This is a genomic window from Grimontia kaedaensis (assembly GCF_023746615.1).
Taxonomy (GTDB): Bacteria; Pseudomonadota; Gammaproteobacteria; order Enterobacterales; family Vibrionaceae; genus Enterovibrio; species Enterovibrio kaedaensis.
Window position 1 is genome coordinate 1,384,117 of record NZ_CP082276.1, and the last position, 57,671, is coordinate 1,441,787.

At 48.2% G+C, this 57,671-nt stretch carries 39 protein-coding genes and 1 pseudogene (1 of these 40 running past the window's edge); 27 read left to right on the forward strand and 13 right to left on the reverse strand.

Going from position 1 to position 57,671, the window contains the following annotated elements; translation table 11 throughout:
- Positions 1–925 precede the first annotated feature (925 nt).
- From K6Q96_RS23155 to K6Q96_RS23170, 4 genes are all read left to right on the forward strand, one after another.
- A complete protein-coding gene (locus tag K6Q96_RS23155) occupies positions 926–2,155 on the forward strand; it encodes a hypothetical protein (RefSeq protein WP_251880532.1) in 1,230 nt (409 codons plus the stop codon).
- Between the two features lie 54 nt (positions 2,156–2,209).
- Positions 2,210–4,090, forward strand: coding sequence for a hypothetical protein (locus tag K6Q96_RS23160; protein ID WP_251880534.1), 1,881 nt, complete (start codon positions 2,210–2,212; stop codon positions 4,088–4,090).
- A gap of 65 nt (positions 4,091–4,155) precedes the next feature.
- The gene (locus tag K6Q96_RS23165) at positions 4,156–5,019 is read left to right on the forward strand and encodes an SDR family NAD(P)-dependent oxidoreductase (RefSeq protein ID WP_251880535.1); all 864 of its coding nucleotides are present in this window, start codon (positions 4,156–4,158) and stop codon (positions 5,017–5,019) included.
- Between the two features lie 16 nt (positions 5,020–5,035).
- Positions 5,036–6,142 carry a flavin monoamine oxidase family protein gene (locus K6Q96_RS23170; protein ID WP_251880537.1) on the forward strand — a complete coding sequence of 369 codons (1,107 nt, stop codon included), beginning with the start codon at positions 5,036–5,038 and terminating at the stop codon, positions 6,140–6,142.
- Positions 6,143–6,152: 10 nt separating this feature from the next.
- Here the strand turns inward: K6Q96_RS23170 and K6Q96_RS23175 are convergent, their stop codons facing one another.
- Positions 6,153–6,536, reverse strand: coding sequence for a DUF805 domain-containing protein (locus K6Q96_RS23175; protein WP_251880539.1), 384 nt, complete (start codon positions 6,534–6,536; stop codon positions 6,153–6,155).
- A gap of 460 nt (positions 6,537–6,996) precedes the next feature.
- Between K6Q96_RS23175 and K6Q96_RS23180 the strand changes: the two genes are divergently transcribed.
- From K6Q96_RS23180 to vctC, 4 genes are read left to right on the forward strand one after another with little or no spacing between them, the layout of a single operon-like run.
- Entirely contained in the window at positions 6,997–7,908 is a 912-nt protein-coding gene (locus tag K6Q96_RS23180) for a siderophore ABC transporter substrate-binding protein (RefSeq protein ID WP_251880541.1), read from the forward strand.
- A 45-nt stretch (positions 7,909–7,953) separates the two neighbouring features.
- Positions 7,954–8,889, forward strand: a complete 936-nt coding sequence (locus tag K6Q96_RS23185; RefSeq protein ID WP_251880543.1) for an ABC transporter permease — start codon at positions 7,954–7,956, stop codon at positions 8,887–8,889.
- Positions 8,890–8,899: 10 nt separating this feature from the next.
- The gene (locus K6Q96_RS23190; RefSeq protein ID WP_251882381.1) at positions 8,900–9,832 is read left to right on the forward strand and encodes an iron chelate uptake ABC transporter family permease subunit; all 933 of its coding nucleotides are present in this window, start codon (positions 8,900–8,902) and stop codon (positions 9,830–9,832) included.
- A 1-nt stretch (position 9,833) separates the two neighbouring features.
- Positions 9,834–10,589 (forward strand): iron chelate ABC transporter ATP-binding protein VctC, encoded by a 756-nt coding sequence (gene vctC, locus K6Q96_RS23195; protein WP_251880545.1) that lies wholly within the window; start codon positions 9,834–9,836, stop codon positions 10,587–10,589.
- 14 nt (positions 10,590–10,603) lie between these two features.
- On the opposite strand, the gene K6Q96_RS23200 is transcribed toward vctC, so the two are convergent.
- On the reverse strand, positions 10,604–11,509 hold the full coding sequence (locus tag K6Q96_RS23200; protein WP_251880547.1) for a helix-turn-helix transcriptional regulator: 906 nt from the start codon (positions 11,507–11,509) through the stop codon (positions 10,604–10,606).
- A gap of 197 nt (positions 11,510–11,706) precedes the next feature.
- On the opposite strand from K6Q96_RS23200, the gene K6Q96_RS23205 reads away from it, so the two are divergent.
- Together K6Q96_RS23205 and K6Q96_RS23210 are read left to right on the forward strand one after the other, a co-directional pair.
- Complete coding sequence (locus K6Q96_RS23205) at positions 11,707–13,707, forward strand: TonB-dependent siderophore receptor (RefSeq protein ID WP_251880549.1); 2,001 nt, start codon at positions 11,707–11,709, stop codon at positions 13,705–13,707.
- Positions 13,708–13,769: 62 nt separating this feature from the next.
- Entirely contained in the window at positions 13,770–14,060 is a 291-nt protein-coding gene (locus K6Q96_RS23210; protein WP_251880551.1) for a DUF2218 domain-containing protein, read from the forward strand.
- Between the two features lie 60 nt (positions 14,061–14,120).
- On the opposite strand, the gene K6Q96_RS23215 is transcribed toward K6Q96_RS23210, so the two are convergent.
- Positions 14,121–15,713 carry a BCCT family transporter gene (locus tag K6Q96_RS23215; RefSeq protein ID WP_165015477.1) on the reverse strand — a complete coding sequence of 531 codons (1,593 nt, stop codon included), beginning with the start codon at positions 15,711–15,713 and terminating at the stop codon, positions 14,121–14,123.
- Positions 15,714–16,465: 752 nt separating this feature from the next.
- Here K6Q96_RS23215 and K6Q96_RS23220 point away from each other — a divergent pair.
- Entirely contained in the window at positions 16,466–36,826 is a 20,361-nt protein-coding gene (locus tag K6Q96_RS23220) for a putative Ig domain-containing protein (protein WP_251880553.1), read from the forward strand.
- 172 nt (positions 36,827–36,998) lie between these two features.
- Here K6Q96_RS23220 and K6Q96_RS23225 read toward each other — a convergent pair whose 3' ends face one another.
- Complete coding sequence (locus K6Q96_RS23225; protein ID WP_251880555.1) at positions 36,999–37,400, reverse strand: DUF805 domain-containing protein; 402 nt, start codon at positions 37,398–37,400, stop codon at positions 36,999–37,001.
- Positions 37,401–37,594: 194 nt separating this feature from the next.
- Here K6Q96_RS23225 and K6Q96_RS23230 point away from each other — a divergent pair, with 194 nt between their 5' ends.
- The 8 genes and pseudogenes from K6Q96_RS23230 (at position 37,595) to K6Q96_RS23260 (ending at position 42,087) form a co-directional block, all read left to right on the forward strand.
- Positions 37,595–38,527 (forward strand): DMT family transporter, encoded by a 933-nt coding sequence (locus K6Q96_RS23230; protein WP_251880557.1) that lies wholly within the window; start codon positions 37,595–37,597, stop codon positions 38,525–38,527.
- Between the two features lie 19 nt (positions 38,528–38,546).
- Positions 38,547–38,735, forward strand: coding sequence for a hypothetical protein (locus K6Q96_RS23235; RefSeq protein ID WP_251880559.1), 189 nt, complete (start codon positions 38,547–38,549; stop codon positions 38,733–38,735).
- Positions 38,736–38,789: 54 nt separating this feature from the next.
- Positions 38,790–38,924 (forward strand): annotated as a pseudogene (locus K6Q96_RS24970) (LysR family transcriptional regulator); the annotation flags it as partial.
- Positions 38,925–39,671, forward strand: coding sequence for a substrate binding domain-containing protein (locus K6Q96_RS23240; RefSeq protein WP_251880561.1), 747 nt, complete (start codon positions 38,925–38,927; stop codon positions 39,669–39,671). It begins immediately after the preceding pseudogene.
- A gap of 48 nt (positions 39,672–39,719) precedes the next feature.
- On the forward strand, positions 39,720–40,133 hold the full coding sequence (gene arfB, locus K6Q96_RS23245; protein ID WP_251880563.1) for an alternative ribosome rescue aminoacyl-tRNA hydrolase ArfB: 414 nt from the start codon (positions 39,720–39,722) through the stop codon (positions 40,131–40,133).
- 126 nt (positions 40,134–40,259) lie between these two features.
- Positions 40,260–40,694, forward strand: a complete 435-nt coding sequence (locus K6Q96_RS23250; RefSeq protein ID WP_251880565.1) for an acyl-CoA thioesterase — start codon at positions 40,260–40,262, stop codon at positions 40,692–40,694.
- Positions 40,691–41,320, forward strand: a complete 630-nt coding sequence (locus K6Q96_RS23255; RefSeq protein ID WP_251880567.1) for an ABC transporter ATP-binding protein — start codon at positions 40,691–40,693, stop codon at positions 41,318–41,320. The genes K6Q96_RS23250 and K6Q96_RS23255 overlap by 4 nt, the downstream gene beginning before the upstream one ends.
- Positions 41,317–42,087, forward strand: coding sequence for an ABC transporter permease (locus K6Q96_RS23260; RefSeq protein WP_251880569.1), 771 nt, complete (start codon positions 41,317–41,319; stop codon positions 42,085–42,087). The genes K6Q96_RS23255 and K6Q96_RS23260 overlap by 4 nt, the downstream gene beginning before the upstream one ends.
- A 73-nt stretch (positions 42,088–42,160) precedes the next feature.
- Here the strand turns inward: K6Q96_RS23260 and K6Q96_RS23265 are convergent, their stop codons facing one another.
- The 3 genes from K6Q96_RS23265 to K6Q96_RS23275 form a co-directional block, all read right to left on the reverse strand.
- Positions 42,161–43,309: a Na/Pi symporter gene (locus K6Q96_RS23265; RefSeq protein WP_251880571.1), complete on the reverse strand. Its 1,149-nt coding sequence runs from the start codon at positions 43,307–43,309 to the stop codon at positions 42,161–42,163.
- Between the two features lie 549 nt (positions 43,310–43,858).
- Entirely contained in the window at positions 43,859–45,568 is a 1,710-nt protein-coding gene (locus K6Q96_RS23270; protein ID WP_251880573.1) for a hypothetical protein, read from the reverse strand.
- A gap of 173 nt (positions 45,569–45,741) precedes the next feature.
- On the reverse strand, positions 45,742–46,284 hold the full coding sequence (locus K6Q96_RS23275) for a glutathione peroxidase (RefSeq protein ID WP_251880575.1): 543 nt from the start codon (positions 46,282–46,284) through the stop codon (positions 45,742–45,744).
- Positions 46,285–46,535: 251 nt separating this feature from the next.
- Here K6Q96_RS23275 and K6Q96_RS23280 point away from each other — a divergent pair, with 251 nt between their 5' ends.
- The gene (locus K6Q96_RS23280; protein WP_251880577.1) at positions 46,536–47,303 is read left to right on the forward strand and encodes an IclR family transcriptional regulator; all 768 of its coding nucleotides are present in this window, start codon (positions 46,536–46,538) and stop codon (positions 47,301–47,303) included.
- A 159-nt stretch (positions 47,304–47,462) separates the two neighbouring features.
- Here the strand turns inward: K6Q96_RS23280 and K6Q96_RS23285 are convergent, their stop codons facing one another.
- The 3 genes from K6Q96_RS23285 to K6Q96_RS23295 are packed head-to-tail and all read right to left on the reverse strand — an operon-like array spanning position 47,463 to position 49,623.
- Positions 47,463–48,194 (reverse strand): amino acid ABC transporter ATP-binding protein, encoded by a 732-nt coding sequence (locus K6Q96_RS23285; RefSeq protein ID WP_165015444.1) that lies wholly within the window; start codon positions 48,192–48,194, stop codon positions 47,463–47,465.
- Positions 48,191–48,865, reverse strand: coding sequence for an amino acid ABC transporter permease (locus tag K6Q96_RS23290; RefSeq protein WP_165015441.1), 675 nt, complete (start codon positions 48,863–48,865; stop codon positions 48,191–48,193). The genes K6Q96_RS23285 and K6Q96_RS23290 overlap by 4 nt, the downstream gene beginning before the upstream one ends.
- Entirely contained in the window at positions 48,865–49,623 is a 759-nt protein-coding gene (locus K6Q96_RS23295) for an amino acid ABC transporter substrate-binding protein (protein WP_251880579.1), read from the reverse strand. The genes K6Q96_RS23290 and K6Q96_RS23295 overlap by 1 nt, the downstream gene beginning before the upstream one ends.
- 335 nt (positions 49,624–49,958) lie before the next feature.
- On the opposite strand from K6Q96_RS23295, the gene K6Q96_RS23300 reads away from it, so the two are divergent.
- The 4 genes from K6Q96_RS23300 to K6Q96_RS23315 all read left to right on the forward strand — a co-directional run bounded on the left by K6Q96_RS23300 (position 49,959) and on the right by K6Q96_RS23315 (position 53,583).
- Complete coding sequence (locus tag K6Q96_RS23300) at positions 49,959–51,632, forward strand: vWA domain-containing protein (RefSeq protein ID WP_251880581.1); 1,674 nt, start codon at positions 49,959–49,961, stop codon at positions 51,630–51,632.
- Between the two features lie 19 nt (positions 51,633–51,651).
- Positions 51,652–52,197 (forward strand): sigma-70 family RNA polymerase sigma factor, encoded by a 546-nt coding sequence (locus K6Q96_RS23305; protein WP_251880583.1) that lies wholly within the window; start codon positions 51,652–51,654, stop codon positions 52,195–52,197.
- Complete coding sequence (locus K6Q96_RS23310) at positions 52,194–52,751, forward strand: hypothetical protein (RefSeq protein WP_251880585.1); 558 nt, start codon at positions 52,194–52,196, stop codon at positions 52,749–52,751. The genes K6Q96_RS23305 and K6Q96_RS23310 overlap by 4 nt, the downstream gene beginning before the upstream one ends.
- Positions 52,752–53,001: 250 nt before the next feature.
- Positions 53,002–53,583 carry a hypothetical protein gene (locus K6Q96_RS23315; protein ID WP_251880587.1) on the forward strand — a complete coding sequence of 194 codons (582 nt, stop codon included), beginning with the start codon at positions 53,002–53,004 and terminating at the stop codon, positions 53,581–53,583.
- A gap of 59 nt (positions 53,584–53,642) precedes the next feature.
- Here K6Q96_RS23315 and K6Q96_RS23320 read toward each other — a convergent pair whose 3' ends face one another.
- Positions 53,643–54,071, reverse strand: coding sequence for a nuclear transport factor 2 family protein (locus tag K6Q96_RS23320; protein ID WP_251880589.1), 429 nt, complete (start codon positions 54,069–54,071; stop codon positions 53,643–53,645).
- Between the two features lie 89 nt (positions 54,072–54,160).
- Here K6Q96_RS23320 and K6Q96_RS23325 point away from each other — a divergent pair, with 89 nt between their 5' ends.
- Positions 54,161–55,006, forward strand: a complete 846-nt coding sequence (locus tag K6Q96_RS23325; protein ID WP_251880591.1) for a LysR family transcriptional regulator — start codon at positions 54,161–54,163, stop codon at positions 55,004–55,006.
- A 52-nt stretch (positions 55,007–55,058) separates the two neighbouring features.
- On the opposite strand, the gene K6Q96_RS23330 is transcribed toward K6Q96_RS23325, so the two are convergent.
- A complete protein-coding gene (locus K6Q96_RS23330; protein WP_251880593.1) occupies positions 55,059–55,922 on the reverse strand; it encodes an MBL fold metallo-hydrolase in 864 nt (287 codons plus the stop codon).
- A 117-nt stretch (positions 55,923–56,039) separates the two neighbouring features.
- Between K6Q96_RS23330 and K6Q96_RS23335 the strand changes: the two genes are divergently transcribed.
- Positions 56,040–56,924 carry a LysR family transcriptional regulator gene (locus tag K6Q96_RS23335; protein WP_251880594.1) on the forward strand — a complete coding sequence of 295 codons (885 nt, stop codon included), beginning with the start codon at positions 56,040–56,042 and terminating at the stop codon, positions 56,922–56,924.
- Between the two features lie 47 nt (positions 56,925–56,971).
- On the opposite strand, the gene K6Q96_RS23340 is transcribed toward K6Q96_RS23335, so the two are convergent.
- Complete coding sequence (locus K6Q96_RS23340) at positions 56,972–57,475, reverse strand: lactoylglutathione lyase family protein (protein ID WP_039849885.1); 504 nt, start codon at positions 57,473–57,475, stop codon at positions 56,972–56,974.
- Positions 57,476–57,587: 112 nt separating this feature from the next.
- On the opposite strand from K6Q96_RS23340, the gene K6Q96_RS23345 reads away from it, so the two are divergent.
- On the forward strand, positions 57,588–57,671 hold the 5' portion of the coding sequence (locus K6Q96_RS23345) for a LysR family transcriptional regulator (protein WP_251880596.1). Its footprint extends 801 nt past the window's final position; 84 of the gene's 885 nt are visible here — the first part of the coding sequence; it begins with the start codon at positions 57,588–57,590; its stop codon lies beyond the right edge, outside the window.

Sequence of the window (57,671 nt, forward strand, 5' to 3'; positions counted from 1 at the left end):
CAATAAATATCAACAAACAATCCAAATTGACGGCTTGCTAGTTTGGTCATTCAATGAGTTTTCCTGCTGGGTAGATGTTAACAGCGTTGTTATGTCACTAAAGATGGTAGAGTTTATATCACATAAAAGGGCTTCTCTGCCGATGATGTGAGTTCAAGTATGTTTCAATTCTTCTGACTCGGCTCTTCAAACTAAAAACCGATCTGTTCTCAATGTCTGGGTTTCTTTTGAGAAAGAAATCCTACACGCCGTTCAGTCAAAAATGACTATTCCTTGGAAAACTTCTCTCGATTTCGGTACATTTATCATGTGTAATCCTCGAAAATTCAGATACCTAATCACAAGCCTTTATTCAAAAATTCACCACAGAGAATAAATCATCCTATTTTAATGCCATAAGCTAGCACTTTAACCATCCTTATATTCTTTTTACCATATAGATCACATCCGGGTTGAGTATTTCACACTAGGCAAATAACCATATTATCTATCATGTGTAATCTCATAAGATAACTTCACGCCAGAGAAATGTCCCTACTTATTATACAGGTTAACGTCATAATATAATCTTATACCAGATATAACATACACTTAAGAAACAAACATAGAGAAAGCTAAAATAAATTAACTTAAGTAACAAATACATTAGCGATATATTATTAATTAATATCATTGTATTTTATTTTCAATTGAAAGTACCACTTTTGGATGAGAGGGCATTTCGGCATAGTTTTTCTTTATAGTGAGGGAATTTCTGTTCACTACACTAGAAAACCAATGAACAGGTTAGCTTTGAAATATAACGCCATATCTAGTTCATATACAAAACCATACTTTCAATGACAATTCGCGGAGTAGGCTTGAAAATAAAAAGCCAAAAAGAGAGATAAGAATTAGAACGCCAAACATTCATTATCAAATATTAGTGGACTTATATATTTTTAATCTTTTTAAACCTGTAGATTGTAAATGGAGCGAACAAACAATGTACTCACCATCTTTTAAAAGACTTAAATCAGGAAAGATTTTCGCAGGAGCTCTACTAGCCTGCTTTTCAACTCTCTCCTACTCCGCCAGCCATAGTATTACTTGGAACGATATTGGTGATCCTCTTTGGGCTCAAAATCCACACCTAATTGGTGTAGGCGACCTTAGTCCTAGGGAGCGTATCTGGGCAGCATCTGATATTGCTTCAAGATCCGACAAAAGCGCCTCGCTAAGTCAACGCATTTCAACTCAAGATGGCACTTGGCTTAATGGTAATCGTCACCGCGCCTTTGATCTCTATCTAGAAAGCGATATTACCCCCACCGACTCCGACGCAAAGGGTGATTTAATACAAGCGCTTATGGGAAACGAAAGTACTGACGGTAAAAATTACTGTAAAGCATTTCTTGATCTTCCAGGCGGTTTAGATGGAGTATGGAATGGCGGCTGGGCAGGACACTCAGCTGCCATTTCTGTTGGTGGAGGTTCTTCCCCTTCAACGTCAATTAGCTTAACCTTGGCTACAGAGTGTGACCCTGTTCATAACGGCTATGGGTTCAACGTTGCATTAGGTGCCTCTCTTTCAAACCCCTTCTTCGATGCAATTGAATTGATGCAATATGCACTTCCCATCAAATTCACTTTTAATGCTGGTGTAGGCGCTAATATTAAATACGCAATGGGTGGCGGTTATACTGGTTGGTTTAACTCCGTTCCTCATCCTATTTATATCAATAACAGATGGCGCACTCCAGAGTATGTTTACAACACCGTCTCATTCAACGGATGGCAAAATTTTTCAGTTGGTGTGGCAGTCGGCGTGGGAGTGACCGCTAACTTAACGGGCACAGTAAACACTATTTCAGCATCAATACCATTGCGGATTGAGGGTGGTCTAACCAGAGATAATAATCCTAAAAACTGGAAGTTTTACGTTCATGCCAATGGGAAAGCATCGACTAAGGCATTTGGTGGCAACATAATAGGTGCAGTTAAGGCGGGCTTCCCACCTTGGACTATCACATTGTACGCCGCGACTTTAATGAGCTGGAGTGGTTATACACTTGGAGAAAGAGTTTGGTTAGATGAATATATCAAAGGAAAAATTGTTATAGATAAGAATGATCCCCGTATTTCAAGACTGGGTAGTGTTCGAAGCATAATATAAGGTCTGATATACGATAAGGTGCCGTTTATTCGGCGCCTTTATTGAGGTATGAACATGAAAATAAAATTTATTCTCCCAGTTATCGTTCTATTTCTTATCGCCATGAGCTTCACCTACTTAAGTTTGGAAGGCGCAAAAAAACAGGAATCAATAGACATATCTGAAAATTCAGAAGTCAAAATAAATGAAAAACCTTTATCGTTATCTAATGAAAACTCGAAGAGTACGCAGCAACCTACTCCCTTTAAAAAAAATTCAACCCCAAATTTTATTGGATATGTCGTTAATTTAAAAAATACAGCGAAGCTCGATTTTGGCAAGGAAAGTAACTCACCACCTACTGAGGCAATGCTCTCCTTTGAAGTTGTTTTCGAAAACCAAGACATTGGAAAGCGCAAAAGACGGGGGATATTAAGGAACTTTAGGGTCACCACTCCCGACAAGGCAGCCTCACCCAGTGACGAAAATGAAATAGGGTTTCTATACGCATACAAAGCTCCACAACTTTACACATCCATAGATATGCTTGGGCTTTCAAGAGAACACCCCTTAGGTTCTGCGGCCTTTTACATATCAAACCTCTCTTATAGCCCAAACGATGAGCCAGTAACCATCAAAGAGGCATCACGTTCAGCTGTTTATCAATATCAAATTGATGGAGCATCAAACACAGTCACACGACGATTATTAGATATCCTATACACCGATCAGTTCGAATTGGGTTCGATTGTAGACGACATCAAAGACTCATGGTCGGGTCAAATAGGTGACGATGGCCTTCTAACAGAAGCTAACGTGAATTTGTCCATGCAAGGGAACGTTTCTCTAGACATGTCGCACAACTCATCTTCTATCGCGGAAAACAATAAAATACAGATTGGCATGACCATCGTAGGCAGCTACCAAAGATTCGATCCTGGATATGTCGAATTTAAAAATGAGCTGTTTACATTTAATGCTAACGCACGATTCAATTCAGATTTAGAATCCTATGCCGCCAAAGAGGATATTTCTAACGATGAGCAATACTACGAGGCACTCAGTGGGTTATCAAACTCACTCTCCTATACAGAGTCTGTACGCGTAGGTCAGTACCTTCTTAACTTCAAAACATTGTCAGAAATAAAGTCAATGTTAAGTGATGAAGCACTTTCTCCATTAGAGCGACAAGCCATATTGATGGCAATACAAGATGCTAACCAACCCGAATCTGAGCAATACCTTGGGAATATTATCAACGATCCAGATGTTCCTTACAGATACAGAGCTGCAGGTATGGTGAACCTGGCACACCTCGACGGAGCGACAGATATCGCAATGGAAGCATTCAAGGAGGTCATCAAACGAAATGATTCTCCGATGCTGAGCGAGACTGCTATGTTCAACATTGGTAATCTCGCAAATAATCAAACGGCTTTGCGTCAAAGTGGTATTGATATGGTCTCAGCGGTATTACAAAGCGATACCTTGTCGAATAGAGAACGGCTAATAGCACTCAAATCCGCCGCCAATATTGATGATGATGTTTTCACCCCCACGTTCATAAAGTCGATGGGTTCAGATCATCCTTTTGAGCGAAATGCCGCCGTAGAGGGTGCGCTGTACCGTCCCGATGGAAGAGCTGATGCTGTTGAGCATCTTCTGAACGAGGAAAAAACTGTCGTACTGACCACAGCCTCTCGTTTTTTCAGTACCAATGAAATGACGTTTATTGAGCAAGGCCAGTTTTACAACCGTCTGGTCAAAGAAGAATCTGACAATAAGCAGTCAGCATTGGCGACTATTCTGCTTGCAAATGAAAAGCAACGGCCTCAAATGATATCAAAATTAGAGGAGCTTGCTCTAAATACAAATAAACCAGGTCTTACGAAAATTTTAGACATCTACCAGCAGCAGACTTTAAGCGAATCAACGTTTCCTGATGTTGGAGGATAGATAAGCTTTCACAATGTAGTATGAAAGACACATAAATTTAGTTATCCCCCAAACAATAAAAAGCGATGGATTTCATCACCTATGAAGGATTGGGGGATATTCTAAAAACCACTCGTATTTCTCTTCATCGATTCAATGCCTATTTTTTCACTCACACAAGAAATACTACGCCACTGACTTACCAATACTGCCTCGCTAAACGCCAGCATTACGTTAGCATCTACTCCATTGAACCTGTGTTGATGGAAAACGCAATGACAACATCCAAGGGAAAACCTCTAGCAGTGATTGCCGGTTATGGTGAGGGGCTGGGTGAGGCGATTAAATACACTTTCGAAAACGATGGTTTTAAAGTAGTTACCATCAGTCGTTCTGGTGGGATGATAATTGCGGACACAACAAATGCCAATGATATCAACCGCGCATTTGGACAGATTGATGCACTTCATGGCACACCGGATGTCGTGATTTGCAACACCGCAATGCTCACAATCGAGCGCTTCCTTTCAACAACACCAGCAAGATTTGAAGAAACTTGGCGCACGTCCGTAATGAGTGTTTTCAATATCTCACAGGCGGTGATTCCAATGATGATAAAGCAAGGCGGTGGTACCTTGCTGGTAACGGGAGCAACAGCAGGTATCAGAGGCAGCAAGAACTTTAGCGCGTTTTCATCTGCAAAATTTGCCTTACGCGGGCTCACTCAATCGCTCGCAAGAGAGTTCCAGCCACAGCGCATCCACGTTGCCCACGTGATTATTGATGGAATTTTGTGGTCACCGAAAAGTCGCGAGCGCTTCCCGGCCCTTCAATACGAGAACGCCATCGAGCCAAACGAAGCCGCCAGTGTGTATCTTAACTTAACCAAACAGCCTGCCAGCGCATGGACTCAGGAAATGGATATTCGCCCATATAACGAGCTGTTTTAAACAAGGAGGCATGATGATGAACAAGTATCCTCAAACCGTCATTGTCGGTGGCGGACTAAGCGGACTTTATGCCGCCTATTTGCTAGAGCAACAAGATCACGATTACATGGTGTTAGAAGCACGGGATCGTTTTGGAGGACGAATAGTCTCAGCGTCATCGGATGCACAGGCAGCCAGAGTCGACCTCGGCCCCTCCTGGTTCTGGCCGAACATCAACCCGCGTATTTCCAAATTAGCCGAAGAGCTCAGCATTCGCAGCTATAAGCAACATGGTGACGGGCACTATCTTGTCGAAAAAGCCCGGGGCGCGCCACCACAGGCAATCAATGTTGGGTATGACATTATGCCTGACACCTACCGCCTTGAAGGCGGAATGCAAGCAATGGTCGAAGGCTTACTGGAAAAACTTCCAGCGGAAAAACGGATTGCAAGCAGCAAGCTGACAGAAGTTTCGCTGAACAATGGCACTTACACCCTGAGCTATGAGAAGTCGGGGGAGACCAGAACGCTACAAACACAAAACATTATTTTTGCGATGCCACTGAGATTGATTGCACGCACAGTGAGTTTTAATCCATCATTGAGCCCTGCTCTGATGAATACTTTTGACGGCACAGAAACCTGGATGGCAGCGCATGCTAAAGCCGTATTTATCTATAACAAACCTTTCTGGCGCGACAATGGGTTTTCGGGTTCAGCTTCAAGCAATGTAGGGCCTTTAGTAGAAATCCATGATGCTTCGCCGGAGTTAAATGGTCAGCCCGTATATGGCGCAATCATGGGCTTTATGGGCATTAACGCCGCAGCGCGGAAAACCGCAGGCGATGAGACATTGAAAAAACTCATTCAACAGCAACTTGTCAGGTTGTTTGGGCCAGATGCGGAAAACCCGATTTCAATTCAGTATGTGGATTGGTTTCAGGAAAAGTACACGGCCACGAACGATGACATGGCTGTAATGCATGGTTTGTATGGCTTTACCCAACAAGATGAGAATCACCCAAACATTTTCTTTGCTGGAACCGAAGCCTCCCGCGCTTATGGCGGGTATCTGGAAGGCGCTTTAGACTCTGCCAACAAGGCAGTTGAAGCACTAATGACAAAATCCCTTCAATTTTCCTGAAGGGATTCGGTTAGATTCCGCTGCTAAATATACCGATAGGGTCGCAACCATAACGGTTGCTTCCTTTGGTGCCACGTAACAAGGTAAACACTAGAAACACCAAAGGACCCACAACAGGCACGACAACAACCAACCACCACCAACCTGACTTGTTGATGTCGTGAAGGCGTCTAACCGTCACAGTAATAAAGGGGATGAGGGTAACAGCAAACCAAAGTGGTGCAGCGTAAAAGTCTGTTAACTGGAACGCATACACCCCGACCTCAGCGACATCAATCCCGACGCAGAGAGCTAACACTATATTTTGAATGAGGAAGAATCCCCAAAACTCTCGTCGTCTAGCCCTGCCTGAAAATTTCGCGTAATTCCAAAACGCGGCAAACAGCCATTTCATTCGAGTATATCCTTACTTCTCTTAGGCTTATTCGAATTTTTTTGTAAAGCCGTGACTGTACCCAAACAACCTAGAACTCAAAGATATTGAGGCCAACTATAGGTGGCTTGGGTATTGCTTTTTAAACGCGGGTTTAAACTATCAAAAGCTTTTCCTTGGTAGGTGAACTCACTACACAAAAATAGTGTTCCAGACTTTATTTACGAAGAGATTATCATTTCTGAGGCGCATTTCTCAGGCATAAAAAGTCACAAGTTTTACTGAGACCATTCTGAGGCTCCCGCCAAGCCCATCATGTACTCATATCCGTATTTCTAAAAACCCATCACCGTCGCAACTTTTCCCAATCAAGATCCTGAATAACGCGCCTTTTGACGATATGCAGTTGAATAAGCAGAAACTCGAATGTATATTGCGAACGATTTTGATAACCATTTTCATTTATGAAAAGGAGCAATAAATGAAAACTTTTATCCAGGCAGCACTGCTTTCATTAGTCACTACCTCCGCAGTGGCTGCAGACTCAGTTGTTATTGAACACCGTATGGGAAAAACCGAAGTTCACGGTGTACCTGAGCGTGTTGTCGTGATTGGTCTCGGGTCTCTGGATGCCGTGAATGCACTGGGTATTGACCCTGTCGCCGTTTCAAAGACATTGCCACAGGTCCCAACTTACTTAGAAAAATTCAAAGACGATAAATACGCCAACGTCGGCAGCCTGTTCGAGCCAAACTTCGAAGAAATCTACAACCAGAACCCAGACATCATCATTGTCGGCCCACGAAGTTCACCAAGCTTCGACGAGCTATCTAAAATCGCCCCAACAGTGGTATTCGCTGCAGACAACTCAAAAGGCTATTGGGACGCGACTCAAGAGCAATGGCGCAACCTGGGCAAAGTCTTTGATAAAGAGGCATTGGTTGAAGAAAAAATCGCAGCCATGGATAAAGAATTCAAAGCCATCAGTGATTACAACCAGACCAATGGCGTAGATGCTCTGACTATCATGAGCGCAGGTGGCAAATTGTCTTCATTCGGTGCTGATTCTCGCTTCTCTTCTATTTACACAGACTTCGGTTTCAAAGAGTCCGTGCAAGGCATCAAGGCAACGACTCATGGCGATATGATCTCGTTTGAATTCATTCGCGAGTCTGACCCGAAAACATTGCTGGTGATTGACCGTGATACTCTGATCAATCCAGCTGATAGCGAAACCCGCGAACAGTTTGATAACGATCTGATCAAAGCGACCCAAGCCTACAAGAACAACAAGATGACCTATCTGGATTTGAATGCTTGGTATTTGTCTATGTCTGGCATCACTGCGACTGAGCAAATGATTTCTGACATCAAAAATAGCGTTGACCTGTAAGCGACTGCCCTAGGGTCTGTTGACCTTAAGAAACTGAGGTATACCTTGTTAAAGTTGTTGTTTCTTTTGGGCTTGCTGAGTCTGATATCCCTATTTGTCGGTGTCAGCGAGCTATCTCCTGCCCTTTTATTGGCAGGAGATAGCCAAACGCTCGAGCTTCTCTTCACCAGCCGCCTTCCCCGTTTGCTGTCCATCGTGCTCGCCGGTGCAGGCTTAAGCATTGCAGGTCTGGTGATGCAGCAAATCAGCCAAAACCGGTTTGCTGCGCCTTCCACCACAGGCACCATTGAATGTGCCATGCTCGGCTATATGCTTAGCCTTGTGTTTTTCGGCAATGGTAATCAACTCTGGCTGATCTTTTCCGTTTCCATTTTTGGCACCTTGCTGTTTGTTACCCTTATCCAACGCATCCAATTCCGCAATGCTGTATTTGTGCCGCTGATTGGCATTATCTACGGCAGTATCATCAGCTCATGCTCCACGTTCCTAGCGTATAAATATGATGCCCTGCAAATGCTAAGCAGTTGGACAGTCGCCAACTTTGCCAGCATTTTGAAAGGTGATTATGAGCTTCTATATATCGCCCTGCCGATTGCAGCATTCACCTATGCCTACGCCGCGCGGATTTCTGCTGTCGGCATGGGACGTGATTTTGCGGTTGGTCTTGGACTGAGTTACAGACAGGTGTTAGTGATTGGCGTAATGCTGGTTTCCATTCTGTCGGCGAGTGTTGTGATGATTGTGGGCGCCCTGCCCTTTATCGGTTTACTTGTGCCTAACCTTGTCAGCATTTTCTATGGCGACAACCTTCGCAAGAACATTTCCCGCGTGGCGATTGTCGGCGCGCTTTTGGTGCTTGCCTGCGACATTGTCAGCCGCTTAATCATCTTCCCGTACGAAATTCCGGTTTCCATGCTGGTGAGTATTTTGGGTGGGTTGGCCTTTATCTATCTCATCACCAAAGGGCCAAAAAGTGTCTGATACAAAGAAAATGTGGGCAATGGCTATGACAGCCCTTGTCTTTTCCGCTCTGTTTATCTGCATTGGACTCACGGCCACGAACTATGGGTATTTCCTGTCTCGCCGTGTCCCGAAAGTGCTGGCAATGGTACTGGCCGGTATTGCAGTTGCACAGTCGTCGTTGGTATTCCAAACCATCACCCATAACCGCATTCTCACACCAAGCATCATGGGGTTTGATTCCCTGTATGTGCTGACACAGACACTGCTGGTTGCGGTGTTTGGTGGCTTCAGCTTTTTCCTGATCAACACCTACATTAACTTCGCCATTGCAGTGACCATCATGGTGGGGTTCTCGCTACTGTTGTTTGGCTTCTACTTTGGCAAGGAAGGCCGCAACCTGATTGTGTTGCTCTTGATTGGCCTTATCCTCGGGCAGGTATTTTCAAGCACCGCCTCGTTTTTCACCATGCTAATGGACCCGAACGAGTTTCTGGTGGTGCAAAGCAAGATGTTTGCGAGCTTTAACAACATCAAGATTGAGTTGGTGTATTTGTGCTTGCCACTTTTGCTGATAGCCAGCTTCCTGCTCTACCGCATGCACCGGACATTAGATGTGTTCTGGCTGGATAAGGACAACGCCATCAGTCTGGGTGTTGATGTGCAGAAAACTACACGTAAAGCGCTGATTCTCTCCGCTGTCCTCATCGCCATGTCGACCGCATTGATTGGCCCTGTCATGTTCTTTGGCCTGTTGGTCACGAACCTGACCCGAGAACTGTTCCGCTCCTATGAACACCGCATTTTACTGGTGGGATGTTCGTTGATGTCCATTTGCACCTTATTGGTCGGCCAATGGGTGGTAGAAAACCTGTTTAAGTTTGATACCACGCTAAGTGTTGTCGTGAATTTCGCCGGAGGAATCTACTTCCTCTGGATGCTGCTGAAAAACCGAGTTGTTTAACATGATCACCTTAAAAAACCTGACCAAAGCTTTTGGTAAACAACGCGTCGTAGATGAAGCCTGCGGCGAATTCGAGAAGGGTAAAGTGACCGCCATTATAGGTCCAAATGGCGCGGGGAAAAGCACCCTGCTTTCTATGGCAAGCCGCCTCGTTACTCCAGATGGTGGCCATGTAGTGATAGATGGCAAAGCCATCACCGAATGGGATACAGGTGAACTGGCAAAGCGTCTTGCCGTGCTTCGTCAGGCGAACTCAATCACTATGCGCTTTACCGTGCGCGAACTAGTCTCGTTCGGTCGTTTTCCCTACTCAAAGGGAAACCTGACCACCGAAGACAATAAAGTCATCGATAAAGCCATTGATTATCTGGATTTGAAGTCATTGGAAAACCGTTATCTTGATGAGCTAAGCGGAGGTCAAAGGCAGTTGGCGTTTATTGCCATGGTCATCGCGCAAGACACAGACTATGTGTTCCTTGATGAGCCTCTGAACAATCTCGATATCCGCCACTCACTGAGCATCATGCGAACCATTCAACGTTTGGCACACGAAATGGGGAAAGCCGTGGTTATCGTCATCCACGATATCAACTTTGCAGCCTGTTATGCCGACCACATCATCGCGATGAAGCAAGGCAAAATCGCCACCAATGCCGCAGTTGATGACGTGATTCAGGAAGCGGTTTTGGAAAACATCTACGACACGCCATTTACTATTGTCGAAGCCAACGGCAAGAGAATGTGTCTTTACTACTGAGGGCGTATGCGCCCTCACTTTTTACTGAGCAGCGCCTTGGGGGACACACCAAATTCACGTCTAAATGCTGCGGTGAAATTGGAGGGATGTTGATACCCAGCCTCATACGCTGCTTCAGTAATCCCAACCAATCCCCTCTCTAGTTGCTGGCGAGCGATTTCCAAGCGACGCTGGCGAACATAGCCTTGAACAGTCAGATCGAGGTTTGCTTTAAATAGACGCTGTAGCTTGGACACGCTGATTGCGAACTCGCTCGCTAGGCTTTCCAGCGTTAACGGTTGCTGCAATTGCGTCTCAATATGCCCCACAATGTTTTCCACCGTAGGATTGAGCCGGCTTGCAGTCTCTGGCACTGCATTCTCACCTGTCTGCATCTCAGACATTTCTAGCTCGCTCAGTACATGCAAGGCAAGTTGATGTATCAAACTTTCTACTGCCAGCTTTTCCCCAAAGGTTTCCGGCGTGCCAGCTTCGACCAGCTGATTGGCGATGGTCAACACCTTCTCATTCACATGGATCTTCATGTGTGCCTGATGTGTGGAAAGCAGGCGAAGCATTTCACTGTGCTTATCAGCGCGCTCTCTAACCCAATCTGGCTTGAACATCACATTGATCTTTCTCACCGGGTTTCCTTTGCGAATAGCGCGACGAAAATGAGCAGGACGAGCCAAATTAACCAACACCGCTTTGGGCGTTACATTGGCGTCTAATTCAAATTGCAGTTCGTCGTATCCAAAGCTGAGTTGTCCCTCGAGAAGCAAGGTCAGAATTAATGAAGAGGGAGCCGAGGAGACAATATTAGAATCATGCAGCTCCATGCTTGTACCACCATGCATGGCAATGCCATCACCATATTGGTAAGCAACGAAGTTTCCCTCCAATAGCGCCTTAGATTGACCACGATTTTTGGAAACAATCATTTGTTTCTCCGTCAGCTCAATTTTTTCAGCTAACGCAACTTTCGTAGGTTTCTGACGAGGACGACGACCCGGTTCCATCTTTGACCTTTCCTCATAACAGCTAGGCGATTTCGCATAAGTGATCGCACTTCATCACTCGAGTGCAAAACCATACCATAGCTGCGAATCATTATCATTTGTATTTGGATGTCATTGTCATGGAATTGAAGATCACTGCCGCTTTCAAACCCACAGCCCTTGCGTCAGCCGTCATGGCTGCACTCAGCACACCTGTCTTGGCCGAAACACAGGCCGAAGAAGAAATGGTGGTATGGGGTACCCGCGTTACGAGTAACTCTGAGCAACTGCTGTCTGACGATTTCGCTTTGAAGCAAGCTGACCATATGTCTGACCTTCTGCGCGAAATCCCGGGGGTTGACGTGGGTGGAACCCATTCCGTTAACCAACGCATCAATATTCGTGGTCTCGGCGAGGACGATTTGGATATTCGTTTGGATGGCGCGTCTCAGCACGCCAACATGTTCCACCACATCGGTAACTTAACGCTTAACCCCGACATTCTGAAATCTGCCGACATTCAAGTCGGAAATAACTCTGTTGTTCAAAATGGTCTCGGTGGCTCGGTCTACTTTGAAACCAAAGATGCGTTGGATTTGCTTCGTTACGACGAAAACTACGGTTTACGTGTCCACGGTGGTTTAGCCTCCAACAAGAGTCAGCAGGGTTCGTTGACAGCTTACGGTTTGCTTACCGAACACATCGATATGATGCTATACACGCACCTCATCAGTAGAGACAACTTTGAAGACGGGAATGGCCAAGAGACTTTTGGCTCTGAAGGTGACGTTCTCAATGGCCTATTTAAAGTTGGCTACCAGATTAATGATGAACAACGCCTGCAGTTTGCCTATGACGCCTATCGTGATGAAGGTGACTACAGTGTGCGCCCTGATATGTCCGGCGATGCCAACCAGATCTTCTCCGGTGACTCCCTGGTTCCAACCAAATACGACCGCGACACTATAACCCTGAGTTACAAACTCTCTGGTGAAGCACACAATGGCAAGGTCGCTCTTTATAGCAGCAAGACTGAGATAGACCGTGATGAGTCTGTACTCGCACCTCAATGGCGTCCAAACCGTACTTCACGTAACAAAGCAGACAACCATAACCTCGGCCTGAACATTCAATTCCAGTCAGACTTTAAACTGGCAGGACTCGAAAATACCCTCACTTACGGCACTGATTACATCGACCGTAATACCACCAGCTCATACGGTGGTGAACAGTTCATGGATGAAACCACCATCTCTACTGCCATCTTTGTAGAGGACAACATAGCAGTCACTGATTCCATCACCTTAGTGGCAGGACTTCGTTATGACGATTACCAGCGTAAAGCAGAAACCAGTGATACAGATTACGACGACATCACATGGTCCTTGGGGGCCGAATGGGCTGTTTCCGAGGAGTGGACACTCTTTGCGAACACACGCTCACTGTTCAAAGGTCCTGAACTGCTGGAATCCTATATTCGCTATCAGGATGTGACATTCCTGGCAGACGATATTAAACCCGAAACAGGCAGCAACACCCAAGGTGGTTTTAGATTCGCAACTCAACATGGTGCACATCAGTTTGGCGCGAATGCCACTGTATTCCAGACAAAAATCAACGACTACATCGCGGAGTCATATAGCCGTACAGATGACAATTATCTGATTGAGAATATTGGCGATGTTAAGCTGGAAGGCTTTGAAATTAGCTCAACCTACGCCTATCAAACCTTCTCAGGCAAGCTCTCTTATTCACGCTCAGACATCGAAAACGTCACTACTGGCGGTCCTGTTCTGGCAGGTAATGGCCGTAGCATGGACACAGGTGACACTATCGTGCTGGCATTGAATTACTACTCCAGTGACATTGAAACTCTATTCGGTTGGACAAGCTTCTTTGTGCAAGACGAGGACAATGTGCAAGACGGCCAACCTATCAAAGAGGGTTATAACGTTCATAACCTTTACGCGCAATGGGCTCCATCTTCAGTGGATTCCCTAACACTGACCTTCGGTATTGATAATGTCTTTGACGAACTATACGTAGCACACGCCTCACGTTCAGGCGAAGGCCGCGGCGCGACATTTGATGACTACGAGCCAGGCCGCAACGTCAAGTTGTCTGCATCTTACCAATTCTAACTTTTTCACTCTTGAGGGCGGAAAGCGTCTTGCTTCCGCCTCACTTTTTTTTGGAGACACGTATGAAAAAGGCGATGACAGAAATTGAATCTGAACATGCCGCAAAGTACCTCGTTACACTTTGTCGGCACTTTGCACGAAAGGTATCAGCTGACTGGGATGAGAAGTATGGCGAAGTGAAATTTCCTGTCGGCACCACCAAATTTGCCGTGAATGAGGAAGAAACAGCACTCACCATTCAGTGTGAAGCGGATGACGACGAGAAGCTTGAGATACAGAAAGCGATTATTACCGGCCATGTTGATCTCTTCTCTCGCAGAGAGAAAATCCAGCTAAACTGGACCTGTGCCTAGAAAGCAAAGATACGTAAAAAGAAACCCGCATCAGGCGGGTTTCTTTTTCATTTATCGATATTATGCAAACTGCTTTCTTCGCAGCTCTCGCGAAAGCCCTATGTAAAGACTCACGCACATCACCAGCAGGAATACCGCAAACGGCAGACCTGTAGAGATAGTTGCCGCTTGGAGCGCACCTAAGCCGCCGCCCATTAGAAGGGCAATTGCCGCCAGGCCTTCGATGGTACACCAGAAGATACGCTGCGAAACCGGCGCATCAATCTTGCCACCCGCCGTGATCGTATCGATAACCAGTGAACCGGAATCTGACGAAGTCACGAAGAAGATGATGGTCAGCACCATGCCGAAGAAGCTGATCACTGCAGTGAACGGTAAAGCTTCAAACATCTTGTAGATAGAAAGCTCAGGCTGCCAGTTACCATTGGTGATCAGGTTAACCACGCCCATATAACCGCCATCCATTTGATCCAGCGCGGTTGTGCCGAAAGTGGTCATCCACACAATACACACGATGGTTGGCGCAATCAGTACCGCCAGAATGAACTCACGTACGGTACGGCCGCGCGATACACGCGCGATGAACATACCAACGAACGGTGACCAGGATACCCACCACGCCCAGTAGAAGGTCGTCCAACCGTGGTAGAAGCCAGAATCTTCACGACCCACCCAGTTAGACAACGCAGGCAACCAACTCAGGTAATCAACGGTGTTGCTGACAATGCCCGAGAAGATAAGTGCCGTTGGACCCACCACCATCACGAATACCATCAGCATGGCTGCCATCACCATGTTGATTTCACTCAAACGTTTCACGCCGCCGTCCATACCACGGTATACCGAGACGAGAGCAGCAATGGTGATAGCCAGAATCAGGATGGATTTGGTTTCAATGCCTGAATCGATACCGAACAAGTAGTTAAGGCCTGCGGCAATTTGGTTTGCGCCGATACCGAGGGACGTCGCCAAACCGAACAAGGTCGCCAATACCGCCATGATATCGATGATGTGTCCCCACAGACCCCAAACACGATCGCCAAGCAGCGGGTAAAACGCTGAACGTAATGTTAGCGGCAGATCTTTGTTGTAGTGGAAGAATGCCAAAGCCAGACCGACAACGGCGTAGATTGCCCACGCATGGAAGCCCCAGTGGAATATCGCCGCTGCAGTACCAATGCTTCGTGCATCATCGGAACCGGCTTCTAACCCCAAAGGAGGTGTTAGAGTGTGGTTCATCGGCTCAAGCACACCATAGAACATCAGGCCGATACCTACGCCCGCGGAAAACAGCATTGCGAACCATGCTGGGTACGAGTAATCCGGTGTTGCTTCTTCGCCACCCAATCGAATTTTTCCGACAGGTAGGATTGCCAGCACTAAACAGAAGATAAGAAAAAGGTTGGCTGAAATCACGAAGAACCAGTCGAAGGATTGGGTGATAGCGGGGCGCAGCCAACCGAAGAAATCGGCCGCTTGATCCGTAAAGATCAGTACACCCAATACAAACACCACCACCATGATGGCGGAGATAGGGAAGACGGGATTATGGAAATCTAACCCCAGGAAGTTCACGTTGTCCTGACCTACCTGATAGTCCGTGTTGTATAGGTCGTCATCATTTTTGTTTACTGTTGTCGTAGGCTCTGTCATAGCATTACCTTTTAAAACGCCCTGCTTCATCTATGAAGTAGAACGGATAGAGAAAATTGCCATCTGGACAAAAGGACCAGAGGGCCTGAGGACAAGGTGTGTTGCTGCGCGGTCGGTGTATGCTCACCAATCCAACAAATGCAGAACGAACACCCCTGTTAAGATGGGCTTAATTGAAAGGGGAACCTTTTGTGGATCCCCTAAAAACCTATTTGGCGCAGGGCCTAGCCTGCTCGATCCGCAAAAATCCACAATCGAGCATTGGGGCAAAAGCGTAACATGGCAAGTTCCAAGACAAGCTGTTCAATTTAGAGAAAGAAAGCAAAAGCCGCCGCAACCTTCCTAGCTATATCGAGAAGAAAGGTCTCATCTTTGGCGATTGGCGAGCCAAAATATGGTGAGTACTTAACGGCCTAGCTGTCCAGCAAAACAATCAAAGCACAACTTTAACTTGATAGAGTGATGACTATTTTAAACTCTCTAAATGTCTGCCTTTTAAGGAAAAACAAAAAGCCGACTTAAACAATTGTTCCCCCTTTTTGACTAATCGAGAACCGTCTACTACTTTCTTGATATAAGCCTCAATAAAGAGTCAATGAATCATAATAGAAACAAATTAATCATTAGCCCTTAACACATTTTAACGTCAGACGTAGGCCACATAGCAGACGCATTGCATGTCTAGAAGTCGTGGGAAAGACGTTGAAGCTCTCCCCTTCTCCTTTTGCTTGTTTCCGAGGTTAACTGGTCATATGTTCCGAGAAGCTCCGCAAGTCCTTAACGACATTTTAAAGTGCATTCTCTGCTTACTCCTCATCACGCCTATTCACACCCACGCGGATTCAATTTCACTCACCGCCGCTGAACTGGCCAGCGATGCACAAGCAACCTACTTTGAGGGGCCAACGCTCAGTGCGGCAAACGATAACGCGTTGGAGTTTGCCGAATACAACGCAAATCAAACTGATCAACACCGTAAGAATTTTGAACGCCCCATCCTAGATGTGGGTAGTTTATCAGCTGCGCAGTATCCGCTGACCATCACGGTCAAGTGGATTGTAAAAAATAAAGCAGGTGATGCTGACCCCGCATACGGTCTTACCGATGGTAACGAGCCATTTGTTGGTTCACTATTTGCTGACAACGGCTTTTACCCGCTGGCAGAATTCGATAACTGGGCTGGCTTGGCAGCCGCAAAAGTGAGTTTTGGCAGTGAATATAATCCCGCCAGCTATGACACCACACAGTGGAATGAACTTGAACAACAGTATGTGATCCAGACAAATGGTTCATTTACCCTCGCAACAAAGGTCACACTGCTTTCGACCAATACTGAAGTATTCTCACAAGCAGCAACGGCTTCTTCTCAAAACTTTGATTTGAGTCAAAACCTACTGTTGGGCGCGACCGACGGGAACGGAGATGGTACAAGTGCTCGCTATTATTTACGCGCAGTGAACGTTGAGATTCAAACCAATTCGGCCTTTGATGGCTACGAAACCGCAGACCCCGACTTTTCAAATGGCTTTTTAAGCAGCTCTTATAATAACGAGATCTCAGACGGCGCAGGAAGTCACGCCAGAGGGTGGCTCAACTCGCCGCAAGCATGGTCAGCGGCTAGCGCAACAACGGGTGATTGGTACGGTTTTATCTTCAAAAACGGTCCGACCCGCATTTATGAGGTGGCCATTCAAGGGCGCGCTGATGGCTCAGGACAATATGTTTCACAGTTCAGGCTAGAGGGCACGAAAACTGCGGCACCGTCCACCAACACGCCAGATAATATGGCTGCGCTGAATACGTGGGCTGCAGGTGCCACTTGGCAAGACCTTGGCACGTATACGGGGGTCAGTGCGCCGTTTGGTTCAGTGACACATGATGTGAGTAACTCAGATACAGATTGGACAGCAGTGCGTTGGGTAGTATTGGGCTATACCCAATTTCCGAGTTTACGCGCAGGCGTGAAAACAAGCAATATTGCGCCAACGATCTCATTTCCTGCCAGCATGAATTTTGGCACGGGCACTGTAGCGGATCCGTTTACTCAACTTGCCGAGAGTGTGACCCGCACCCGTCCTGCAAGGGAAAGCCACTTCAGTTTAAATGGGCAAACGTTTTCCAGCTACGTCGATGCCACCGGTGATGTGTTAATTGCTCTAGACTTCCGATCTGGTAATGTCAGCCTACCAACGTCAGATGCTTTGTCTATCAATCAAAGAGGCATTTTGTCGATTGATGATTTAGCGGCGCTGAGCGATATGGATCGGACCAGGTTATCTGATTCTGTCGGTAGTTTTGATGTATCTACAACGAATGCTTTGTTAATCAAACGTGTATTGGCAGGGGAAACACTGCATCAAGGGCTCAACGACAACGCCATTAACAACGAGTGGGTTGGGACGAATTCATCTTACATCACTGTTGATGCGACTTGTAACACGCCATCAAGCATTGTACTTGCTGATAATGTGGTACATTTATGTGGTGTCAGTTCAGGCACTCACTGGATACCCTCAAGTAATCTACAAAGGCCTAGTCACGAACTTGGTCAAATTCCAGTTGGTGAATCGATCAGGCTTTGGGCCGGTGCCAGTTCAATTGTTGTTACTGCATTTGAAAGTAGTCCTATCAGTTTGTTACCGCAGGCGAGTGACGCCGAGGGAGATAATTTAACCTTTAGTATTACTAATAAACCCGGCTGGGCCAATTTTAATACTGCTACAGGGGAACTCTCCGGGACACCTAGCCAATCAGATGTGGGGAAATACGAAGATATCACGATCACTGTCACTGACGACGGCTCACCCAACTTAAGCAGCACGTTAGGCCCATTTTCGATTTACGTTGCCGACATTAATAACCCGCCTACAATCTCGGGAAGCCCAAGTACCAGCGTCGTTGAAAATATCGCATACGACTTTACCTCAACCGCCAGCGACCTGGATGGTGATGACTTGGTGTTTGGGATCACCAACAAGCCAAGCTGGGCAAGTTTCAACCACATAACAGGGCAAATTTCAGGAACGCCAGCGAGCAGCGATATTGGAAGCCATAACAATATCACAATTACGGCGGCGGAAACTGACATTGCCGCACTGTTCGATTTAACAGGCAATAACACAACTTATAAAGGGATCCAATTTCTTAATCGAAGCGAAATTCAAATCACCATGGATAATCCTTTTGGCGTTCAGGATGCTTTTGCACCATCTAAAGGCAAGGTGGACTTTTCCAGCGACTTTGTACTGGAATTTGAAGCATTACAAGGGCCAAAAGATGCAACGGGTGCGGATGGCTTTGAGTTTATTTTTCACAGTGGCGCTGATGGTACCGATAATACCGACACCTCAAACGGTATTTTCCTAGAAATTGATATTTATGATAATGGTGCGGGTTGGAATGATATTGCCGATGATCACGGTTTTATTGGCGATACCGATGAAGGAGTCACTGGCACGGTACTTTCAGGCCCCATAAGCCTTGGTAATGTCGAAGACAGTACCTACCGTACAGTGCGAATAGAATGGAATGCTACGAGCCAGACGCTCTCATATACCGTAGGTGGAATCACCGCCGGCACCTACACAAACGATCTAGTCGCCAACCACTTTAATAACCAATCATTGGTGTTTTTCACCGTTCATGCATCGACAGGTGGTTATAGCAACTTACAAAAAGTGCGATTTTCAGACTTATGCGCCTTACCTTTTGTTTACGACACCAATAACAACGGCACTATTGATGGCGCAGACAACAATCTAGAAGGGAATGGTTGCTTTACCCAGATGGTCAACCATACGGGCGTTTTGAGCAGTGCCATTGGCTCTTTTGACATCACAGTTAATGACGTTAACGATGCTCCAACGATAAGTGCACCCTTGCTTTACGGCAACGGCAGTGCGGGAAATCCATTTACTGAGTTGGCTGGTGCGAGCAGTGTTGGTACCAGCGGTGTTGGCGCCGCTGGGGTTTATCACTTTGATCTAAATGGTCAGGCTTTTTCAACATTTGTCGACCAAAATGGTTACGCCCAAGTCGCCTTGGATTTTGGAAACGGGGTGGGTGCATTACCGAAGTCTGACAGCCTGACAAATAACACACGAGGATTACTCACAGACCAGACTCTGGCTCAGCTTTCTGATACCACGCGAGTAAGAATATCATCCTCAGACGGCACGCTTGACGCCACAACCACCAATGCCTCCATCATACAGCGTGTTCTAGACTCAGAGCCCCTTCATAGGGGAGTTGATGATAATGCAATCAATGATGAGTGGACAGGGACTGGTGCCGAAGCACTGACTAATGATGCGACATGCCCATTAGCCTATACTGATACCCTCAGCTATACCGTTGCACAACTATGTGGGCAGACCGAGGGTATTTCGTGGATACCCGGAAACTCGGAACAGAAAATAAAATATTCCGCAGGCGAGATTGCTGTTGGTGAATCACTCACCATATGGGTGAGCGCTAACATGACCTTAGAGGTCCAAGAGGGTGACGCTCTCAGCTTTACTCCGACTGCTAGTGACCCAGATGCAGGCGATACCCTGACATTCAGTGTTTCAGGCGATCTGACAACGGTTGCCGATATGGCGGGGCAAGATTTAACACTCAATATTGGTGGTGCGTGGGGGCTAGGGCTCGCGGCATCGGCAAAATTTCCAGTAGACTTATCCTCAGGCGATGAGATTTGGGTGATTGGATCAGACAACGTTTTTACTAAAGCCGTTAAGCTTGAAGTGACTCAAGTAAACAATGATATCGTTTTCAGACAGACAGACGCAGGGTACGTCACTAATGCCAATTATGTTGCAGGACAAGAGTTTGATACGTTAACAGGATTTACGTCGGTCCCCACAGCTACCACCAGCTCTGAAGATGGCTATGGCGCTCACACGTTCGCTCTGAATGGCACAGCGCTAACTGACCCTAATGTGTATGTCACGGCAAACGCATCAGGCTTAGTATCCTACAAGACCTCAATCAATGGCATCATCCCCGATTGGATGTTCTTTGATGGCTCCACCGGTGAACTTTTTGGCACGCCGCTGCATGATGATGTAGGTACCTATAACAATATCCAGATCACAGTCACAGACGACGGAGATGGAGCTTTGAGTAGTTCGTTAGCGCCGTTAGATATAACCGTTACCGACATCAATAATGCCCCAACGACTTCCCAAGACTATGAGGTGATCGCAGACAGCTACATTCGAAATGGGGGCTATGCAAACAGCAACTACGGAGATTATACCTACATTGTTGTCAAGGAAGATGGTAATGGGGGCTACAACCGGAAAGGTTTTTATCGTTTTCAGTCTATCGACCCACTCGATACCGGTTTGGAGCAATCTGTTGAATTCAGAACGTCTTTAAAATCGGGGGACCCAACCTCACAAACCTTCTACTTGTACCCAACCACCGACAATACATGGACAGAAATGGGGGTTACATGGAATAACCAACCTGCAATCGGTTCACTGCTCGGATCGAACAATATTCCCGGCCAAACATTAAGTATCGATATCAGCCAACACGTGATTGATAACCCAGGCGCGACGCTATCATTCAGATTACAAGGTACAAGTGCCTTGTATTACCCTTTCGTCTCTAGAGAATACGTTCCCTTTTGGGAAATCCGCTCCACACTCAGAGTGACTCGTAATTATGCGGATATCAGCATCAACCAAAACGATGCCGCAAATATTGTATTGTCCGACCAAATATTTCATGACTTAGATGGCGATGCTTTGACACTCAGTGTGACCGGGCTGCCAGCCGGGCTCACATTTAGCAGTAATACTATATCTGGCAATACATTGGTGGTCGGCGACCACACTGTTACGGTGACTGCTACCGACCCAAGTGGTGCACAGGTGAGTACAAGTTTCACCTTAACAGTAGTCGATGTTAACTTAGCGCCAGCATTGGGTATGCCTGACTTTGCTGGTACTGGCACATCGAGTGATCCCTTTACTGAGCTGGCTGGAACTTTGAGCGTGGCCACCTCGGGTGAATATTATTTTGATATTGGAGGGCACAATTTTTCAACGTACGTGGATGATCAAGGCTACGTCATGGTTGCCAATGACTTTGGCGGCGGTAACAGTAGCTTAACACAGAGTAATACACTCACTGCTGCCAATCGCGGTTTGTTATCGACAGCAGCACTCGGACAGCTCACAGACGCACATAAAGCGCGTATTTCAGCAACAGACGGCTCAATTGATGCCACATCAACCGATGCCACCATTCTTTCCAGGATTAGGTCGGCCATTACACTCCACCAAGGGCAATCAGATAACGCAATCAATGAGACGTGGGTGGGTACAAATGCTGCTGTGTTGAGGATGGACGGACAATGTACCACAACTCACGGGACATCATTGACACATAACATTGTTCACACCTGTGGAAATGGTGGGGGAACCCACTGGATACCTGCATCAGGATTTCAACGTGTCCCGCCTACAATCGATAGTACTGATGCGTTGCGGTTGTGGGTAACTGCATACAAAGTATTCACAGTTAACGATGGAAACCTGTTTAGTCTTACACTCAATGCATCGGATATCGATACAAGCGATACGTTGACTTTCAGCATGTCGGGGGCCCCTTCCTGGTTGGGCATCAATGCAACTACCGGCGAGCTCTATGGGACACCCGCTGACAGTGATGCTGGTACCTATAACGATATTATTATTACAGTGACGGACAACGGCACACCCAACCTCAGTAGTTCCTTACAGCCCTTCGCAATTCAAGTCAACGATATCAACAATACCCCGACGATTTCAGGGACACCAAGCACCACTGTCGACGAGGGCTCTGCCTACAGCTTTTCTCCTACTGTGAGTGACCCAGATGCAGGCGACACCTTGACGTTCAGCATTTCAGGCGATCTGACAACGGTTGCCGATATGGCGGGGCAAGATTTAACACTCAATATTGGTGGTGCGTGGGGGCTAGATCTTGCCGCGGCAGTGACATTTCCAGAAGGTTTCGCATCAGGCGATCAGATTTGGGTAGTAGGGGCAGATACCAACTTCGCTAAAGCCGTCAAGCTCGAAGTCACTCAAGTTAACAACGATATAGTGTTCAAACAGACAGGCTCAGGGTTCGTCGCTACTGCTGATTATGTGGCAGGTCAGGAGTTTGACACGTTAACAGGATTTACGTCGGTCCCCACAGCTACTACCAGTTCTGAAGATGGCTATGGCGCTCACACGTTCGCCCTGAATGGCACAGCGCTAACTGACCCCAATGTGTATGTCACGGCAAACGCATCAGGCTTAGTATCTTACAAGACTTCAATCAATGGCATCATCCCCGATTGGATGTTCTTTGATGCGTCCAACGGTGAACTTTTTGGCACACCACTGCATGATGATGTAGGCATTCACACAAACATTCAAATCACAGTCACAGACGACGGAGCTGGCTCACTGAGCAGTTCGCTGACGCCATTTGATATAACGGTTACCGACATTAACAATGCCCCCACGACTTCCCAAGACTATGAGGTGATAGACGATACATACATCCAGGGTGGTGGGGCCTCTAACACTAACTTTGGTAGTGAAACCGAGATCATAGTGAAATCAGGCAGTAACACAGCTTGGCAGCGTAAAGCCTTTTACCGCTTTGAGGCGATTGAAGCGCTGGAAGCTGGCGTAACGCAGTCGGTGACGTTTCTGACTTCACTAAAAGAAGCTAATGCTGCATCAGCCTCAGAGTCGTTCCGCACCTATTCACTGGACGACGCTGTGGCTTGGACAGAAGAGAACTTGACTTGGGCTAATCGCCCGGTCTCTACAGGGGAGCTGGGACGGAGCCCTGTCCCAGACAAGCAATACAGCATTGATGTTAGTCAATATGCAATCGATAATCCAAGTACCCCATTGACCTTCTTACTACAAGTAGCAAGTAATAACCTTTACAAGCTAGTGAGCAAAGAGTTTGTACCAGCGAGGGGAGATCGCACCTACCTCTCGGTAGCTCGAAGTTACGTTGATGTGAGCATCAACCAAAACGATGCCGCGAATATTGTGTTACCCAACCAAGTATTTCATGACTTAGACGGCGATGCTTTGACACTCAGTGTGACCGGTCTGCCAGCCGGGCTCACATATAGCAGTGACACTATATCTGGCAATACATTGGTGGTCGGCGACCATACCGTTACGGTGACTGCCACCGACCCAAGTGGTGAGCAGGTGAGTACCAGCTTCGTCCTAACGGTGGTTGATATAAATTTGACACCCACTATTTCGGGCACGCCTGACACAACGATTACTGAAGGCAGTACCTACAGTTTTACGCCCACAGCGAACGATTTAGACAGCAGCGATACCTTGACTTTTAGCGTGTCGAACGCGCCAAGTTGGTCGAGCTTTAACACAGCGACCGGTGAGCTCTCTGGTACGCCACTCGACGCAGATGTGGGTACGACGAACAACATCGTAATAACAGTGACCGATGATGGTGCAGGAACGCTGAGCGCCTCTTTGCCCGCGTTTAACCTCACCGTCACGGATATCAATAATGCACCGGGGATCAGTGTGCCAGTGTCGGCGGGAAGCGGTACGGTCGGTGATCCCTTTACCGAGCTTGTCGGCGTGATGAGTGTGACCGCTGCGGGACAGTACGAATTCAACCTCGGTGGTCAAAGCTTCACCACGTACGTGGACGCGGGCGGCTATACTCTGGTCGCTAATGACTTTGGTAACGGCACAGGCGATTTGCCACAAGGCAACACACTGACGACAGGCTCTCGTGGGCTGTTGAGTACACCAGTGCTCAACGCATTAACCGATACGAATCGTGTGCGGGTGTCAACCACAGATGGCTTCCTTGATGCAACGACCACCAACACCACAATTGTTGACCGAGTGACCTCTGCAAAGACACTACACCGTGGCTTGCAAGATAACACGATTAACGATGATTGGGTGGGAACCAACGCCTTAGTACTCACCACAGATGCACCTCTAAACACTCAATATAGTCATGATTTAGCACGTAATGTTATTCATACACCGGGCGATCCTAATGCCATGGCATGGGTACCCAGTATAGGCGTTCAAAGGGCGCAACCGGGCAGTGTTCAGTTGGCCGATGACAAAGCCATTCAATTGTGGGTTAGTGGATATAAAGTGTTCAGTGTTGATGAGGGCAGCCCATTTACGCTAACAGCTTCCGCAGTCGACGCTGACCAAGCGGACACGCTAACGTTTAGCATCGCTAACGCCCCCAGTTGGACCACGTTTGATAGCGCGACAGGAGAACTCTCTGGCACACCCGCTGAAAGTGATGTGGGCACGTACGAAAATATTATTATTACCGCCACAGATAATGGCACGCCAAGCCTTAGCAGTTCACTACTGCCCTTTGCAATACAAGTTAATGATATCAACTATGCGCCTGTCATTTCAGGCACGCCGAGTACCACCGTCGCCGAAGGCGCAGCCTACAGCTTTACGCCCACAGCCAGTGATAATGATGCTGGTGATACCCTCATTTACAGCATTACCAACAAACCAGACTGGGTAGTTTTTAATACTCAAACAGGAGAGATGACAGGCAGCCCTCTCGACCAAGATGTGGGCATTCATAACGATATTACCATCACAGTAACCGATGATGGCAGCCCGGCATTAAGCTCAGCGCTTGGTCCTTTTTCCATATCCGTGACTGATACCAACAATGCACCGACATTAATTCAGGATTATGCGGTTGCAGCCGACAGTTATATCCGAGAAGGATTTCCTGACACTAACTTTGGTACCGAAGAAGAAGTGGCGATGAGAATGGCGGGCGCTCCCTACCGACGAGATGGGGTATATCAATTTCCTGTTATCGACCCCCTAGAGAGTGGTGTCACGCAGAATGTCAGTTTTATTACCGAATTAAAAACCCCAAGTGCTGCCGCTGAGTTCCTTGATTTTAGGCTCTACCCTATCGCAAGTAGCTGGACAGAAACGGGGATCACTTGGAATACACTCCCAACACCAGGTGCACTCATTGGCACAGAGCGGATCCCTCCAGGAGAAGTGCTTGATTTTGACGTTACCCAGCATGTAACCGATAACCCCGCTAACCCGTTGGCTTTCACTGTGCAAGCAAGCAACAATACCTTCTTCTCGTTTATCTCGCGTGAATACAAACGTGGCACAGTAATGCGGGTGACACGTCGCTATGCGGATGTGAGCATTAATCAAAACGATTCGGTCAACTTAGGCTTGTCAGATCAGGTCTTTACCGACCCAGACGGCGATACACTGACGCTTAGTGTCACCGGGTTGCCTACCGGGCTCGCATTTAGCGGTAATACTATATCTGGCAATACACTGGTGCTCGGTGACCACACCATCACGGTGACTGCCACTGACCCCAGTGGTGCTCAAGTGAGTACAAGTTTCACCTTAACAGTAACGGATGTAAACTTAGCGCCAACCATTTCAGGCACTCCCGGTACAACCATCGCCGAAGGCAGTAACTACAGTTTTACACCCACAGCTAACGATTTAGACGGCAGCGATACCTTAACTTTTAGTGTGTCGAATGCGCCAAGTTGGTCCAACTTTAACACTGCGACCGGTGAGCTCTCTGGTACGCCACTCGACGCAGATGTGGGCACGACGAACAACATAGTGATAACGGTGACCGATGATGGTGCAGGAACGCTGAGCGCCTCTTTGCCCGCGTTTAACCTCTCTGTCACAGACATCAATAACGCGCCAACTATCAGTGGTTCGCCTTCAACAACGATAGCCGAAGGGAGTGCGTATAGCTTTACACCCTCGGCCAATGACATTGACGCCTCTGACACACTGACCTTCAGTGTGACGGGTGCTCCAAGCTGGTTGAACATTAACCCTACAACGGGCGAGCTATCCGGTACACCGGCTGATGCAGATGTTGGAACAACAAATAATATTGTTGTGACAGTGACAGACGATGGCGCAGGCACACTGAATGCGTCACTACCGGCGTTCAATTTAACGGTCACTAATATTAATAACGCTCCCACCATTTCTGGCACCCCTGCGACAACGGTGGCTGAAGGCAGTGCCTATAGCTTTACTCCCACAAGTAGTGATGTCGATTTATCAGACACTCTAACTTTCACTGTGTTGAATAAACCTAGCTGGTTGAATATTAACTCAGCAACGGGCGAGCTCTCCGGCACACCAGCCGATGCGGATGTAGGTATCCATACGGGTATTGAGATCACAGTGACAGATGATGGTGCAGGGACATTAAGCGCCTCTTTGCCCGCGTTTAACATCACGGTCACTGATATCAACAACGCGCCAGTCATTAGCGGCACCCCCGCCACTTCAGTGGCGGAGGGTAGTCTATATTCCTTTACCCCCACGGCCAGCGATGCAGATTCATCAAACACTCTCACCTTCACTGTGGCAAATTCGCCCGGCTGGCTGAGCATTGATTCAGTCACTGGCGAGCTATCAGGCACCCCAGCGGATGCTGACGTTGCTACTTATACCGGCATTGCAGTAACCGTCACGGATAATGGTACAGGTGCCTTAAGCGCTACCCTGCCAATCTTTAGCATCACAGTCACCGACATCAACAACGCACCGGTGATTTCGGGTACTCCAGCCACGTCAGTCAATGAAGGAAACAGCTACACCTTTACACCGACAGCCAGTGACATTGATGCGGCCGATACCTTGACGTTCTCCATTACCAACAAGCCGACCTGGGCCACCTTTGACAGTGTCACCGGTACCTTGTCGGGCACTGTAACCAACGCAGACGTAGGCACTACATCCGGCATACAAATCACCGTGACCGATGACGGTCTGGGATTGCTCAATGCCACCTTACCGGCGTTCTCTATCTCTGTGGTTGACGTTAATAACGCGCCAACCATCTCAGGCTCACCACTGACCACTGTCGCTGAAGGTAGCTCTTATTCGTTCACGCCAACCACAACTGACTTGGATGGCGATACTCTGACGTTCAGCATTGTTAATCAGCCCGCCTGGGCAAACTTTAATGCGGCAACTGGGGAGCTGAGCGGGACTCCGGTAAATGCAGATGTCGGTACTGTCAGCGGGATTCAAATTACGGTCACTGACAGCGGAGCAGGGTCACTGAGCGCTACCCTGCCAGCGTTTGACCTTACCGTGACTGACATCAATAATCCGCCAACGATAACTGGTATACCCACAACCTCGGTCAATGAGGGCAGCGCATATAGCTTTACCCCTTCAGCGAATGACCTCGATGGCGATACCCTAACATTCAGCCTCACCAACAAGCCGGACTGGCTGACCTTTGATACCAGTACCGGCACCCTATCCGGCACGCCAGCGCACGCCGATGTCGGTACCATCACTGGTTTGCAACTATCCGTCAAAGACAACGGTGACGGCGAGCTCAGTGCTGCACTGGCTACCTTTAATATCACGGTGGTCGATATCAACAATGCGCCGACTATTGCAGGGACACCTTCAACCACCGCAGCAGAGGGCAGTCAATACAGCTTCACGCCAGTCGCTAACGATTTGGACAGTGACACTTTGACGTTCAGCATCGTCAACCTGCCCAGCTGGGCCAGCTTCAATACGACGACTGGTGAGCTCAGCGGTACCCCAGGCAATGCCGATGTCGGCACCACTACCGGCATTGCGATCACCGTAACTGATGACGGTGCCGGGACGCTCAGTGCCTCACTGGCGGCCTTTGACCTGACCGTCTCTGACATTAATAATCCGCCGCTCATCACTGGTACACCAACAACATCGGTGAATGAAGGTGATAACTATAGCTTTACCCCTTCGGCCAGTGATCTTGATGGCGATACCTTGACATTCAGCATCACTAACAAGCCTGATTGGCTGAGCTTCGACCCCACCACCGGGGCGATCAGCGGCACACCCACGCATAGTGATGTAGGGATTGCAGCGAGTCTCCAAATCTCTGTCAAGGACAATGGTTCTGGGGAGCTTAGCGCGGCATTGCCTACCTTTAATATCACTGTGGTCGATATCAATAACGCCCCCACGATTGCAGGGACACCACCCACCAGCGTAGATGAAGGCAGCACTTATAGTTTCACCCCCGTTACTGCCGATCTGGATTCAGATACCCTAACATTCAACATTGTTAATCAACCCGGCTGGGCAAGTTTTAACGCGGCGACTGGCGAGCTCAGCGGTATACCGGGCAACAGCGATGTTGGAACCACATCAGGCATTGTTATCACAGTAACGGATGATGGAACAGGCACCCTCAGTGCTAGTTTACCTGCGTTTGATCTCACTGTTTCGGATATCAACAATCCGCCTATTATCAGTGGAACGCCAGCCACGTCAGTCAATGAAGGTGACAGCTATAGCTTTACCCCGACGGCGAGCGATCTGGATGGTGACTCCCTCATATTCAGTGTCATCAATAAGCCTGATTGGCTAAGCTTTGACACCAACACCGGGGCACTGACCGGCACGCCCGCGGATAGTCACGTAGGGCTGGCCACGGGCATTCAAATCTCTGTCAAGGACAATGGTGCGGGTGAGCTGAGTGCATCTCTCGCGACGTTCAACATTACCGTCGTTGACATTAACAATGCCCCGGTACTCTCAGGCACTCCAGCAACTACCGTCGAGGAAGGTAGCCTATACCGCTTTACGCCTGTGACCACAGATCTGGATGGTGACACCCTAACATTCAGCATTACCAACAAACCAAGCTGGGCAAGTTTTGACACGGCCACCGGCGAGCTGAGTGGCACGCCCGCTGACGCGGATGTTGGCACCACCAGCGGGATCCTTATCTCCGTCATCGATGACGGAGCTGGAACCCTGAGTGCCACGCTGCCAAGCTTCAATATCACTGTCTCCGACATCAACAACCCACCGACCATCAGTGGCACTCCCGTGACATCGGTGAATGAGGGAGACAGCTACAGTTTCATCCCCGCCGTTGCCGATCTCGATGGGGACACACTGACCTTCAGTGTGATAAATAAACCGAACTGGCTTACCCTCAACACCAGTACCGGTGAGTTGTCCGGCACGCCGCTGGATGCAGATGTAGGAATAAGTGCGGGCATTCAGATTGTCGTGACGGACGACGGCGTGGGGAGCTTAAGTGCGCAGCTTGCACCTTTCAGCCTGACCGTAGTTGATACCAATACAACACCAATCCTGTCAGGTACGCCCACGACCAGCGTCAATGAGGGGACACCCTACAGCTTCATACCGACCGCTACGGATGGGGACACTGACACCCTGACATTCAGCATTGTCAATCAACCCAGCTGGCTGACCTTTGATTCAGCAACCGGTGAATTAAGCGGTACCCCCCTTCATGCCGACGTGGGCACCACATCTGGCATTACGATTACTGTGACGGATGATGGTATCGGCACTTTGAGTGCTACGTTGACACCTTTCAGCATCACGGTGAACGACATCAATAATCCACCGGTCATCACCGGCGTCCCAGCCGTTAGCATTGCAGAAGGTAACAGCTACAGTTTTACCCCTTCCGCCAGTGATCTCGATGGCGATACCCTGACCTTCAGCATCGCCAACTTACCGGGTTGGATGAGCTTCGATAACACCTCAGGGGCCTTGACCGGGACACCGCTCAATGCCGATGTTGGCACGTACGCTAACATTCAGATTTCGGTCACGGACAATGGCACAGGCGCCCTCAGTGACGCCCTGCCTGCCTTCACGCTGACCGTAACCGACGTGAATAATGCACCTAAGATCACGGGTAACCCCGCTAATACCGTTGACGAAGGGACAAACTACACATTTACCCCCACTATCGATGAACTGGACGGCGATAATGTCATCTTCAGCATTATTAACCAGCCTGCGTGGATGACCTTTGATACTGTCACCGGTCAGCTCAGTGGCACGCCTGCTCATGCCGATGTTGGGACCTATACAAACATTCAGATCACCGTGACAGAAACGACACCTCAAGGCCTGAGTGACACGTTGCCTGCCTTTGACATTATCGTAGTCGACGTTAACAACGCTCCATCCATTGCTGGCACCCCTGCGACTCAGGTGAATGAAGGGTCACCTTATGCCTTCTCACCCTCAGCATCAGATTTGGACGGTGATACGCTGACCTTTACCATCAACAACAAGCCAGTCTGGGCAAGTTTTAACAGTACAACGGGGGCACTGAGTGGCACCCCACAAAACGGGGATGTCGGTATCACGACGGGTATTGAAATTCTGGTGACAGACAATGGCGCGGGTAATCTCAGCCAAGCGCTTCCCCTTTTCAACATCACAGTCAACGACATCAATAATCCCCCTGTGATTAACTACCCAACGCTCAATGGTAATGGAACGGCCTCTCTCCCATTCACTACATTGCTCGGAGCCCGTCAGGTCAGCACAGACGGTATCTATCACTTCGATTTAAATGGGGAGACCTTCTCCAGCTACGTCGATGCACAGGGTTACGTTCTGGTGGCAATAGACTACGGTAATGGCAGCGGCAACTTGCCCCGCTCTGCCAGTCTGGATACGGCGGCACGCGGCCTGCTGAGCGCGCCGGTGCTGGCGGCTTTGTCCGAAGCCACAGAAATCCGTGTCTCTTCATCGGATAACACCTTAGATGCGGTCACGAACGATCAAAGTATGCTGGATAAATTACTGGCAGGAGAAACCTTGCACGCCGGTATTGATGACAACGTAGCCAATGACACCTGGACAGGCGCGAGCGCCGATGCCCTGACCGTGGACGCAACATGCATGTCCTCCAATGGCAACTTGCTGGAGGAAAATGTGTTCGATGTGTGTGGTGCGAACAGCGGATCACAGTGGATACTGGGCACATCCGATACGCAACGTATAAGACAAAATGCCGGCGATATTGCAGACAACGAGTATCTGGCACTTTGGGTACGTATGGATAACACCTTGGTGGTGAATGAAGGCGATCTGTTTAGCTTTACCCCAGCAGCCAGCGATCTTGATGCCGACGGTCTCACCTTCAGTGTTACTAACCCACCTTCCTGGGCCTCATTTGACGCTGCAACTGGTCAATTAAGTGGCACACCGGTTCATGCGGATGTTGGCACCTCGGCGAACATCACAATCACCGTCACGGATGATGGCACTGGTAGCCTGAGTGATACTCTGATGGCCTTCAGTGTCCAGGTAATGGATGTGAACAACGCCCCCGTCATCAGCGGGACACCGACGACGACTGTAAACGAGGGGCAGGCTTACAGCTTCACCCCAACAGCCTCGGATGATGACGGTGATACCCTGACCTATAGTATTGCTAATAAGCCAAGCTGGGTAACCTTCGATCCGAATACGGGCAACCTCAGCGGGACCCCGGATAATGCCGATGTCGGTGTCACTACTGGTATACAAATCACCGTCACCGACGACGGGGATGGGCTTCTCGCTGATACCTTACCTGCTTTTAACCTCACCGTCGTCGATATCAACAACGCGCCGTCTATTTCGGGTACCCCAGAAACAACAATCAACGAAGGGGGCTTCTACAGTTTCACCCCCACAACGGCAGATGCTGACGGTGATAGCCTTACTTTCAACATTACCAACCAACCTACATGGTTAAACTTTGATACCACGACAGGCGCACTGACTGGTTCACCAGCACATGCCGATGTCGGTACGGTCAATGCCATTGAAATCACCGTGACCGATGACGGTGTCGGCGCGCTCAGTGCCACACTACCCACGTTTAACATCACAGTGAGTGATATCAACAATGCGCCATTGATCACAGGAGCACCGCTGACCAGTGTTTTAGAGGGGGTAAGCTATACCTTCACGCCGACTACCAGTGATCTTGATAGTGACAACCTCAGCTTCAGCATTATCAATCAGCCTGCTTGGGCGAGCTTTGATACCACCACCGGCGAGCTGTCAGGCATACCTCGCCATCAGGATGTGGGCATCACCACAGGTATTCAAATTATGGTGACAGACGATGGTGCTGGTACACTCAGCAGTGCCCTGCCTCCATTCAGCCTTAGCGTGATAGATGTCAACAACGCGCCCACCATCACTGGCACACCCACGTCTTCGGTGTTGGAAGGTAACAGCTACTACTTCACTCCAACGGTGAGCGATGCTGACGGTGACGCGCTGAGCTTCTCGGTGACCAACAAACCCGCCTGGGCAACATTTAATGCGGCCACCGGTGAACTGAGTGGTACGCCGCTTCATGCAGATGTTGGTACAACCTCTGGCATACAGATAACGGTCACAGACAATGGTGTGGGATCATTGAGTGCCGCGTTGGCGACCTTTGATCTTACGGTCATCGACGTAAACAACCCACCAGTGATTGGTGGCACGCCTTTAAACACTGTCAACGAAGGCAGCCCATACACCTTCACACCGACCGTGTCCGACCTTGACGGTGACACTGTAACTTTCAGTATCACTAATAAGCCAAGCTGGCTGAATTTTGATGCGTCTACCGGCACACTCAGCGGTATACCAGCGCATAAGGATGTCGGTACCAGCGCTGGTATCCAACTGACGGCAACTGATGATGGCACAGGCACACTCAGCAGCACGCTAACCACTTTCGCCATTACTGTGATTGATATCAATAATATTCCAACGATATCAGGCACACCTGGCACCTCAGTACTAGAGGGTAATGCCTACACGTTCACCCCTTCCACCTCTGATTTGGACGGAGATACGCTGTCATTTAGCATCTCCAACAAACCAGCCTGGGCAGCGTTCAATACCACCACGGGTTCCCTGACAGGCACACCCGTCCATGCTGATGTCGGCACTACGTCAGGGATCACGATCACCGTGACTGACAACTACAATGGTGCATCGGTCGCGGTGCTCGCACCGTTTGATCTGACGGTGATTGATATCAACAATACCCCCATCATCTCCGGCACGCCGTCTACGGTTTTGGATGAAGGGAATAGCTATTACTTTGCCCCAACAGCCTCAGACCCAGATAGTGACACCCTGACCTTCAGCATCATCAATAAGCCAGCATGGGCGACCTTTGAAGCAGCGACTGGAGCCCTATATGGGATCCCTATGCATGCCGATGTGGGGATTCACACGGGTATTCAGATCATTGTGACGGACAATGGCATCGGCACCCTCAGCGCCTCACTGGCCTCATTTAACATCACAGTCAATGATGTGAATAATGCACCCAGTATTTCAGGAAGCCCACTGCCGACTGTTTCGGAGGGTAACGATTATAATTTCACTCCGATCAGCAGTGATCTGGACAACGATGTGTTGACGTTCAGTGTTGTCAACCTCCCAAGCTGGGCCTCTTTCGACACTACAACGGGTAGACTGTTCGGTACCCCTTCACAAACGGATGCAGGCCTCTATGGCGGGATCGTCATCAGCGTAAGTGATGGCCTGCTGTCGAATGCTTTGCCGTCATTTGATATCAATGTGAAAGGTGTCAATACTCCGCCTATCGCCAACGCCATGGCTATCACACTCAATGAAGATACGGCAGCTATCTTTGACGCTGACGTGGTGGACGCAGATAACGATGTGCTTACTCTTCAAGTCATAGAGGAGCCTATTAATGGGACGATTAGCGTCTCAGGTAGAGAATTTACGTATCAACCAGACGCAGAGTATTTTGGTAATGACACTTTCCGTTTTGTCGTCACAGACGGTGAAATTGTCTCGGACGCTGCCACCGTCTCTCTCACTATTACTGCCGTGAACGATCCCCCGGTGGCGAACGATGATGTATTGGTCGTCTCCAGAAGCTTGGCTGGTGTCTATGTCCTTGACGTTTTGGCTAATGACACCGATGTCGAAGACGGTACGCCGGAATTGATCAATGTCAGTTCCAATGAAGGTACGGTTGTCATTGTGGACGGTAAGATCACCCTCACCACAAACGCATCAAATGGCGCTGAGATCACTCTCGACTATCTCGTGGCGGATAGCGAAGGCGATCAGGACAGTGCAGCAGCGCTGGTGACCGTCACGGGAGAAATTGCTGGAGAGCCTAACATTACCGCACCGGCGCCTGTCACCCTTCAAGCAACTGGCCTTTACACCTTTGCCGATCTCGGGTTTGCCACTGCCACGGATGAATATGGTAACCGCTTACAGGTCGAGCTCATTGGTCGCCCCTACTTTAAGCCGGGGAATAACAAGGCATATTGGCAAGCTACTGACTATCAAAATCGTACCGTCACGGGCACTCAGGATGTGACCGTTTTCCCTATCGTCTCTTTGGGCGCTGATATCGAGGCTGCCGAGGGGAATACGGTTGAACTGACGGCATATCTCAATGGCGACTCACCGGTCTACCCTGTGATTGTGCCCTTCACCGTCTCCGGCACCGCCGATGGTAGCGACCATACCCTTGAGTCCGGCGACATTATTATAGAATCCGGGCACTCAGGGAGCATCACGTTCCAGTTGATCGAAGACAGCACCAGTGAATCAACCGAGCAGATTGATATTCAGCTGAGCGACACCCTCAATCTTGTGGACGATGGGCACCTTACTGTCTTTATTACGGATGACAATTTGCCACCGTCGGTAAACACTGTGGTTGAACAGAGCGGTCAGGCCAGAAATTTGATCCTGAGAACAGGTGCTCTCGCCACTATCAAGGCATTAGCGACAGATGCCAACCAAGGAGACACGCTCTCTTACTCTTGGACAAACAACAACAGTGAGTTCAGTAACCAATCCAGTAATGATGAGGAATTTGTATTTTCGCCCCTGTCGGTTCCAACAGGCGTATACCGTGTTGATGTTACGGTAACTGACGATGCTGCGATACAGGGATCAGTGAGTCGAATCATACTGTTTGAAGTCGTAGATGTTCTTCCGACACTTGACCAAGGAGACAGCGATGGCGACTTAATACCCGATAATGCTGAAGGATTGACGGATGGCGATGGCGATGGCATTCCAGATTATCTTGACCCAATTGCTGACTGTAATGTGATACAGGAAGTCATCCAGACCAATACGCAATATCTGGTTGAGACAGACCCTGGTACCTGCATTCAAAAAGGCATTGTCGCCATGCAAGCCCAATCAGGTGGGTTGAAAATAGACGCAACGGAGGTCATCGCTGACACAGCCGTAACAAACATTGGTGGCCTGTTTGACTTTATCACGTCCGGCATGGAATCAGAGGGAGACAGCATCACCATTGTGGTACCTCAAGTTTCCCCTATACCGGGTAACGCAGTTTACAGGAAGTTGGTCAATGGAAGTTGGACCGATTTTGTGGAAGGTCCACATGATACCCTTTCTTCAGCGCCGGGGGCTGAAGGTTTCTGCCCAGCTGTGAACAGCACGGTCTGGCAGACGGGCTTAAACGTGGGTCATTGGTGTGTGAAGCTGATGATCAAAGACGGAGGCACGAATGATGAAGACGGGATTGAAAACAGGAGTGTTCAAGATCCTGGCGGGGTAGGTGTCCCTATCACCGGGAACAATTCCCCTATCGCTAATGATGACAACATCTCACTCCCTGAGGGCACTCCACATTCCATCGATGTGCTTGCCAATGACACTGACCCGGACAACGATAGTCTGAACCTAATCTCTGCTACTGCGAGCCTAGGTACAGTGAGCATCATATCGAACCAGCTCTATTTCGAAGGGCCTGAGAATTACTTTGGCATGATTACTATTACCTATATCATTGAGGATTCCTTCGGGGCGACAGATTTCGGCCATGTGAATCTAACGCAGTTTATCAACAATGCACCGACCTTGATTGACGATGAGGTTTCCATGGACGGCACTGGCTCTATCACAGCGAATGTGTTGTCCAATGACTTCGATGCCGATGGTGATCCTATCACGCTGCTCAACTCTTCGGCCGAAAATGGAAGCGTGTCGGTCAGTGAAGCGGGCGATATTACGTATACACCGAATGCCGGCTTTGTGGGTGTCGATCGAGTGACGTATTCTGCCAGAGATGACAAACAGGCTGCTGCTCAAGCTACACTATTTGTGAATGTTACAGAGGATTGCAGTTGCTCAGCCGGTGCACTAAACCCCATTCATCTCCTGATGCTGCTCACACTAACCGCAATTATCAGAAGGAGAGTGATGGTGGTGAGAAGAAGCTGAATCAGCAAAAGAAATCGATCCTTGGGTCCCAAGTGTCAACCTTGTTGTGGGGGACCCAAGATCAGTTTCACTCGATGGAGCAACATCGAAAGTCGGTTGCTCTTTTCAAGATTTTGGTGGAATAAGCCGGTAACACTTTATCAATGTTCCAGCTTGGATTAGTCGCCTATCATCACCCTTGGAAGGTGCCAGTCTTAGTTGAATCGGTCGCCTCACCCAATTTCGGGTCAGAACCAAAACGGTTGCTGCCTTTGGTGCCATCGAAGGCATTCAGCACCAGCAATGCAATCACGCCAAACGGCAAAATACCGATCAATGCCCACCAGCCCGCGCGATCTGTATCGTGAAGACGGCGCACAGTGACTGCCAGTGTCGGAATAAATACCGCTATCGCGTATAGCGTTCCCACTGAACCAATGCCGATATCAGGGTTAAATGTGCCCAAAGCCTGATCCACAAACGCAAGTGCAAAAGTGAACAACATGTTGAACGCCAAAAACATCCAGTATTCTTTGCGGCGCGCGCGGCCTTTGAAATTCGCGTATTGTTTCAACACGCCGATATACCAATTCATGGTTCTCTCCGAGTAATAAGCCAGCGGAAATTGCGGCCCTCTGGCAAAAAATCAGTGCTTATTTTAACAAAATATCTAACGCATTGAACAATCTGACACAGTGAGTGAAGGCACATTGCTGACGCTGAGTTGTTGCATGTTGTTTAACAAGCTGACTAACTGAATGACTCAGAGCCTTTTTTCATCAAAGGGATATGGAAAAGCATCACTCATCTTCATCAATGACCTGGTTTCCAATTCTTCTCGCGGTTATCGCTACCATGAGCTGGGCGGGTAACATTACGCTGGCAAAGCTGGTCAATGAATCCATTCCGCCAATAGGTCTCGCCTTCTGGCGCTGGACAGTCGCCTCGCTGATTCTGTCTCCGTTTGTGTTGCGCCCAATGCATGAACAATGGCCACTGTTCAAAGCCAATGCATCGTTGATGGTGCTTTTGGCACTCTTCGGTGTCGCGGGTTACAACACGCTGGTATACATTGCATTAGAAAACACCCTATCCACCAACGTGGTGATCTTGCAATCTTCTTCACCGTTGTGGATTCTCTTGGTGCAGTTCCTGCTCTTTCGCAAACTCACGACCATCAAGCAAGCTTTCGCAATTTCGGTGTCCGCCATTGGTGTGCTGCTTATCATCACCAAAGGTCAGCTGGTGACTAATTTCACTATCGGCAACAGTGAGCTTATTGCTCTTTTCGCGATTCTGGTATGGGCGACCTATTCCGTGTTGGTACAAAATTTACCCGAGGCTCTGAAAGGTCTCCCCATGCTGGGTTATACCGTGTTTCTAGGGAACCTAATACTGCTGCCTTTCTATCTTGCTGAATCGCTGTGGTTTGAGACTATGCCTCTCACCAAAGAAAGCCTCGCCATCTCTCTCTACACCGGTATTTTCGCATCCGGTATCGCCTTCTTTTGTTGGAATGCAGCCGTGCAGAAAATGGGAGCAGCAACCACTGGGCAATTTATGCATTTGATACCGGTATTTGGGCTAATTTTTTCCATGCTACTGCTTGGAGAGAGGTTGGAATATTATCACTGGTTGGGAATTGGCTTTATCGTCACTGGCATCGTCTTGGCCAATCTCTCAGTCGACCGCAATCAAGTAGAGACAAAAAAAGCGCCCTAGCAGAGGGCGTATCAACTAGATGGATAGAAAAATTGAGAGTGAAAACCTGTGTACTCTCAAACAACAGCGCCGCAGTCAGTTGGTGGTGGTACTCGGCGCTGTAAATGAACCAAAGCAGAAGATTTTTGAGAAAAGAGTTTGCTCCTTTTGGGAAACATGGATGTCTCCCAACAGTGGCGACAAGGATAAAGAACAAACTGAAACTTAAATAGAGGATATTTAAGGGATAGTTTGTTCGATAAATTAGAACAATAGGGATGTTATGAAACTGCAGTACCTGAAAGGACTCACGATATTCGCCACAGTGGCCGACCAAGGTAGCTTCTCCGCAGCTGCAAAGTTCTTACGTATTAACCGCTCCGCTGTCAGTGAGCAAATCCGTAACTTGGAGAGCTCTTTGGGTGTTCGCCTCATTCAAAGAACAACACGGCAACTGTCTTTGACGGTTGATGGACAGGCGCTATATCCGTCTGCAAAAGCGATCGCACAAGGATTGGCAGAAGCGGAAGAAAATCTCAATCATAACAAACCGGAAGGAACAATACGGATCACAGCACCACATGACTTTGCCGTCACTTGGCTGCTTCCAAAAATTCATATTTTCAAGAAGCTACACCCCCAAATCCAGTTAGACTACATTCTCTCTTTCGACAAAATTGATATCGTCAAAGAAGGGATTGATCTGGCACTTCGCGTGTCCCACATTGAAGAAGAAGGCTACATAGCCAGACCCTTGTTTCCGGACAAGATTGGCCTTTACTGTTCACCAGCACTCATCAACGAAATGGGTCAAACACCAACCATTGATAATATTTCTTCTTTTCCTTGGATACTTTATGGTGCTTTGGCACCCAATAATGTCATTCCTCTTTCCAATGGTTCTTGCAATATCTCGCTGCAACCTGAAAATTTTGACAAAACCAACTCACCGACTCTAATGAGGGAGATCATTCTTGATGGCAAAGCCGTTGGCTTTCAGCGGGAAAGAGCAATGATCGAAAAAGTAGAAACAGGACAGGTGGTTCATATTTTGCCTGAATGGTACCAACGGGACATTTGCTGTCACCTGCTTTATCCATCCAGAAAGAATTTGTCTCTAAGAACGCGGCTTTTAATTGAGTATCTCTTGGAATATGCAGAGTGATAGCGTTTCGCTATAGTATCGGTCTCTCTGCCAGTTAATAATATCTCTATGCTGTTTATTTCTCACAACGTTACTATCCCCGATGACGAGATTGATATCTCGTATATCCGCGCGCAAGGCGCTGGTGGACAGAACGTCAACAAAGTATCCTCAGCGGTGCATCTTCGCTTTGATGTGCAGGCATCGTCGCTGCCAGATTTTTACAAGGAACGTTTGCTGGCACTGAAAGACAGCCGCCTGACCAAAGACGGCGTCATCGTGATCAAAGGTCAGCAGTTCAGAACACAAGAGAAGAACCGTGAAGATGCACTGCAGCGCCTCCAGGAACTGATCAAAAGTGTCGCTATTGTGCAGAAAGCCCGCCGTGCTACTAAGCCGACCAAGTCTTCGCAAAGAAAGCGCGTGGATAGTAAAACCCAACGCGGTAAGACCAAATCACTTCGCGGCAAAGTACAGTTCTGATCTTGTCTACTCCTTCTAAGTCATTGGCCTAATGTCACATTACTCAGCCCATTCCTTACGTCAGGCTTGTTTGCAGTGACGTCTTGTTGTGCAATCAAAGCACAACAAAAAAAGGAGGACCACAAAGTGGCCAACGTAGACTTAAAGGAATACCCGCTCTCACAAACGCAAGCCATCGTCTGGAACGACATGGACGCCCTGCAACACATCAACAACACCGTATATTTCCGCTACTTTGAGGATGTTCGCGTCGTCATGCTTGAAGAGCTCAAAGTGTTCGACTTCGTTAAAAGCCACAACATTGGCCCTGTCGTCGCTTCAACACGGTGCGATTACCGCGCGCCACTGGTTTACCCAGACACTATCACTACAGTTTCCTGGGTCGAAAATATTCAGGAAAAACGCTACACAATGAAATATGAGATATACAGCCATAACCAACAACGTTGTGTGGCAGAAGGAGAAGCGCTGATCGTGTATTGCGATTTCAACACAGGGAAAAGCTGCCTTATTCCTGCTGAAACGCTGGAACGGCTTCAAGCTTATGTGGGTGGTGAATGACCGCAAACTCCCTCACGCTTTCCGCTCTGCGCTCTGGCTTTGAAAGCCGGAGCATATCTTCACTCGATATATCCCTCTTATATGGCCAAAATCTGGTGATTCACGGCCCTTCAGGCTGTGGCAAAAGCAGCCTACTCAAAGTGATTTGTGGATTGTTGCCGGCTTCAGAAGGAAGTATTCAATGGGACTCAAAGAGCGTTACTCTGGAATCACTGTCATGGTGGCGCACACAGGTTAATTATTTGCCGCAGGAGCCGGTCATGGGTGGTGACACTATCGAAGCGGTGTTGATGCTACCTTGGTCAATGCAGGCGACCACACTGAACAAGCCAGATCCCGCTAAATGCCAAGAAGTATTGAAATCACTCTCACTCCAACATTCACTCAGCGCTGAAATTTCCTCACTCTCTGGCGGCGAAAAACAGCGACTAGCCTTTGCTCGCGCCCTTCTATTGGAACGCCCAATCTGGCTGATGGATGAACCCACGTCAGCGCTAGATGGCAATAGCCGCGATATCGTGATGTCGCTATTGAAGTCCAAAGACATTATTGCAGTCTCGGTCTCCCACGACCCGGTTTGGATTGCAGCAGCAGATGTCGAATTTAATATGGGAGTCGCATCATGAATGGCGCGCTCGACATCAGTCCTTGGGCTTTGGCCGGCCTTTACTGTGTTTTCCTCATCCCACTGCTGCTTTTCCAGCGCTGGCAATTGGGGCTAAGTAAAAGCCTGATCACCTCAGTGGTAAGAATGACTTTGCAGCTCGCATTGGTTGGCCTTTATCTTCAAACCCTGTTTAACTTCGCCAACTTTTGGCTTAACACGGCTTGGCTGCTGGTGATGATACTGGTGGCAAGCTGGACTATCTGCAAACAAGCCGACACCCCATGGCGCAAAATGCTGCCCGCCGTGCTGAGTGGACAATTGGTTTCCCTTGGCGTTGTGCTGCCACTGTTGATGGTCGGGGTGATTCAAACCTCTCCGTGGTGGCAGGCTCAGTACCTAATCCCTGTGGCGGGGATGTTGCTCGGCAATATGCTGTCTGCCAATGTATTGGCGATTGAACGTCTGCATTCCAGCATGAAACAACGTCACGCGGAATATCAGTTTTATGTTGCCCTTGGCGCGAAAGAGCCAGGTAAGCCATTTTTGAAAGAAGCTTTTTCTGCCGCCCTGAGGCCGCCGCTGGCGGCTATGAGTACTTTAGGCATTGTGAGCCTACCCGGAATGATGACTGGACAAATTCTGGGTGGTACAGAGCCCTTGCTGGCGGTGAAATATCAACTGGTCATCATGGTGGCCATTTTTATCACAGTCACCTTGTCAGTCGCCACCACGCTGAAACTGAGTAGCCTGCGACTCACTGATAGCTATGGAAGACTAAACCAATAGCCACATCGCAGAAAGCCAGAAAGCAAAAAGCCCGACCAATTGGTCGGGCTTTCGTTATTCAGTAAGCTGTCGATTATGACACTGACAGTACCAAGCCTGGAAGTACAACAAACACTGCGGTCAGGTAGGCCACTACAGCCAGTTTTGTTTTCGCCGCGTAGTCGGCCAGCAGTTCTGCTGCTTTCAGCGGCAGTTCACGCAGGAACGGAGTACCGAAGATAACCAGAATACCCAGAACGTTGAATGACAGGTGAACCAGTGCAATCTGCAGAGCGAATACTGCATTGCCACCCGTTACCGCGGTTGCTGCCAGCAGTGCGGTAATACAGGTACCAATGTTCGCACCCAAGGTGAATGGATAAACCTGACGCACGCTCAGTACGTTAGTGCCCACCAGTGGAACCACAAGGCTTGTCGTTGTTGAAGAAGACTGAACCAGAATCGTCACCAGCGTACCCGACGCGATACTGTGAATTGGACCACGGCCGATTGCGCCGTTCAGTACTTCACGCGCTTTACCTACCATCAGTTTCTTCATCAGTTTGCCCATCACAGTGATAGAAACAACAACCAGAAGAATACCGAACAGAACCAGCGCTACACCGCCAAACGAACCAGGGAAGATTTCAAATACTGATTTAGCACCACTCACAACCGGCTTAGTCAAAGGCTTGATGAAGTTCAGGCCTTTCAGGCTGAGGTTGTCTGCTTGCATCAATGGGGATACCAGCCAAGCGGAGATTTTCGCCAGGAAGCCAGTCATCATTTCCAGAGGAAGGAAAATCGCTACCGCAAACAGGTTGAAGAAGTCGTGTACGGTGGCACAAGCAAATGCGCGACGGAATTCATCTTTGCAGCGTGCGTGACCCAAACTCACCAAGGTGTTCGTTACCGTGGTACCAATGTTTGCGCCCATCACCATTGGGATTGCCATTGCAACTGGCAGACCACCAGCAACAAGACCAACGATAATCGCGGTGACTGTACTTGAAGATTGAATGAGAGCGGTACCAACGATACCAATCATCAAACCTGCAACAGGGTTAGAGGCAAATTCGAAAAGCTCTTTGGCCTGCTCACCTACCGCCCATTTGAAGCCACTGCCGATCATAGATACGGAAACCAGCAGAAGATACAACATACCAATGAGTGTTGCCCATTGCATTGCACGTTTTGGATTCGCGGACTGAGGTCCTTGTAGCGCATCAGACTGGATGCTCATAACTCACTTCCTGATAGTAATGATTTCAGTTCGAAGTGGATGCTATGAATTAAATATTACAGAAATATGAATCCAAGATTGCGACGGCACTTTTTTTACTCTTTTTGTGTTCAAAATATGACCAAACAGAAATTTCCCAAATGGCTAGCAGAAAAATCTTTCATGACAAGTCATAAAGATGTTTCGAACTGTTACTATTTCTCTCCACAATATGACCACAAAACAACACCTAAAAAGTCAGGCTTGCTGCCTTAATTTTCATCAATGGAAATTTATTTTACGAAGAACTCGGTAGGAAGAATTTCTCACCATGTCATCTTTAGCAATTTTGAGTTTCCAGATGTGGAGACTTCCTCTGCGATAAGGGTGTCATCGAGCTTAGAAACGTAGCGACTATATCTCCAGCGGCGATGGCTAGCTATGTCTGAGAGCGTTGTTTCTGTTTGTAAGGAGTGTGGCCAGCTCACACAATACAACGTCACAACTTATGCAGGGATCTGAGCCAGCTTGACGAGGTCGTGGCTGGCTCCATGAGATGACTAAGAGTGCTTATTCACCCGGGTAGATGATAAACGTAATGCAGCTGTTATCTACGTAGCTCCAGCGATAGTCATTTTGAGCGCAGAAGGTCACAGGTTGCATCTGGCCAGAAGAAAGGTCGTGTGTATAAGTCTCACCTAATTGATACGTCGACTCAGCAACCATGCTGCTGGCAGCAACAAAGAAACTGCGGTTAAATGAATTGTCCGATTTAAAGACAGTGGAGGAAGCGTCAAAGCTGACTTGTTTTGCATCAGCGACATCTAGGTTCACTCTCTTGCTTGTCTCTCCATTATATTCTTCACCATTCACTCTTACGATAGCTGTAGGAGCGTCTGTTCTGGCTCCTCTTGCGTAGATGTATTGCGACACGTTGAAGCCTTTAGCTGTGTTCCCGAAATACTCGTCTTGATAGGCGCCATTAATTGCTCTCACCTCAAGTTTAAAGTTCCTTGTACTGGCGGGAAGGTCAAAATCCAAATGCTTTTCACTGGTAAGAAGATTAAGTACGCGATGCTCTGCATAAGTGCTATCCGTTAGCGACCATTCATAAGTGATAGGGCCGGGTGCTGTATAACTCACTTCATCCTTAATCTGAACACTTCGAGTAATAGTGGTGGATACGGTCTCTTCAGATTGGTTCGTGAGAGTCTCAAGTGTGGGGCTCGATACAATGTCATCGTCAGTCAGAGACGAAACAACTTTCCAAGTGTCAGACTCACAGTCGTTTAAGTCATAGCACCACATAAAGTGCAAGTCGCCATACTGCGGATACTTAAAGCGCAGTACCGACGTTCCTTCTTCAAGACCAGCATAAATCAGGAAGTTATCCAACGGGCTTTTTAACAAATCCCAAGACCCGCCTTCTCTGTAGGCAGCAGCATCGAGCTCAACGCACTGATCAGGGTCAACGGTTACCGCAACCGCAGGATTCGCTGGCGCGACTGACAAACTATTACCATCATGACATGTTGGCAATGTCGCCGTTCCATTCACTTCGATATTCAAATACCGCTTTACAACTTCTCCACCACCTTCAAGTCGAACAAACACTTTTTGGATCTCCGTCCCGTCGGTGTCCATCAAATAATCGTAATGATTCAAAGGGCGATAGGTGAGTGTGTTTCTTGCCTGATTGACGATTAGCTGTCCGCGGCTTGGCTGTTCTACCTCAATAAACTTGAGGTCCAAATCACTAAATGCATCCACACCAACTGTTTTGTCGGATTCTTTGTCCGTTGTTAGCGTGATCACTTCTGTGCTGTGGTTGGTAATGGCTATATTGATGCATTTTTCAAAACCTTCTAAGGTCTCACTGTCGTAGCGGGATTTATCAGCACAGCCCGTCAGCAAAAATTCACCTGGATTATTTTGCATGAATGTATAGGAATCGCCTTGGGACTCCGATAACACCGCCATGCTGCCATTGCTGACCTCTTTCAACGTCCAATCGTGCTCGGGTAACCCCTCTCCTTCAACCGTTGCAGTAAACGTTGAAGACTCGCCTGCAAAAAGATGTAGAGAGCTCCTGTTGTCCTTTGGCAGAGGAATAAAGGTACGCTGATTGTATGCCAAAGAGTATGATTCAAGCTCACCGCTACTGGGTGTTGGTTCTTCAGGAGAAGTCGACCCGCCATTACTGGTGCTACCTGAGTCACTACCTCCACCACCACAGCCCAATAGAGCCAACGCTATTGGTATGCAAATCATTGTGCGCATAGAACTTCCTCGTCAGTTTGTTCAAATTATCCTTTGCACACACTATGAACTTACATTCACAAGCTCAATGATGGAAATCGATTACATAATCAATAATTTGCACTTCCTTTTGACTTCTGGTGAGTCGCTCAAACTTTATTGCAAATAAAAATAGTTTTCATTTGAGAGCAATCTCATTTTTGGATGATACTCTCCAAAGTCATTGTTATTTTTGGGGATACAGGGCTGACCGAGCTCGGAAACGTGGCAATCACTTCACCTTTTGCGTTGATAAGGTATTTGTAGAAATTCCATCTCGGTTCGACCCCTGCCTGCTTACTGATTTCTGCAAACACCGGGTTAGCATCGCTCCCTTTTACAGGGCTTCTCGCCATCATCGGAAACGTCACGCCATAATCGAGATAACAGACTTTCGCGGAACGCTCCTCGTTGCCTCTGTCTTGGTTAAAGTCATTAGACGGAAAACCAATCACACTGAAGTCTTCGTCTTTGTATTTTTGATAGAGCGCTTCTAATTGTTCAAACTGGGGCGTATATCCGCATTGGCTAGCCGTGTTCACCACCAGCAAGGTTTTGCCTTTGAAGGTCTCGCAAAGGTCGACGGTCTCGTTAGAGTTAAGCTTTCGTTGCGAGCCATTGAGAATATCTGGACAACTTTCTGCTATTGCTGGGGCGCTGAGAGCAAGGGTGATAACGGCGGTAGTGAGCATTTTCATTGGAAAACCTTTTTGAGTGGTTGTCGACATTGAGCATTACCCGAACCAGAGAAAAAAGATCAGATCACTGCACTGTCGATTGACCGCAAACAAGAGTGTGTCATTTTCAATGCCAGTGGTGAATTAGTGTGAAAACAAGATACTTAAGGGGCTAACTTGTGTGAGTATGCTTATACAGGTTCGCCCCGACAATACGGTTTGCTGCCTGACGCGGATATACTTTCGCTATATCGACAGAATCAGGTGCAGGGATGACGACAGAAAGACGCGAAAAAGCCTCATCAATAACCCGTGTATTGGAAATTATCCAAGCAATCTCCTGCTCAGAACGGCCACCTAGTCCAGCCGAACTGTCAATCATGCTCGATATTCCTAAACCCAGCATTCACAGATTGCTGCAACAGCTCGAACGGGAAGGCTTTGTACAAACCAACATGCGTGGAAACCTTATACCAGCCAACCGCATGAATGACATTGCGCTCGGTGTATTACACACCACACACTTCAAAGCGATTCGACAGGCGATTTTACAAAAGCTAGCCAACGAGGTGGGCGAAACCTGCGGCATCTCTCTGCCAAATGGTATCGATATGATCTATTTCGAACGCGTGCAGACTAACTGGCCACTGCAGATTAATTTGCCGACAGGAAGTCATACGCCTATTTGTTGTACTGCCAGTGGCAAGCTCTATCTCAGCACCCTGTCGAAACGCCATCGCCAAAGACTTATCAATAATATGAGTCTGGAGCGGCACGCGAAGAACACCATCACCGACCCCATTGATTTGGAGCGTGCGATCACGGAGATCGAAAAGCAGGATCTTGGTATTGACAATGAAGAGTTTATTGATGGCATGGCCGCTATCTCAGTACCTATTCGTAATGAAGATGGGCAGTTGTATGCTTGCTTGTTTACCCATGCCCCGGTATTCAGAAGTTCATTGGATGACTTGCTGAGGTTCGAGCCGCAACTTCGACGCGCAGCAAGGGATCTGGAAGTTCTGATGAGGGATGGTTAACATCAAAAGCGCTGCTCTGGCGTCCCCGATTCAATATCGTATTGGTACATCAGCATCCGTATCGACAGAATGAGTTTGGAATAAGAAAAAACCCCTTAATCGGCCAGATTAAGGGGCTTTAATTTAGTGGAACATCAACCAGGGGAACAGTTGAATTCGTTATGCTGCACGCGCCACGAAGGCTTTGGTGCGTTCGTTTTGAGGATTACCAAAAATCTGGGATGGCGGCCCCTGCTCGACAATCACGCCACCTTCCATGAAGATCACCTTGTCGGCAATCTCACGGGCAAACTGCATTTCATGGGTCACGACAATCATGGTTTGCTTTTGCTTGGCGAGTGCTTTCATGACCGCCAACACTTCTTCTACCCATTCAGGGTCGAGCGCAGACGTGGGTTCATCAAACAGGATCACTTCACCTTTACACGCCATCGCACGGGCGATGCCAACACGTTGCTGCTGACCACCGGAAAGTTGCGCAGGGTATTTCTCCAAATGCGCTTCCATTCCGACGCTGACCAACAATTTACGTGCAGTTTCCAGCGCTTTATCTTTTGGCTCTTTCCATACGGTGATCAGCGATTCCGCCACGTTTTCCAGTGCGGTTTTGTTGGCGAACAACGCATAGCTCTGGAACACAAAACTGCTTTGTTTACGAAGCTGGTGAATCTCGTTTTTCGATACCTTGCCAGCGTTAACACGCACATCACCAATCTGGATTTCACCACCACTTGGCACTTCGAGGTAGTTCAGACAACGAAGCAGTGTTGACTTACCCGTACCAGACGGGCCGATGATCACCACAATCTCACCTTGTTTGACATCGAGATCGATTTGCTTCAGCACCTCGACATCACCAAAGCGTTTGCTCAAATTTTTTACTTCAATCATCGTGCATACGCCTTGTTCAATCGGACTTCCATCACCGTTTGAATACGGGTGAAGAAAATCACCACCAGCCAGTAAATCAATGCCACCGCCATGAAAGCTTCAAAGAACTTAAAGCTCGAAGAGGCTTCCATCTGTGCCTTCGCCATGATTTCCGCGACTCCCAGCGTAAACGCCAGTGACGTACTTTTGATCATGTCGATGAAGTAGTTCATCAATGAAGGTGTTGCGACGCGCGCTGCCTGCGGCAGGATAATGCGTTTCATTGCCTGGAGTTCAGTCATACCGACACTCAGGCTGGCTTCCATCTGGTTCTTATCAATCCCCAGAATCGCACCGCGAATACTCTCGGCCATGTAGGCAGAGAAATGGAGCGACAAGCCAATCACAGCGGCGGTGAAAGCATCCATCCCTACAAATATCGGGAAGACCTGTGGCAGTCCGTAATACAGTAAAAAGAGCTGAACCAGCAGCGGTGTGCCGCGGAAGAACGAAATGTACACGGCGACGACAGAGTCGAGCACTTTGACTTTGAACACCCTTACCAGTGCCAGCAGCACCGACAGCACCAGAGCAATCACAAAGCCAATCAGTGACATTTCCAGAGTTATTCCCAGATACTTAACCAGTATCGGGAACAACTCCAGCATGTAGTTAAAGTCGAAGCTCTGCATTATTTCGTGATGTCAGAGTCAAACCACTTCTCTGAAATCTCGCTGAGGGTGCCATCAGCTTTCATTTCAGTCAGTGCCTGATCAACTTTGGCTTTAATAGCCAGCTTCTCAGGAGTGTTCAGGAATGGCATTGCATTCTGGATAGTTTCGAACGGTTCACCCGCCAATTGCAGTGGCAACCCGGACTTTTTGATCAGCTGTGCTGAAGAAACACGGTCCATCACGAACGCATCAGTACGACCCAATGCCACATCTTGTTCGAAACCTGAATCGTAAGTGATGATGTTGATCTCGTTGGCTTTGTCGTAGTTACGCAGCAGTTGCTCGAAGTTACTGCCAAGGTTAACCGCCACTTTCTTGCCTTTCAGATCCTCGATACCTTCGATGTCTTCGCGGCCCTTACGCACAACCACCTGCGCACCGTCTACCACATAAGGAACAGAGAAAGCGTATTTTGCTTTACGCGCGTCAGTCATGGTGATTTGGTTGCTGATGGTGTCGATGTGGCCGGCTTCCAGCATGCCGAAAAGGCCTGAGAAGTTTGCAGTCACGAACTCAACGTCGTAGTCCGCACGCTCGCCAATTTCATTCCATACATCGATCTCAAAGCCTTGCAGCTTGTCCATTTTCACAAAGGTAAATGGGAAATAGCGACCAGACATGCCCACTTTAATTTCTTCTTGGGCAAGCGAAGCGGTCGAAGTGAAGCTTGCTGCAAGTGCGACGATAGCAAGCAAAACGTTTTTTATAGCAGGCATGGTTACAACTCCAATTGTTATTCTATTTATTTCCCAAACGGCCTTTGGGCTTCAACACCTTACTCCCGATACGCTTAATGTTCGTAAGGTGCTTCGATTTATGGAGCCAAATGTAACTCATACATTTTTTTGTGATAAATAACGAAATGTTCTATGTAATAATCTGCAAATAAGAGTATTTATAGATACATCCGCCGCATCGATTACTTTTTGAGCAAATATTACTCTGAACTATCCCTGCTCTATCGAATTTTAAAAAGGCAGAAAAAATTTCACCCCCTCTGCCTCACTCGCCCGTTTATACCGACAAACCAGCAAGAAAAAGGAATCGGTATATGAAATTCAATCAAGTCACTATCGCCATTGTCACTGCACTGACCGTGGTTGTCGGCTGTTCAGAATCCATGAACGACACAACCCAAACTACGCCTCAACAAGAATCGTCAAGGATTCAGGAAGAATTGGTGGAACTGGAAGTTATGGATGCAACGAATGCCCTACTCGCTGTGCCAACCACTAAAATGGCGCATAACCGCGTTGCGGCGAACCAGCAATTCATGGTGATGCCCATGCCCGGCATTGACCCTTATATACAAACCGAAAACCGCGACAATTACCTCGATACACCAAGCAATGCCACAAAATTAGTGACAGCGTCACCCTTGTCGACATTTTCTATTGATGTCGACACCGGCAGTTACGCCAATGTGCGCAGTTATCTGAAGATGGGAAACAAGCCACCGGCAGATGCCATTCGCGAAGAAGCCTTCATCAACTACTTTGATTACGCCTACCCGACGCCGGCAACCAAAGCCCGACCTTTTTCTGTCAGCACAGAACTTGCGCCTGCGCCATGGAATGCCGAACGTAAACTCATGCGCATTGCGCTCAAAGGTTACGACATTCCGGTCAACGAGCGAAAAGCATCGAATCTGGTGTTTCTGGTAGATGTGTCAGGTTCCATGAATGAGCCCAACAAGCTGCCATTATTGGTACAAAGCCTCTCTCTGCTCGCTAAAAACCTTGGAGAGAAAGACAAAGTAAGTCTGGTAACCTATGCGGGAAATGCCTCCGTCGTGCTCGAACCGACCAGCGGTGACAATCAGCAAGCAATCGTCGATGCACTCAAAAGCCTGCAAGCAGGCGGAGGCACCTATGGTGAAAGCGGGATCAAACTGGCCTACCAGCAAGCTAAAAAAGGCTTTATCAAAGATGGCGTGAACCGCGTCATTCTGGCTACAGATGGAGATTTCAACGTCGGTGTAACCAGTTTAGATGCGTTAAAAGATTTGGTGGAAGACGAGCGTGAGAACGGCATTTCACTCACCACACTGGGCTTTGGTCGTGGTAACTACAACGATGCCATGATGGAGCAACTCGCCAACATCGGCGACGGCAACCATGCCTACATCGATACGCTTCATGAAGCACAGAAAGTCCTATTACGACAGATGAGCGGCACGCTACAAAGCATCGCGGAAGATGTGAAAATTCAGGTCGAATTCAACCCAGACACGGTGAAGGAATACCGCCTGATTGGCTACCAAAACCGTAAACTGCGCGATGAAGATTTCAACAACGATAACGTCGATGCTGGTGAAATCGGTGCAGGACACACAGTCACAGCTCTGTATGAACTGACACTGGTTGGTGACCAGGGACGCATTGACGATCTGCGCTATCAGCAGAAAAAGACAGACGTCGCCTCTCACAGTGACGAACTTGCTCAGGTCAAAGTCCGATATAAGCTGCCCGGCAAAGACAAAAGCCAGCTCACCACGCAGGTGATTAACGGCAGCAAAGGCAAGCCAACATTCACTCAGGCCAGTGCGGATTTCCAGTTTGCCACTGCGGTTGCCGCCTTTGCGCAGAAGCTCAAAGACAATCACTATGTGGATGGTTTAGCCTACAGTCAAATAGCTGATATCGCGCGTGAAAACCGGGGCAACGACCCATTCAACTACCGCGGCGAATTTATCACTCTGGTGGAGATAGCACAGAACCTTTAGGGGCTGTTAACAGGCATCCATGGATACACAAACCAACGAAACATTGATGGTGAACTTCAGCAAAGGCGACCAACGCGCCTTTGCTGAGCTCTATCAGCGCCATAAAAATCCGCTGTATCGCTACTTCGTCCGTCAATTGGGCGCGGCACAACATGCCCGTGCCGAAGAGTTATATCAGGATGTCTGGTACCGCGTGATTGATAAGCGGAAAAGCTATACGCCGACCGCCAAGTTCACCACCTGGCTGTATCACATTGCCCATAATCTGGTGATTGATGAACACCGCAAAATGATGTCATCCAGCGCTTATGCCCAATCACTGGACGACAATCAGACCGAAGTGCCTGATTGGGATGGCGATAAGCAAACCGCCATCAAAGCCTGCATGGCACTGCTCGCCCCTTTGCAGAGAGAAGCATTTTTACTTCGCCATGAAGCAGGCTTTGAGCCAGCACAAATTTGTGAGATCGTCGGTGCGAAAGCGGAGGCCGTGAAAACCCGGCTTCGCTATGCCATGGATCAACTTCGCCAGTGCCTGACCAAAAAACTCGGAGACAGACAATGACAGCGCCAATCAAAGACGAAGACATCGTCGCGCTGTACAAGGAAAGCGCGACAGAGACATCAGGCAAAGACCTGGACGATAGCATCCTTGCTTACGCCAACAGCCAGCATAAAAAACGCATACCTTGGTGGACCTACGCAGGTCTCGTGGCAACCGTCTCTTTTGTCGCCTTTCTTGCGCCTTGGCAGTGGGTGGATCAGACCCTTGAAGCCCCTCAGGACATTGAGTTTATGAGCACACCAGAAACCATGAGCGAGGAAGCCTTGTCCGACAGCGCAATTGACGCAGTCCCGTCTATTGAAATATTGCCACCAAAACCTGAGGAGCAGCGTCTATTCCGCACTGCGCCTTCCGCCGCGAAATCTCTACCCCAAATGGAGATGGAGATTGAAGACTCCATCATCACTGAGTTTCCAGAAGTTGAAAGGCTACTTGATGAAGGTCAGGAGCAACAAGCGCGAGAACTGTTGGAGCAAATGCTGACCGACAATCCCAAGCTGTTTAACAGGTTGCCGGAAAGGCTTAAAACTCTGGTAGAAAAAGAAGAAAATTAATACAGAATTCTGGAGTGGAACTAAGGCCTGTTGGCCGTTTGATGGTTGAATTTTGCTCATTGAAAATGGAGAGAAATGAGATTTTTAGAAACGTCCACTACTTTCAACAGAAATAGGAAAACCTTCTGATATTAAAAGAATAGTTTCACAGTAAGAACTTAAAAAATCTCACTTTAGGCACAAACAGAAATGTTGCCTCGTCCTAATATTCTCGATGGTTTATCCACAATGACCTACATGGAGGACACGGATGAAATACTCGCTACCACTATCTCTGCTTTCCTCAGCAGCACTACTGTTGTCAGCAAGCGTGTTTGCTGATACCACACCATACCTGCCGTCAAACAGTGTTGTTGTCGACGCTTACATAGGCGGTGATGAGTTGACGGAGGCCAACAATGGTGCCATCAAAGTTGTCGAATACAATGAGACGACGATTAATTTTAATTACGCTTTTGACACCACGTCTCATATGTTCACGGCACCTGTAGCTGGTCTCTATAATATCGATGCCCGTTATGCTCAACGTACTTGTGGGTTTAAGTACCTGCTTCGGATTGGCATCTCACTGCCAAATGCTGTTCCTCCTGGCAGCAATGCTTCTATTGGCCCTGTTACTTTTGCAAACAACGACACGGGTTGTGCCATCCCTGGCGTCGCAGCAGTAAACAGCATTATGCAGCTTGAAAAAGGCGAAACTATTTTCATCCAAGGCCGCTATCAGCGTGCACCTTATGATGTATCTCCTTGGAACTACCAGAACCGCTATCAGAACCGTCTAGTGATCACCTATCTAGGCTGTAACTTCTGCGGTTTTCCCCCAGCAAGTTAAGTCAATATCAAATAGAAAGGGACGCATCTGCGTCCCTTTCTATATCGAAATTGTGCTTGTTAGTAACGCTTTTCAACGGTGAAATCATCAAGCTCCAGACGCCAAACGCCATCAGCTTCTTTCACCCACTTTTCAAGCGTGATATGACCTTCGCCGATGTTCATCTTCCAGCGGGATTCCATCACCACCGTTTTGTCATCCAGCTCTGCAAATTTTGGTTCTATGTAGACCAAATCTGTCGCGCCATCGCTGATTAATTGCTTCCAGAATGCAGTTGCCGCCGGGCGGCCATGATACACACCAAACGGATGGGAAATCATGGTCGATTCCATGGTGTAAGCATCACCCAGATACTGATAGTCACCTTTATTGAATGCAGCGATCCACTGTTTTGATGCTTCTTGCGCCTCTTCAATCGGACCCGCATAAGCTGCACCTGCGAATACCATTTGAGTCGCGATTGCTGCTGCCATTAATTGCTTTTTCATCCTTCACTCCACATCGCTTTATTTGGGTTGAGCAAAGAGTACCTACGCATTATTGTTAGATATATATCGCACAATAGAAAACACTGTTTATGAAAACTAAACATATTAGCTACCAAATGCAGCTTTACGTCGCCTTGGTTAGGGCAGGCAGTTTTACTCAGGCCGCAGAACAACTGGGCATTACCCGTTCTTGGCTCAGTCAGCAAATCAGTGGATTGGAGAAATCACTAAACACCCTGTTGTTGCATCGCACCACCCGCACGCTGCGGATGACAGATTCCGGCGAGCGCTTTTTTGAACATGCCGTAGCAATGGAAAATTTGCTGGAAAAAGCCCAGGAAGATATTTCTTCAACCCAAGCGGGCATAAAAGGAAGAGTCCGAATTTCCTGCCCAACAGCCCTGGCATCGGTATTGGTTGTCCCTACGATTAAAACCTTAAGGTGCGAACATCCTGAACTGGATATCGAACTTGTCGTGACGGATACCATCCAGGATCTGCTCCAGGAAAATATCGATGTGGCGATTCGTGTGGGTAATCTCCCAGATAGCAATTTGAAAGCCAGATTACTCGGGCGCTTTCACCAATGCTGGTATCAGTCACCTGAACTGGCAGAAGATTCAGATGACCAGATTCTGCTGCCATGGCAAACCGCAGAGCACGCCAACGTGCTGCGTGTAAACAATATCCTCACCGCTGCAGAAATGGCAAAGCAGGGATTGGGACGTGTATTGCTGCCCGATCTTTTTGCCCGGTCATGTTGTGAGCAAGGGTTGCTGACCTTGGTTTCAAGAGCAGAGCCTGAGCCAGAGCCAGAACAACAACGTGATGTTCACGCCATCCACGCGTTCTCAGAGTTTACACCCGCGCGAATCCGTCTGGTTATCGACACGCTGCTGTCGCAGTTCCAGCTTTCACAGTCAAACATGGACTAAACAAAAACGGTGACTACCCGAGTCACCGTTTTAAGCGCTGCTTGTTAGCACATCACCACTGGGTTTCACCTTCGTGCACCTGCGCACCTAGCTCCAGCGTGAAGGTAGCACCCAGTTTCGGGTAGTAACCCACCATAGTATCAATCACGCCTTTGCTGTCTTCGCTCTTGGCTTTAGCGTCTGCAAAGCGCTCAATCCAAGTGGCTGTGTAATCAATGGTCGAAGGATCCAGTTTGCCTTCGGTTTTCATGTGACCCGGGATGACCAGTTCAGGCTTCAAAGACTGCATTTCCTTGAGCTGATCCAACCACGCTGTCACTTCTTCATCGGTTTGGGTGTCTGCCATCCAAACGTGCATACCTTCAACAATGCCGACGTTACCCAGAATGGCCTTTTCAGATGGGACCCAGAGGTACGGACGATGCGCTAGTACCCCATCTGTGCCTTTGATTTCGATAACCGCATCATCGACTTTTAGCTCTGCGCCGTTAAATACATCCGGTACAAGAGGTTGCTTCGGTGCATTCGAACCCATTTTGGGGCCCCAGAAACTGATCTTGGTTTCCAGCTTTTTCACGATAGCGTCACGTACTGCTTGAGTGGTCAGCACATTCGCATGTGGGAAGATTTCAAGTAGCTGTGAAGCGCCGAAGTAGTAATCCGGATCCGCCTGGCTGATGTAAATGGTTTTCAACTCTTTGCCGGAGTCCAATACTTTAGCGGCGATTTGCAAAGCATCCGCACGGGTAAAACCCGTGTCGATCACCATCACTTCTTTTTCGCCTGCAACGACGGTAGAAGTCACGTTGAAGCTGTTGTCGTCTCCGTAGTAAATGTCAAATGTCAGTGGTGTAGTCTCCGCTATTACTGGGGCAGTCAAAGCGAAAGATAAAGCTAATGCGATTGCTGTTTTCATTGTTGTACTTCCTCGTTATTTGGGCTTGGGAAGAAGCATAACGATTAGATATGCTCGGAAATACCGCCTATTCTTTGCATCATTATTTCTCAAATCGAACAGATAAAGAGTGAACTTATGGATAAGTTGACTGCCGCAAGGGTGCTTCTCGATGTGGCGCAAACGGAAAGTTTCACCGCCACCGCTGACCGGTTAGAGATGTCCCGACCTATGGTGACACGCTATGTGGAAGCCATGGAAAACTGGCTTGGGGCGAGGCTGTTGAACCGCACTACCCGCAAAGTGTCACTCACCAATATGGGTAAGCAAGTGCTGCCAGATATGCAGCGATGGGTGGAACAGGCGCTGCATCTGGAAGAGAGCCTGATGCCCGGCGAAGCGCTTAGCGGATTTATCCGCATCAGCACCAGTATGTCATTTGGTTTTTCCCTGTTGATGCCAGCACTGCATGAATTTCGGGAGCGTCATCCCGGTGTCACCATTGATATCGACGCACAGGACAGAGCGGTTGATCTGGTCACCGAACGCGTTGATCTCGCCATCCGCACCGCCAGCAACCCAGATCCTTCGCTGATTGGCCGACCCCTCGCTCCCTGTGAATCAACCTTGGTTGCCTCTCCTGCCTATCTGAAATCGCGGCCGCCTATCTTGGTACCGGAAGATCTCAAAGCGCACGAATGCCTGGGCTATAAGAACTTTGGCCGACACGAATGGCACCTCACCAAAGGCCATGAAAAACAAACTATTGAAGTAAATTGTCCGATCACTGGCAACGAAGCAACAGTGCTGCTTCATGGTTCGTTAGCAGGCATGGGAATTTCCATGCAGCCGACGTATCTGGTCGAGGAAATGTTGAAAAAAGGCGAACTGGAAGCAGTATTGCCGGAATGGGAATTAAACACCCTGACCATCTATCTGCTGTACGCATCACGCAAGCATCTTTCGAGGCCTGTACGCGCTTTGATTGATTTTCTGGTTGAGTATTTTGATGGGAAATTCTGACGCTCAGGAACAGACCCTCCCCTTAAAAGAGGAGGGAGTAAAGGCGCTTACTTGTAAGCACCCGCCGCGTAATGCAGTTCGTAAGAGTGGCTGTAGATCTCAAGGATATTGCCGAACGGGTCTTCCATGTAGATCATGCGGTAAGGCTTTTCGCCTGGGTAATAGAAACGAGGCGCTTTCATGCGCTTCTTGCCACCCGCCGCGACAATTTTTTCAGCCAAACCTTCAACATCCGGGTCCTGCACACAGAAATGGAAGATGCCGGTTTTCCAGTATTCGAAGTTATTCTCTGGGTTTTCCTGATTCTTGAATTCAAACAGCTCAACGCCAATGCGGTCACCGGTAGAAAGGTGCGCAATACGGAAACGTTCCCAGCCTGCACCGAATACATCAGTACACATTTCACCGATGGCAGAATCGTCTTCAACAATCTCTGTAGGCTCCATGATGAGGTACCAACCCAGTACTTCGGTGTAGAACTTCACCGCAGCTTCCAAGTCAGGAACCGAAATACCAATGTGTGAGAAGTTACGTGGATATGGCGTTGTCATGGTCAAAATCTCTCAATGCGTTATCGGATGAAGAGAAGTTTACTCAGCACCTTTAGCATTGAAAAATTATCGATTATTATTATATCCATAATATAATTTTATTCACCTCTATATGCTGAACCCTAAATGGCTCAATACCTTCGCCACGCTGGTTGAAACCGGCAGCTTTACCAAAACCGCTGAACGGCTTTACATG

What these genes read in the sequence shown, in the direction of transcription:
- K6Q96_RS23160 (WP_251880534.1), top strand. Translation starts at nt 2,210, where the DNA reads ATGAAAATAAAATTTATTCTCCCAGTTATCGTTCTATTTCTTATCGCC.
- K6Q96_RS23165 (WP_251880535.1), top strand. Translation starts at nt 4,156, where the DNA reads ATGGATTTCATCACCTATGAAGGATTGGGGGATATTCTAAAAACCACT.
- K6Q96_RS23170 (WP_251880537.1), top strand. Translation starts at nt 5,036, where the DNA reads ATGAACAAGTATCCTCAAACCGTCATTGTCGGTGGCGGACTAAGCGGA.
- K6Q96_RS23175 (WP_251880539.1), bottom strand. Translation starts at nt 6,536, where the DNA reads ATGAAATGGCTGTTTGCCGCGTTTTGGAATTACGCGAAATTTTCAGGC.
- K6Q96_RS23180 (WP_251880541.1), top strand. Translation starts at nt 6,997, where the DNA reads ATGAAAACTTTTATCCAGGCAGCACTGCTTTCATTAGTCACTACCTCC.
- K6Q96_RS23190 (WP_251882381.1), top strand. Translation starts at nt 8,900, where the DNA reads ATGTGGGCAATGGCTATGACAGCCCTTGTCTTTTCCGCTCTGTTTATC.
- vctC (WP_251880545.1), top strand. Translation starts at nt 9,834, where the DNA reads ATGATCACCTTAAAAAACCTGACCAAAGCTTTTGGTAAACAACGCGTC.
- K6Q96_RS23200 (WP_251880547.1), bottom strand. Translation starts at nt 11,509, where the DNA reads ATGATTGTTTCCAAAAATCGTGGTCAATCTAAGGCGCTATTGGAGGGA.
- K6Q96_RS23205 (WP_251880549.1), top strand. Translation starts at nt 11,707, where the DNA reads ATGGAATTGAAGATCACTGCCGCTTTCAAACCCACAGCCCTTGCGTCA.
- K6Q96_RS23210 (WP_251880551.1), top strand. Translation starts at nt 13,770, where the DNA reads ATGAAAAAGGCGATGACAGAAATTGAATCTGAACATGCCGCAAAGTAC.
- K6Q96_RS23215 (WP_165015477.1), bottom strand. Translation starts at nt 15,713, where the DNA reads ATGACAGAGCCTACGACAACAGTAAACAAAAATGATGACGACCTATAC.
- K6Q96_RS23220 (WP_251880553.1), top strand. Translation starts at nt 16,466, where the DNA reads ATGTTCCGAGAAGCTCCGCAAGTCCTTAACGACATTTTAAAGTGCATT.
- K6Q96_RS23225 (WP_251880555.1), bottom strand. Translation starts at nt 37,400, where the DNA reads ATGAATTGGTATATCGGCGTGTTGAAACAATACGCGAATTTCAAAGGC.
- K6Q96_RS23230 (WP_251880557.1), top strand. Translation starts at nt 37,595, where the DNA reads ATGGAAAAGCATCACTCATCTTCATCAATGACCTGGTTTCCAATTCTT.
- K6Q96_RS23235 (WP_251880559.1), top strand. Translation starts at nt 38,547, where the DNA reads ATGGATAGAAAAATTGAGAGTGAAAACCTGTGTACTCTCAAACAACAG.
- arfB (WP_251880563.1), top strand. Translation starts at nt 39,720, where the DNA reads ATGCTGTTTATTTCTCACAACGTTACTATCCCCGATGACGAGATTGAT.
- K6Q96_RS23255 (WP_251880567.1), top strand. Translation starts at nt 40,691, where the DNA reads ATGACCGCAAACTCCCTCACGCTTTCCGCTCTGCGCTCTGGCTTTGAA.
- K6Q96_RS23260 (WP_251880569.1), top strand. Translation starts at nt 41,317, where the DNA reads ATGAATGGCGCGCTCGACATCAGTCCTTGGGCTTTGGCCGGCCTTTAC.
- K6Q96_RS23265 (WP_251880571.1), bottom strand. Translation starts at nt 43,309, where the DNA reads ATGAGCATCCAGTCTGATGCGCTACAAGGACCTCAGTCCGCGAATCCA.
- K6Q96_RS23270 (WP_251880573.1), bottom strand. Translation starts at nt 45,568, where the DNA reads ATGCGCACAATGATTTGCATACCAATAGCGTTGGCTCTATTGGGCTGT.
- K6Q96_RS23275 (WP_251880575.1), bottom strand. Translation starts at nt 46,284, where the DNA reads ATGAAAATGCTCACTACCGCCGTTATCACCCTTGCTCTCAGCGCCCCA.
- K6Q96_RS23280 (WP_251880577.1), top strand. Translation starts at nt 46,536, where the DNA reads ATGACGACAGAAAGACGCGAAAAAGCCTCATCAATAACCCGTGTATTG.
- K6Q96_RS23285 (WP_165015444.1), bottom strand. Translation starts at nt 48,194, where the DNA reads ATGATTGAAGTAAAAAATTTGAGCAAACGCTTTGGTGATGTCGAGGTG.
- K6Q96_RS23290 (WP_165015441.1), bottom strand. Translation starts at nt 48,865, where the DNA reads ATGCAGAGCTTCGACTTTAACTACATGCTGGAGTTGTTCCCGATACTG.
- K6Q96_RS23295 (WP_251880579.1), bottom strand. Translation starts at nt 49,623, where the DNA reads ATGCCTGCTATAAAAAACGTTTTGCTTGCTATCGTCGCACTTGCAGCA.
- K6Q96_RS23300 (WP_251880581.1), top strand. Translation starts at nt 49,959, where the DNA reads ATGAAATTCAATCAAGTCACTATCGCCATTGTCACTGCACTGACCGTG.
- K6Q96_RS23305 (WP_251880583.1), top strand. Translation starts at nt 51,652, where the DNA reads ATGGATACACAAACCAACGAAACATTGATGGTGAACTTCAGCAAAGGC.
- K6Q96_RS23310 (WP_251880585.1), top strand. Translation starts at nt 52,194, where the DNA reads ATGACAGCGCCAATCAAAGACGAAGACATCGTCGCGCTGTACAAGGAA.
- K6Q96_RS23315 (WP_251880587.1), top strand. Translation starts at nt 53,002, where the DNA reads ATGAAATACTCGCTACCACTATCTCTGCTTTCCTCAGCAGCACTACTG.
- K6Q96_RS23320 (WP_251880589.1), bottom strand. Translation starts at nt 54,071, where the DNA reads ATGAAAAAGCAATTAATGGCAGCAGCAATCGCGACTCAAATGGTATTC.
- K6Q96_RS23325 (WP_251880591.1), top strand. Translation starts at nt 54,161, where the DNA reads ATGAAAACTAAACATATTAGCTACCAAATGCAGCTTTACGTCGCCTTG.
- K6Q96_RS23330 (WP_251880593.1), bottom strand. Translation starts at nt 55,922, where the DNA reads ATGAAAACAGCAATCGCATTAGCTTTATCTTTCGCTTTGACTGCCCCA.
- K6Q96_RS23335 (WP_251880594.1), top strand. Translation starts at nt 56,040, where the DNA reads ATGGATAAGTTGACTGCCGCAAGGGTGCTTCTCGATGTGGCGCAAACG.
- K6Q96_RS23340 (WP_039849885.1), bottom strand. Translation starts at nt 57,475, where the DNA reads ATGACAACGCCATATCCACGTAACTTCTCACACATTGGTATTTCGGTT.